The 57,671-nt window shown below is 43.6% G+C and carries 57 protein-coding genes (1 of these 57 running past the window's edge); 33 read left to right on the forward strand and 24 right to left on the reverse strand.

The genetic code is table 11. From position 1 onward, the window contains the following. Window positions 1-247 precede the first annotated feature (247 nt). Window positions 248-1,186 (forward strand): cation diffusion facilitator family transporter, encoded by a 939-nt coding sequence (locus tag FTT83_RS07545; RefSeq protein WP_086195291.1) that lies wholly within the window; start codon window positions 248-250, stop codon window positions 1,184-1,186. 75 nt (window positions 1,187-1,261) lie between these two features. Further along, entirely contained in the window at window positions 1,262-2,317 is a 1,056-nt protein-coding gene (locus FTT83_RS07550) for an MBL fold metallo-hydrolase (protein WP_180176489.1), read from the forward strand. Between the two features lie 22 nt (window positions 2,318-2,339). On the opposite strand, the gene FTT83_RS07555 is transcribed toward FTT83_RS07550, so the two are convergent. Further along, window positions 2,340-2,741: a DoxX-like family protein gene (locus FTT83_RS07555; protein WP_180176488.1), complete on the reverse strand. Its 402-nt coding sequence runs from the start codon at window positions 2,739-2,741 to the stop codon at window positions 2,340-2,342. Between the two features lie 370 nt (window positions 2,742-3,111). Between FTT83_RS07555 and katG the strand changes: the two genes are divergently transcribed. Further along, window positions 3,112-5,304: a catalase/peroxidase HPI gene (gene katG / locus FTT83_RS07560; RefSeq protein WP_180176487.1), complete on the forward strand. Its 2,193-nt coding sequence runs from the start codon at window positions 3,112-3,114 to the stop codon at window positions 5,302-5,304. Between the two features lie 227 nt (window positions 5,305-5,531). Next, window positions 5,532-5,864: a hypothetical protein gene (locus FTT83_RS07565; protein WP_180043125.1), complete on the forward strand. Its 333-nt coding sequence runs from the start codon at window positions 5,532-5,534 to the stop codon at window positions 5,862-5,864. Window positions 5,865-5,924: 60 nt separating this feature from the next. On the opposite strand, the gene FTT83_RS07570 is transcribed toward FTT83_RS07565, so the two are convergent. Both FTT83_RS07570 and FTT83_RS07575 read right to left on the reverse strand, forming a co-directional pair. After that, the gene (locus FTT83_RS07570) at window positions 5,925-6,152 is read right to left on the reverse strand and encodes a hypothetical protein (protein WP_180043126.1); all 228 of its coding nucleotides are present in this window, start codon (window positions 6,150-6,152) and stop codon (window positions 5,925-5,927) included. A 248-nt stretch (window positions 6,153-6,400) separates the two neighbouring features. Beyond that, window positions 6,401-7,042 (reverse strand): TetR/AcrR family transcriptional regulator, encoded by a 642-nt coding sequence (locus tag FTT83_RS07575; protein ID WP_180176486.1) that lies wholly within the window; start codon window positions 7,040-7,042, stop codon window positions 6,401-6,403. 94 nt (window positions 7,043-7,136) lie between these two features. Here FTT83_RS07575 and FTT83_RS07580 point away from each other — a divergent pair, with 94 nt between their 5' ends. The 3 genes from FTT83_RS07580 (at window position 7,137) to FTT83_RS07590 (ending at window position 9,885) form a co-directional block, all read left to right on the forward strand. After that, the gene (locus tag FTT83_RS07580; RefSeq protein WP_180176485.1) at window positions 7,137-8,804 is read left to right on the forward strand and encodes an acyl-CoA dehydrogenase family protein; all 1,668 of its coding nucleotides are present in this window, start codon (window positions 7,137-7,139) and stop codon (window positions 8,802-8,804) included. A 346-nt stretch (window positions 8,805-9,150) separates the two neighbouring features. Further along, window positions 9,151-9,534 carry a YkvA family protein gene (locus FTT83_RS07585; RefSeq protein WP_180174267.1) on the forward strand — a complete coding sequence of 128 codons (384 nt, stop codon included), beginning with the start codon at window positions 9,151-9,153 and terminating at the stop codon, window positions 9,532-9,534. Between the two features lie 159 nt (window positions 9,535-9,693). Then, entirely contained in the window at window positions 9,694-9,885 is a 192-nt protein-coding gene (locus FTT83_RS07590; protein WP_166169123.1) for a hypothetical protein, read from the forward strand. Between the two features lie 6 nt (window positions 9,886-9,891). Here the strand turns inward: FTT83_RS07590 and ptsP are convergent, their stop codons facing one another. Further along, window positions 9,892-12,189 (reverse strand): phosphoenolpyruvate--protein phosphotransferase, encoded by a 2,298-nt coding sequence (gene ptsP / locus FTT83_RS07595; protein WP_180043131.1) that lies wholly within the window; start codon window positions 12,187-12,189, stop codon window positions 9,892-9,894. Between the two features lie 88 nt (window positions 12,190-12,277). Then, complete coding sequence (locus FTT83_RS07600; protein ID WP_086195300.1) at window positions 12,278-12,754, reverse strand: RNA pyrophosphohydrolase; 477 nt, start codon at window positions 12,752-12,754, stop codon at window positions 12,278-12,280. 182 nt (window positions 12,755-12,936) lie between these two features. On the opposite strand from FTT83_RS07600, the gene FTT83_RS07605 reads away from it, so the two are divergent. Together FTT83_RS07605 and FTT83_RS07610 are read left to right on the forward strand one after the other, a co-directional pair. Beyond that, window positions 12,937-13,587, forward strand: a complete 651-nt coding sequence (locus tag FTT83_RS07605) for an HAD family phosphatase (protein ID WP_086195301.1) — start codon at window positions 12,937-12,939, stop codon at window positions 13,585-13,587. Window positions 13,588-13,858: 271 nt separating this feature from the next. Then, complete coding sequence (locus FTT83_RS07610; protein WP_086195302.1) at window positions 13,859-14,104, forward strand: DUF2789 domain-containing protein; 246 nt, start codon at window positions 13,859-13,861, stop codon at window positions 14,102-14,104. Window positions 14,105-14,156: 52 nt separating this feature from the next. Here FTT83_RS07610 and ovoA read toward each other — a convergent pair whose 3' ends face one another. From ovoA to FTT83_RS07625, 3 genes are all read right to left on the reverse strand, one after another. Continuing rightward, complete coding sequence (gene ovoA / locus FTT83_RS07615; RefSeq protein WP_180176484.1) at window positions 14,157-16,373, reverse strand: 5-histidylcysteine sulfoxide synthase; 2,217 nt, start codon at window positions 16,371-16,373, stop codon at window positions 14,157-14,159. 147 nt (window positions 16,374-16,520) lie between these two features. After that, window positions 16,521-17,393 (reverse strand): LysR family transcriptional regulator, encoded by an 873-nt coding sequence (locus FTT83_RS07620; RefSeq protein WP_180176483.1) that lies wholly within the window; start codon window positions 17,391-17,393, stop codon window positions 16,521-16,523. Between the two features lie 203 nt (window positions 17,394-17,596). After that, the gene (locus FTT83_RS07625; RefSeq protein ID WP_086195305.1) at window positions 17,597-17,842 is read right to left on the reverse strand and encodes a DUF2061 domain-containing protein; all 246 of its coding nucleotides are present in this window, start codon (window positions 17,840-17,842) and stop codon (window positions 17,597-17,599) included. A gap of 200 nt (window positions 17,843-18,042) precedes the next feature. Between FTT83_RS07625 and FTT83_RS07630 the strand changes: the two genes are divergently transcribed. The 5 genes from FTT83_RS07630 to leuB all read left to right on the forward strand — a co-directional run bounded on the left by FTT83_RS07630 (window position 18,043) and on the right by leuB (window position 22,384). After that, entirely contained in the window at window positions 18,043-18,234 is a 192-nt protein-coding gene (locus FTT83_RS07630; protein ID WP_086195306.1) for a hypothetical protein, read from the forward strand. Window positions 18,235-18,483: 249 nt separating this feature from the next. Further along, on the forward strand, window positions 18,484-19,917 hold the full coding sequence (leuC, locus tag FTT83_RS07635; RefSeq protein ID WP_086195307.1) for a 3-isopropylmalate dehydratase large subunit: 1,434 nt from the start codon (window positions 18,484-18,486) through the stop codon (window positions 19,915-19,917). Window positions 19,918-19,940: 23 nt separating this feature from the next. Beyond that, the gene (leuD, locus tag FTT83_RS07640) at window positions 19,941-20,591 is read left to right on the forward strand and encodes a 3-isopropylmalate dehydratase small subunit (protein WP_086195308.1); all 651 of its coding nucleotides are present in this window, start codon (window positions 19,941-19,943) and stop codon (window positions 20,589-20,591) included. Between the two features lie 105 nt (window positions 20,592-20,696). Further along, on the forward strand, window positions 20,697-21,260 hold the full coding sequence (locus FTT83_RS07645; protein WP_086195309.1) for a hypothetical protein: 564 nt from the start codon (window positions 20,697-20,699) through the stop codon (window positions 21,258-21,260). A 44-nt stretch (window positions 21,261-21,304) separates the two neighbouring features. Beyond that, the gene (leuB, locus tag FTT83_RS07650) at window positions 21,305-22,384 is read left to right on the forward strand and encodes a 3-isopropylmalate dehydrogenase (protein ID WP_180176482.1); all 1,080 of its coding nucleotides are present in this window, start codon (window positions 21,305-21,307) and stop codon (window positions 22,382-22,384) included. A gap of 61 nt (window positions 22,385-22,445) precedes the next feature. Here leuB and FTT83_RS07655 read toward each other — a convergent pair whose 3' ends face one another. From FTT83_RS07655 to infA, 3 genes are all read right to left on the reverse strand, one after another. Next, window positions 22,446-22,847, reverse strand: coding sequence for a hypothetical protein (locus FTT83_RS07655; RefSeq protein WP_086195311.1), 402 nt, complete (start codon window positions 22,845-22,847; stop codon window positions 22,446-22,448). Window positions 22,848-22,988: 141 nt separating this feature from the next. Continuing rightward, entirely contained in the window at window positions 22,989-23,369 is a 381-nt protein-coding gene (locus FTT83_RS07660) for a hypothetical protein (RefSeq protein WP_086195312.1), read from the reverse strand. A gap of 140 nt (window positions 23,370-23,509) precedes the next feature. Further along, window positions 23,510-23,731, reverse strand: coding sequence for a translation initiation factor IF-1 (gene infA, locus FTT83_RS07665; protein WP_001284370.1), 222 nt, complete (start codon window positions 23,729-23,731; stop codon window positions 23,510-23,512). A gap of 231 nt (window positions 23,732-23,962) precedes the next feature. Between infA and FTT83_RS07670 the strand changes: the two genes are divergently transcribed. Beyond that, window positions 23,963-24,970 carry an AraC family transcriptional regulator gene (locus tag FTT83_RS07670; RefSeq protein WP_086195313.1) on the forward strand — a complete coding sequence of 336 codons (1,008 nt, stop codon included), beginning with the start codon at window positions 23,963-23,965 and terminating at the stop codon, window positions 24,968-24,970. Window positions 24,971-25,037: 67 nt separating this feature from the next. On the opposite strand, the gene FTT83_RS07675 is transcribed toward FTT83_RS07670, so the two are convergent. The 6 genes from FTT83_RS07675 to asd form a co-directional block, all read right to left on the reverse strand. After that, the gene (locus FTT83_RS07675; protein ID WP_180176481.1) at window positions 25,038-26,192 is read right to left on the reverse strand and encodes an IS4 family transposase; all 1,155 of its coding nucleotides are present in this window, start codon (window positions 26,190-26,192) and stop codon (window positions 25,038-25,040) included. 141 nt (window positions 26,193-26,333) lie between these two features. Continuing rightward, entirely contained in the window at window positions 26,334-27,131 is a 798-nt protein-coding gene (gene truA, locus FTT83_RS07680; RefSeq protein WP_086195314.1) for a tRNA pseudouridine(38-40) synthase TruA, read from the reverse strand. Between the two features lie 12 nt (window positions 27,132-27,143). Next, window positions 27,144-28,112, reverse strand: coding sequence for an asparaginase (locus FTT83_RS07685; RefSeq protein ID WP_086195423.1), 969 nt, complete (start codon window positions 28,110-28,112; stop codon window positions 27,144-27,146). Between the two features lie 46 nt (window positions 28,113-28,158). After that, complete coding sequence (locus FTT83_RS07690; RefSeq protein ID WP_180176480.1) at window positions 28,159-29,535, reverse strand: hypothetical protein; 1,377 nt, start codon at window positions 29,533-29,535, stop codon at window positions 28,159-28,161. A gap of 71 nt (window positions 29,536-29,606) precedes the next feature. Beyond that, window positions 29,607-31,055: a FimV family protein gene (locus FTT83_RS07695; protein ID WP_086195316.1), complete on the reverse strand. Its 1,449-nt coding sequence runs from the start codon at window positions 31,053-31,055 to the stop codon at window positions 29,607-29,609. Between the two features lie 137 nt (window positions 31,056-31,192). After that, window positions 31,193-32,311 carry an aspartate-semialdehyde dehydrogenase gene (gene asd / locus FTT83_RS07700; protein WP_086195317.1) on the reverse strand — a complete coding sequence of 373 codons (1,119 nt, stop codon included), beginning with the start codon at window positions 32,309-32,311 and terminating at the stop codon, window positions 31,193-31,195. 188 nt (window positions 32,312-32,499) lie between these two features. Between asd and FTT83_RS07705 the strand changes: the two genes are divergently transcribed. After that, on the forward strand, window positions 32,500-33,630 hold the full coding sequence (locus tag FTT83_RS07705) for an endonuclease/exonuclease/phosphatase family protein (protein WP_086195318.1): 1,131 nt from the start codon (window positions 32,500-32,502) through the stop codon (window positions 33,628-33,630). A 220-nt stretch (window positions 33,631-33,850) separates the two neighbouring features. After that, window positions 33,851-34,243, forward strand: coding sequence for a hypothetical protein (locus FTT83_RS07710; protein WP_251992201.1), 393 nt, complete (start codon window positions 33,851-33,853; stop codon window positions 34,241-34,243). A 170-nt stretch (window positions 34,244-34,413) separates the two neighbouring features. Here FTT83_RS07710 and FTT83_RS07715 read toward each other — a convergent pair whose 3' ends face one another. The 3 genes from FTT83_RS07715 to FTT83_RS07725 form a co-directional block, all read right to left on the reverse strand. Then, entirely contained in the window at window positions 34,414-35,514 is a 1,101-nt protein-coding gene (locus FTT83_RS07715) for a glycosyltransferase family 4 protein (protein WP_086195319.1), read from the reverse strand. Between the two features lie 217 nt (window positions 35,515-35,731). Next, the gene (locus FTT83_RS07720) at window positions 35,732-36,667 is read right to left on the reverse strand and encodes a lauroyl acyltransferase (RefSeq protein WP_180176479.1); all 936 of its coding nucleotides are present in this window, start codon (window positions 36,665-36,667) and stop codon (window positions 35,732-35,734) included. A 106-nt stretch (window positions 36,668-36,773) separates the two neighbouring features. Continuing rightward, a complete protein-coding gene (locus FTT83_RS07725; protein ID WP_180176478.1) occupies window positions 36,774-38,684 on the reverse strand; it encodes an ATP-binding cassette domain-containing protein in 1,911 nt (636 codons plus the stop codon). A 33-nt stretch (window positions 38,685-38,717) separates the two neighbouring features. Here FTT83_RS07725 and FTT83_RS07730 point away from each other — a divergent pair, with 33 nt between their 5' ends. From FTT83_RS07730 to FTT83_RS07785, 12 genes are all read left to right on the forward strand, one after another. Beyond that, window positions 38,718-38,963, forward strand: coding sequence for a SlyX family protein (locus FTT83_RS07730; protein ID WP_086195322.1), 246 nt, complete (start codon window positions 38,718-38,720; stop codon window positions 38,961-38,963). A gap of 226 nt (window positions 38,964-39,189) precedes the next feature. After that, on the forward strand, window positions 39,190-40,191 hold the full coding sequence (locus FTT83_RS07735; RefSeq protein WP_180176477.1) for a hypothetical protein: 1,002 nt from the start codon (window positions 39,190-39,192) through the stop codon (window positions 40,189-40,191). Window positions 40,192-40,261: 70 nt separating this feature from the next. Further along, entirely contained in the window at window positions 40,262-40,711 is a 450-nt protein-coding gene (locus tag FTT83_RS07740; RefSeq protein WP_166169167.1) for an ammonium transporter, read from the forward strand. 35 nt (window positions 40,712-40,746) lie between these two features. Beyond that, the gene (gene topA / locus FTT83_RS07745) at window positions 40,747-43,386 is read left to right on the forward strand and encodes a type I DNA topoisomerase (protein WP_180176476.1); all 2,640 of its coding nucleotides are present in this window, start codon (window positions 40,747-40,749) and stop codon (window positions 43,384-43,386) included. Window positions 43,387-43,482: 96 nt separating this feature from the next. Then, window positions 43,483-44,289, forward strand: a complete 807-nt coding sequence (locus FTT83_RS07750; protein WP_086195326.1) for an NYN domain-containing protein — start codon at window positions 43,483-43,485, stop codon at window positions 44,287-44,289. A 1-nt stretch (window position 44,290) separates the two neighbouring features. Further along, a complete protein-coding gene (locus tag FTT83_RS07755; RefSeq protein WP_180176475.1) occupies window positions 44,291-45,049 on the forward strand; it encodes a hypothetical protein in 759 nt (252 codons plus the stop codon). 134 nt (window positions 45,050-45,183) lie between these two features. After that, window positions 45,184-45,756: an HdeD family acid-resistance protein gene (locus tag FTT83_RS07760; protein WP_180176474.1), complete on the forward strand. Its 573-nt coding sequence runs from the start codon at window positions 45,184-45,186 to the stop codon at window positions 45,754-45,756. A gap of 79 nt (window positions 45,757-45,835) precedes the next feature. Then, a complete protein-coding gene (locus tag FTT83_RS07765) occupies window positions 45,836-46,993 on the forward strand; it encodes a glycerate kinase (protein WP_180176473.1) in 1,158 nt (385 codons plus the stop codon). A gap of 252 nt (window positions 46,994-47,245) precedes the next feature. Next, on the forward strand, window positions 47,246-49,237 hold the full coding sequence (locus FTT83_RS07770) for an ATP-dependent helicase (protein ID WP_180176472.1): 1,992 nt from the start codon (window positions 47,246-47,248) through the stop codon (window positions 49,235-49,237). 77 nt (window positions 49,238-49,314) lie between these two features. Beyond that, complete coding sequence (locus tag FTT83_RS07775) at window positions 49,315-49,569, forward strand: RNA-binding protein (RefSeq protein ID WP_180082120.1); 255 nt, start codon at window positions 49,315-49,317, stop codon at window positions 49,567-49,569. Between the two features lie 253 nt (window positions 49,570-49,822). Continuing rightward, on the forward strand, window positions 49,823-50,326 hold the full coding sequence (locus FTT83_RS07780; protein WP_086195331.1) for a DUF6586 family protein: 504 nt from the start codon (window positions 49,823-49,825) through the stop codon (window positions 50,324-50,326). A 107-nt stretch (window positions 50,327-50,433) separates the two neighbouring features. Beyond that, a complete protein-coding gene (locus FTT83_RS07785) occupies window positions 50,434-50,712 on the forward strand; it encodes a hypothetical protein (protein ID WP_086195332.1) in 279 nt (92 codons plus the stop codon). Between the two features lie 53 nt (window positions 50,713-50,765). Here the strand turns inward: FTT83_RS07785 and FTT83_RS07790 are convergent, their stop codons facing one another. From FTT83_RS07790 to FTT83_RS07805, 4 genes are all read right to left on the reverse strand, one after another. Further along, window positions 50,766-52,484 (reverse strand): cation:proton antiporter, encoded by a 1,719-nt coding sequence (locus FTT83_RS07790; protein WP_180174247.1) that lies wholly within the window; start codon window positions 52,482-52,484, stop codon window positions 50,766-50,768. A gap of 151 nt (window positions 52,485-52,635) precedes the next feature. Then, window positions 52,636-52,791, reverse strand: a complete 156-nt coding sequence (gene rpmG, locus FTT83_RS07795; protein WP_001205031.1) for a 50S ribosomal protein L33 — start codon at window positions 52,789-52,791, stop codon at window positions 52,636-52,638. Window positions 52,792-52,803: 12 nt separating this feature from the next. Next, window positions 52,804-53,040 (reverse strand): 50S ribosomal protein L28, encoded by a 237-nt coding sequence (rpmB, locus tag FTT83_RS07800; protein ID WP_086195334.1) that lies wholly within the window; start codon window positions 53,038-53,040, stop codon window positions 52,804-52,806. Between the two features lie 162 nt (window positions 53,041-53,202). Continuing rightward, window positions 53,203-54,651: a coniferyl aldehyde dehydrogenase gene (locus FTT83_RS07805; RefSeq protein WP_086195335.1), complete on the reverse strand. Its 1,449-nt coding sequence runs from the start codon at window positions 54,649-54,651 to the stop codon at window positions 53,203-53,205. A gap of 116 nt (window positions 54,652-54,767) precedes the next feature. On the opposite strand from FTT83_RS07805, the gene FTT83_RS07810 reads away from it, so the two are divergent. The 4 genes from FTT83_RS07810 to FTT83_RS07825 all read left to right on the forward strand — a co-directional run. Further along, a complete protein-coding gene (locus tag FTT83_RS07810) occupies window positions 54,768-55,469 on the forward strand; it encodes a TetR/AcrR family transcriptional regulator (RefSeq protein ID WP_086195336.1) in 702 nt (233 codons plus the stop codon). Between the two features lie 78 nt (window positions 55,470-55,547). After that, on the forward strand, window positions 55,548-56,414 hold the full coding sequence (gene purU, locus FTT83_RS07815) for a formyltetrahydrofolate deformylase (protein ID WP_086195337.1): 867 nt from the start codon (window positions 55,548-55,550) through the stop codon (window positions 56,412-56,414). Window positions 56,415-56,624: 210 nt separating this feature from the next. Beyond that, the gene (locus tag FTT83_RS07820) at window positions 56,625-57,413 is read left to right on the forward strand and encodes an energy transducer TonB (protein WP_086195338.1); all 789 of its coding nucleotides are present in this window, start codon (window positions 56,625-56,627) and stop codon (window positions 57,411-57,413) included. Window positions 57,414-57,433: 20 nt separating this feature from the next. Next, window positions 57,434-57,671, forward strand: partial view of a MotA/TolQ/ExbB proton channel family protein gene (locus tag FTT83_RS07825; RefSeq protein ID WP_086195339.1) — the beginning only. Its footprint extends 383 nt past the window's final position; 238 of the gene's 621 nt are visible here — the first part of the coding sequence; its start codon is at window positions 57,434-57,436; its stop codon lies beyond the right edge, outside the window.

Raw genomic sequence — 57,671 nt, forward strand, 5'->3', positions numbered from 1 at the left:
GTTTAGGCTTCCTTTTTATGAGCTTGCAATCTGCGTGAATTGTGAAAATGCATCATATTTCATCACAGCGTTTCACATGAAACATCAATATACGCACTGGCGAAATAATCAACAGTTACGCTAAAAACAACAAAAGAATAAACCACGACAACAACCACATTGAGTACTATGCAAAGAGCTATAAAAATCAAATAGATCTATTTGATAATAACAACGCTTGACAAAAAAACACCTGGGACAAATTTGAATGTCTGATTCGAATAAGATTGTGGTCTATGCAGCACTGGCAGGTAATCTGGCGATTGCACTGGTCAAGTTTGTGGCCGCCTATATCACCAACAGTTCGGCCATGTTCAGTGAAGCCATTCACTCGGTGGTAGACACATTGAACGAAATTTTGCTGCTGTATGGCATGAAAAAATCCCAGCAGCCCGCCAACTATAAGCATCCTTTTGGTTATGGCCGTGAGCTGTATTTTTGGGCCTTTATTGTGGCATTGATGGTTTTTGCACTGGGTGCGATTGTGTCGATTTATCAGGGCATACAACATGTGCTGCATCCTGAAGCAATGCTGAATCCCACCATCAACTATATTGTGTTAAGCATCGCCATCTTGTGTGAAGGCACCTCGTGGTTGGTGGCCTTAAAGGCATTCCGTAAGGTGAAAGGCAAGCAAGGTTATTTCGAGGCTTTTCGGCACAGTAAAGATCCCACTACCTTTACCGTACTGTTTGAAGATACTGCCGCGTTATGTGGTCTGTTGATTGCCCTGATCGGCATCTATCTGGCTCATGCCTTGAATATTCCTGAACTGGATGGCATGGCCTCGATCTTGATTGGTCTTGTACTGGCAGTTTCTGCCATTTTACTGGCGCGTGAAACCAAGGGTTTATTGTTGGGGGAAACGGCCGATCCGCAACTGCGTAATGATATCTTGCTGATTGCCCAGGAAGATGAAGCAGTACAGTCAGCCAATGGCGTGTTGACCGAACAGATGGGCGCGCATCAGGTGCTGGCATCGTTAAGCCTGGAGTTTGAAGATAATTTAAGCTCGGATGACATCGAAGCTTGCGTCAATAGAATTGAAGCGAAAATCAAACAGATTCATCCGGAAATTGTGGCATTGTTTATCAAACCGCAAACTAAACAGGTGTGGTTGGAACGTATGCAAGGACGTTTAGAATAAAACGTGATATATATGTCAGTGCATTCAGAATACCGGATTTTGAATGTTGAGGTCAGACTAAGAAATTGAATCTACATGAAGCAGAAGCCTGAGCAATTACACTTTCAACTCCCGACCAAAGCATGCTGGTCACATACCTGGCGGCAGCCTTCATTTCAGTTTATGCATTCCAATCATCATGATGGTGAACGGTTCTTCAATGCCTTGCCCAGTCCTGCAGGGCGTGGACGGATCGAGCTGATCAAGTGGCTGCTTAGCCGCAAGTCATCGACCTGGAATGTCGATATAAACAAAGAACAAGCCGAATTCCATGCCAGCAAACGCACCATTCCCCAGAACCGTCCAAACGCCAGTATAGACGACTGGCAAGTGTGGTTTGTCGGGCATGCTACGGTACTGTTACAAATCGGGCCCTATAATCTGCTCACCGATCCGGTCTGGTGTGAACATGTCAGTCCCCAGCAGGGCAAAGGTCCGAAGCGGGTCATTCCGGCGGGAATTGCCCTGGAAGAATTACCGACCATTCATGCGGTGCTGCTCAGTCATAATCATTATGACCATATTGATCTGGCCAGCCTGGAATGGCTGCATGATCAATTTGCCATGCCGATTTATACCGGACTGGGCAATGCGTGGTATTTGCCGAAAATTTTTCATGTGCTGGAAATGGACTGGTGGCAATCTTCCTTATTGCAGGATTTAAAAATTATTTATACCCCGGCACAGCATTTTTCCGGTCGCGGCTTGCGCGATCACAACCGGGCACTGTGGGGTGGTTTTTCAGTGTTAGCCGGAAAAGATCATTGTTTCTTTGCCGGAGATAGCGGCTATTCACCGCATTTTAAAGAGATTCAAAACCGTTTGGGGGCACCGCGTATTTCATTGTTACCGATTGGCTCCTACCAGCCGCGTGAGCTGATGAACTATATGCATATGAACCCGCAGGAGGCTTTTCAGGCGCATCAGGATTTACATTCCAAATGTTCGCTGGCGATTCATTACCGAACCTTTCAGCTGACCGATGAAAGCCGGGAACAGCCCGAACTGGACTTAAAAGTGGCCATGAAAAATACCTCCAAATTAATGACCCCCTTTTACTGCATTCGCGAAGGACGGCGTCTGGTGGTTTGATCTTGTTTAAGATGTTTATTTCTTAAGATGACGCTTGGCTCAGCTTTAACAGTTGAATAGCAAGTATTGAAAGGCAAATCATCGCCATATTCATCACGACCGGGTTAAATGCGGAGCTGAGTTGCAAGGGACTGGTGAGCGCAATCAGCACTAATAATCCGGCTAAACCTAAAATATTCAGCTGATGGATGACGGCTGCTTTTTGCCAAATAAGGAAAGTACAGCCAAACATCATTTCAATTATGCCTGACAGGGTAACCGCCATTTTTGCCAGAGGGAGTTCTAAACCCATGCTTTGCCAAATGGCGATTTCTGCAGCTGACTGAAACAGAATTTTCGGAACCAACCCCTGATAAATCCAGAGTGCAGCAAGCGTGATCTGAATGAGCCGAAGCGGTTTTTCCAATAGAGGCTGATGATTCACGAATGGCAGGTTCCAGAAAATACGGTCTGTTCTCAGCAATAGCGATCATGCTTGATCGACATGATGTGAGGTATTCTTGCTTGTTATGGCCTCAATATAGCACATTATTTTTAATCAGAAATATTGTCCAAAATCTCAAATCCTGATCGTCTTTATCACCAATTGATAAAGCAGTTCTAAAAATTTGATCTCTTGTTGTGAGGGTTGATAAATCCTGTTTTTAAGCCCGTTTTAGAATAGGCTTTTTCGATCGTTTTCATTCGTATAACTTGCTTTCTATTGTCATAAAAAACAGCTATTTTGATGATGAGTTAGAAATTTTTAACGGTTCATGACAATCGTCATTTTATGATTAATTTGGAGCTCAGATATGAATAATGATACGAAAACTGCAGGGAAATGCCCGTTCCATCAAGAAGGTGCGAATACCAATGCCGCCAGCTCAAATGCCGCTTGGTGGCCGAATGCTCTAAATCTTAACATTCTTGCTCAACACGATAAAAAAACCAATCCGATGGACCCGGATTTTGATTATGCCAAGGCATTCAATTCACTGGATTTGGAAGCAGTGAAACAGGATTTACGCGAACTGATTAACAGCAGCCAGGACTGGTGGCCATCGGACTACGGTAGCTACATTGGCATGTTCGTGCGTACTGCCTGGCACTTAGCCGGTTCTTACCGTAAACAGGACGGTCGCGGCGGTGCCAATACTGGTAACCAGCGTTTTGCACCACTCAACAGCTGGCCAGACAACGTCAACACCGATAAAGGCCGCCGTCTACTTTGGCCGATTAAACGTAAATATGGCAATAAAATCTCTTGGGGCGATCTGATCATCCTGGCCGGTACAGTGGCGTACGAAGAAGCCGGTCTGAAAACCTTTGGTTTCGGTGGCGGTCGTCAAGACATCTGGCATCCTGAAAAAGACGTCAATTGGGGTTCTGAAAAGAAATGGCTGGATGCCACCAAAAATCGTTATGAAAATGATCAGGACCGTAAGTCATTAGACAATTCGCTTGCTGCCGTGCAGATGGGTCTCATTTACGTCAACCCTGAAGGGGTAGATGGTGTACAGGATCCGCTGCGTACGGCACAGGATATGCGTGTAACCTTCGACCGTATGGGCATGAATGACGAAGAAACTGTGGCCTTGACTGCAGGTGGTCACACCATTGGTAAAGCACACGGTAACGGCAAGGCTGAATTGCTGGGTAAAGACGTTGAAGGTGCGGATGTCGAATTCCAGGGCCTAGGCTGGCATAACCCTGAAGGTACAGGTAACGGTGCCAATACCATGGTCAGTGGTCTGGAAGGGGCATGGACCACGCATCCAACCAAATGGGACAATGAATTCTTCTATTTATTGTTCACCTATGAGTGGGAAAAAACCCTCAGCCCGGCAGGCGCGAAACAATGGGAACCGATCAACATCAAAGAGGAAGACAAACCTGTTGATGCACACAACCCGAATGTGCGCCGTAACCCGATGATGACCGATGCCGATATGGCACTGAAAGTCGATCCGGAATACCGCAAAATTTCAGAACGTTTCTATAAAGACCCAGCTTATTTTGCTGAAGTGTTTGCGCGTGCATGGTACAAGCTGACTCACCGTGACATGGGACCAAAATCGCGTTATTTAGGTGCCGATGTTCCTGCTGAGGATTTAATCTGGCAAGACCCGATTCCATCAGTGAATTACGTATTATCGGAAGCAGAAGTTGAAGAACTCAAAGCGAAATTGCTGAACAGTGGTTTAAGCACAGCTGAGTTAATCAACACCGCATGGGACAGCGCGCGTACTTTCCGTGGTTCGGACTACCGTGGCGGTGCAAACGGTGCGCGTATCCGCCTGGCACCACAAAAAGACTGGGTCGGTAACGAACCTGAACGTCTGGCAAAAGTATTGGCGAAACTTGAAGAAATTCAGGCGGGTCTTGAGAAGAAAGTCAGCATTGCCGACCTGATTGTACTGGGCGGTACGGCTGCGGTGGAAAAAGCGGCTCAGGCTGCGGGTGTGGACATTAAAGTTCCATTTACGCCGGGACGAGGGGATGCCACTCAAGAGCAAACCGATGTCTATTCATTTGAAGACTTGTTGCCAAAACACGATGGTTTCCGTAACTGGTTGAAAGAAGACTACACTGCTCAACCTGAAGAACTGCTGTTAGACCGTGCTCAGTTACTGGGTTTAACTGCACCGGAAATGACGGTACTGATTGGTGGTATGCGTGTACTCGGTACTAACTACGCTGGTGCAAAAGAAGGCGTGTTCACAGACCGGGAAGGCGTATTAAGCAACGACTTCTTCGTGAACCTGACTGATATGGCGTACAACTGGAAACCAGTCGGCAAAAACCGTTATGAGATTGTGGACCGTGCAACGGGCACAGCGAAATGGACAGCAACACGTGTGGACTTGGTGTTTGGTTCGAACTCGATTCTTCGTTCTTATGCAGAAGTGTATGCGCAAGATGATAACAAAGAAAAATTCGTGAAAGACTTTGTTGCCGCCTGGACCAAAGTGATGAATGCAGACCGGTTTGATGTGAAGAAATAATTTGCATTGAGATGTAAAAAAACCGCCTTGAGGGGCGGTTTTTTTATGTACATAATTCTTATGGAGTTTAAGTTTTTTGAAATTATTTAACTTTTTTAAGGGTTTTGTATAGCACGTATTATGTGGATTTTAGAAAATCTTTAAAAAGCATTTATCAATAAGAATAATAGATATTTTTCACTTACTAACTATAATCAATGTAATTTTAAAAACCTTGATTCAAAAATATGACTTACGAAGAAATCAAAGATTTAACTCTACAGCTATCTTATCGTGATAAATTTCGACTTGCTCAACTCCTAATCCAAGTTGGGAGAAAGGAAGAAGAGGAACAATATGTTGAGAAAGTAAAAGAAGAAAACTCTATAGATCTAGATTATGTATCAGAGCGTTTATTGAAAAGTCGTCCTAGTAAAGTAAAAAGCCTCGAAAATTTTATTGATGCTATGTTTCAATTTAAAGGTTCAATTTCAGAAGAAGAACGATCATCAATAATTTCTAGTTTACAAAAGAAGAAGCTTATTAAAATAGAGAAGAATCTAGTTTTATATCTAGATTAATAAATAGGAAAGTAAAGCCCAGATTTTAGATTTGATGTTATTCCCAAGTAGAAATGCCTCTTATTGGAGAGGCATAACCATAGAACCAGCAAAGATAACACCAACTCCAATAAGTTGAAGAAAGAAAGGGTTTTTCGCTTCTTGCCAATATAATATTAAAAAAACGATGGAAATTGGATAAAATATCAGACACCCTAAACCCCATAAAATACTATTTTTAAATGCTGCAATCAGAAAACCTATTCCACCAATAATAAAAATCGCAAGTCCTAAATATATAAGTAACAAACTTTTCCCCTAAATTTAAATTAATAACTTAAAAAACAAAATGTTCTCATACTGTGACTAGTAATCAAAATATGTTTTTATTAAAATCTGAATAATTACTGGTATTTAGCGTAATGGGATTATACAAAGTGCAATAGTATATTAATATAAATTACTTAAAAATTTGATATTGTATACAAAATCCAGCTTTGAAATAAGTCGGTTTTTATGAGTAGTTTTGATATGTTTTGCCAATCAAAAAAGGATCTTTAACTTTTAAAAAGGACATTTTTATTCAAAATGAAGTTGGCTAAAGTTTGAATAATATCCCCCTCCAACTCATCCAACCCCCCAAAATCAGGTTCCACCAACAAAGTCTGAGACACAAAGCCATAACACACCCGCTGCACATTTAAACTCATCTGCTTGAGCTGTTCAGTATCTTCAATAAAAGGTAACAAAATGCTTTGCCACATTTGCACCATCATCTCGTAACTCTTGCGATAACTCTCAATATTGGAAACCTGCCGTTCCAGCAAAAAAGTCTGCGCCCATAAAAATTGCTGAGCCTGAATCTGCTCAAGTTGGTAATGAATCACCTGCTTTAAATAATCCTGCAAACTTAAATTTGTGGATAACTGGATCAGGCTGTGTGCATAAGTTTTTAAGTCCTCGGCATTGTTTTTTACGTGTCTATGAATAGTCAGCGCAATCAAATCTTCCTTTTTAGAAAAATATTCATAGAAGGTGCCCAAGCCTACACCGGCCAAATCGGTAATCTCCCGAATGGTAATGTCATGTGCAGCACGCTCATGCAAAAGCCGAACAAAACTGTCCTGCAAGGCTTCCTGAGTCAGTTTGGCCCGTGACTGGCGTGGCTTACGCCGTACCTGAATCTGTGGATTTTTCATAAAAAGTTTGACCCAATAAAGCCGAACATGCTGTGGCGAATTTTTCTCTATACTGGAATGAAAAACCCAGAACAACAAGCAGGAAATATAGACGATGAATACATCGAATCAGACATGGATGACCCATCAAATCAGCAATCAGTTTGATGAACTGCAAGATTACAATTTATTTTCATCAGATACGGTTTTACATGAAATATTGAAGCGTTATGGCAGCCATGACCAAGCAACCTTGTATGATAGGGGTAAAGTGGTGGGATCAGCCGAGTATTATCAATATGCCGATTTAGCCAATAAACACACGCCTATTTTACATGCCTTCGATGCACGTGGTCGTCGTAAAGATTACATCGAGTTTCATCCTGCATGGCATAAATGGATGGCTTTAAACCGCAAGTTTGACAGCCATGCTCATCCATTTAATCATGCAGAATCATCTGCCAAATGGGTGGAATGGGCAGCGCGTTTTTACTTAAGCGGGCAGGTGGAGTGTGGCAGTCTGTGTCCAACTTCGATGACGCTTGGCAGCATTCCCCTGATTCAGCGTGAACCTGAACTGTGGGCAAAAATAGGCGAAAAATTATTATCCACTGAATATGATGAACGTGACCTGCCGATTGCCCAGAAAACATCAATCTGGCTCGGTATGGGCATGACCGAAAAGCAGGGCGGTTCTGATGTGCGTGCCAATGAAACTTTTGCCATTCCTGTCGCTGAATCAGGTCGTGGCAAAGCTTACTTGCTGACAGGACATAAATGGTTTTTCTCAGCTCCGATGTGTGATGCACATCTGGTGGTGGCGAAAACCGAGCAGGATGGCTTGGCCTGTTTTTTTGTCCCGCGCTGGCTGGAGGATGGAACCAAGAACCATATTCATGTGCAGCGCCTCAAAGAAAAAGTCGGCAACCGCAGCAACTCCAGTTCGGAAGTCGAGTTTAAGGATGCCTGGGGCATCATGATCGGTGAAGCAGGTCGTGGTATTCCGACCATTATTGAAATGGCCAATTACACCCGTCTGACCTGTTCTGTGGGCAGTACCGCCATGCTACGTCAGGCTTTGGTGCAATGCATTGCCTATACCCGTCAGCGCAAAGCTTTTGGTAAACATTTAGTCGAACAGCCGTTGATGCAAGCAGTACTCGCGGATTTAGCCCTGGAAACCGAAGCCGCGATGCAGTTAAGTTTCCATTTGGCGCATTGTTATGAATCGGATGATGCTCTGTCCGTGGCGTGGAAAAGAATCATGACACCAGCCTCTAAATTCTGGATCTGCAAGCGTGCAGTCGAATTGACTGGCGAGATGATGGAAGTCTTTGGCGGCAATGGTTATGTCGATAACGGCATCATGGCGCGTATTTTTAAAGAAGCCCCAGTGAATACCATTTGGGAAGGTTCTGGCAATGTCATGTGCCTGGATGTGCTGCGCGCCATTAGTCGTGAACCTGAATCCATTGAGTTATTGTTTAAAGATCTGGCATCAACTGCAATGCACGATGAAACTTTGCAAAATGAATTACAGAGCCTATTCAAGTTGTTCCAGCAATCACCCGAAGAGTTGCAGTTTATGGGGCGCAGTCTGGTCAGCCGTTTGGTAATTTTGGCGCAAGCAGTTTTACTGAAACGTTATGCGCCGGACTACGTGGCCGCTGCTTTTATTGAAACGCGTTATAGCGAATTTTATGGTCGCGTGGTGGGTATGATTGCAGCGAAGCAGGTAGATGTAGAGCGGGTGCTGGAAAGGGCTTTGGCTAAAGAGAAATAATTTTTATACCTCTCCCTTGCGTAGCCGTGCTACTCATCTCCTAGAATGAGAGGGAATTCACAATCAAAATTCTCCCTCCCTATGGGATGAGAAATATATTTCGCAAGAGAGGGAGGGAGAATTAAATAATTAAAGGTTAAGAATCTCTCTTTTGCGTACTCAAAATATATTGTGAATTTTCTAAATGAGGAAAATTCTTTAATAAATTTATTTTTTATTGTGATTTGTAATGAAAGTTGTCCTTCTACCACTTACATAAAAATAATGTTGAAACTGCAAAATTTATATTTATTTAAGAAAACTTATTTAACATGTCATTCATAAATTTTTGATTTTCAGTACTTATATGTATCAAAAAATTAAACAATGGGCCAAAACCATTAAAAAAGAGGTTCTGGTGGTTTGGCTGGTGGCTAAAGACCAGCGCACACCTGTCTGGATCAAAATATTGGCACTGATGATTGCGGCCTATGCGCTATCGCCGATTGATCTGATTCCCGATTTTATTCCAGTGCTGGGCTATCTGGATGATCTTATTATTGTGCCCTTGGGACTGTTATTGGTGATTAAGCTGACGCCACAAGAAATTATAGACGATTGCAGAATTCGTACCTCGCTGTTGGCAGAACGGCCGGTAAACCGTTGGGCGGCAGGCGTGATTATTTTAATCTGGCTGCTCTTTCTGGGCTATTTGGCCCTGTATTTTATCAATATTCAAAAATTATCATAACTGGTTTGTATAAAGACTTTAAATATGAATTTAAATATATGAAATAAATAATTTTTTAATAAATTTATCCAATCCGAAAAACCACTTGAATTCTGTACAAAAAAGCGTAATATCGGCTTGCTATCCCATCCGGATGGTAAATGAAAACAGGTGAGTAAAATGGCAAAGAAAAAAGCACTGCCAGAAGTGGTGATTCACAATTTTGTGGCCAAACACATGCATGAGGTCAACAAAAGCCAGGTCTTTGTAGACCGAAAGAAAAATGCAAAACGTGGCTATGACAAGCATAAAAAAGGGAGATACTCAGATGATTATCTCCCTTTTTATTTCACCGTATTTTCTTACATCTAAATAGAATTAAGCACTCACAATACGGGTAGCAGATTTCACCATATCGCCCAGACCATGGGTCTTGAAGTAATACTCCATCCAGCTTTTCACCATCAGTGGATTACTCATTTTTAATACGCGTTCCAGTTGTTCCTGTGCATCGCTCATCGGCACATGACAAATGGCCTTACGTACCCGCAAAATATTGCTTGAACTCATCGACAGGGTATTAAAGCCCATCGCCATCAGCAGCACAGCCGCCAATGGGTCGCCAGCCATTTCTCCACAAATGCTCACCGGTTTGTCATATTTATGACATTCCTGAACCAAACGGCTTAAAGCGCGTAAGACGGCAGGGTGGAAGTGGGAGTAGACATTGGCAACCCGAGGATTATTACGGTCTACAGCAAGTAAATACTGGGTCAAGTCATTTGAACCGACCGAGAAGAAATCCACCAGCTCAGAAAATTCTTCAATCTGTAACAGCACACTCGGTACTTCAACCATAATGCCAATTTTGGGTTTGGTAATTTTAACCTGTTCTTCTTCCTGCACTGCGGTCCAGTCACGGTCCAGCAGATAGAGGGCTTCTTCCACTTCACTGACACTGGTGATCATGGGCAGCAAAATATGCAGGTTATTCAGACCAATACTGGCTTTCAGCATGGCACGAATCTGAGAAGAGAAAATTTCAGGATGATCCAGGGTAAAACGGATGCCGCGCCAGCCCAGCGCCGAGTTTTCTTCTTCAATCGAAAAATACGGTAAATCCTTATCTGCACCAATGTCGAGGGTACGCATCACCACAGGTTTATTGGCAAAGTGGCTGAGTTGCTGGCGGTAAATGGCACGCTGCTCTTCTTCACCAGGGAAGCGATCACGTAGCATGAACGGAATTTCAGAGCGGTATAAACCTACGCCTTTAGCACCACGTTGTACCCCGCGAACGACATCAATCATTAAACCGGTATTCACATACAGTTTGACTGCAACACCATCAGGCGTAATAGCGTCTTTGGTTTCGTATTGTTTTAGGTCTTTCGCCAGCTGTTCTTCTTCTTTCTGGATTTCTTTATAGCGTGTACGTAAACGGCGCGGCGGATTGATAAATACCCGTCCCTGATGGGCATCGACAATCATCTCGACATCATCCAGGGTATTGATTGGCAGTTCAGTCACACCGACCACGGTTGGAATGCCCAGTGCACGTGCCACAATCACCATATGTGAGTTCATGGCACCTTCAGTGGTGACAATCGCGGCAATTTTATCCACCGGCAATTCAACCAGTGCCGCGGTTGAAATGTCTTCCCCGATCAGAATGCTTTCATCGGTCAGTTCACGATGGCTGGCATCGGCTTCCTGTAAAAAGGCCAGAATACGGCGACCGAGATCTTTCAGGTCGGACACACGTTCGCGTAAATAGTCATCTTCCATTTGTGCGAACAGGGCAATGTGATTATCAATGACAATACGTACTGCACCCTGTGCCCAGTTACCATCGCGGATTTCAGCCTTAATTTCAGCAGGCAGGGAGTTTTCATCCAGCATGCGCAAGAACACGCTAAATAAAGCCCGTTCTTCAGCCATTAAGGCATCCTGCATTTTTTCATCCAGTGCCTGAATTTCCTGACGCACTGCATTTAATGCGGCATCCAGAAGCTCCAGTTCTTCACTGATGTCATCTGCTTCACGATCAGGCACAGCCGCCAGATCTGCAGGCGGGTAGAGAATTACCGCACGCCCTAAAGCAATCCCGCCTGAACCGGAAACGCCCTGAAAGGTTTTATAAGCAGGCAAATTGCTTGGCTTGCGGAACACATCGATATTACCCACGGCGTGGGCATGGGCAATCACACCAGACAGCTGGGCACACAGGGTGACCAGGAACGATTCCGCTGCTTCGCTAAAATCTTGCGGTTCCTTATTTTGCACTACCAATACGCCCATAACCTTACGGCGGTACATCACCGGAACCCCCAGGAAGGAATTATAAATTTCCTCTCCGGTTTCTGGCAGGTACATAAAGCGTTCGTGCTTCGGTGCATTATCCAGATTGACGATTTCTTCGCGTTGTCCCACCAGTCCCACCAGACCTTCGCTGGTATGTAAGGAAACATGCCCCACAGCTTCAGGATTTAACCCTTTAGATGCCATGAGCAGATAACGCTGGTTACGCTCATCCAGTAGATAAATGGAGCAGACATCCACGTGCATGGCTTCAGCAACCTGATTGACCATGATGTCGAGTGACTCATGCAAACTGGTGGACGCATTGATTTCTTGCACAATGCGTCTTAAGGTGTCCAGTTGCATATTCGACATAAAATCTGCTCCAAAATAAGTTTAAAACTGTTTTTATTTATAACAACATGCTACTAAAAAATCTGCATTTTCATGCAATTTTTTCGAGCTAGAGCGAGGGTAACTGCTGACACAGTTCCACCATCGCCCTTCGGTATACATCGCGTTTAAAATTCACGACCTGACCTAATGGGTACCAGTAACTTACCCATTGCCACTGGTCAAACTCGGGTGGGTCTGACAGGTCCAGCTGAATATGCTTTGCTGGCGCTGTCAGCCTGAGTAAAAACCACTTCTGTTTTTGACCAATACACACCGGGTCCGAATCCGGGCGTATATATCTTTGCGGCAAACGATAACGCAGCCAACCTTTTGTTTGCGCTACAATTTGAACATGTTCGGGCAATAAGCCAACTTCTTCTCTCAGCTCACGATAAAGTGCCTGTTCGGGGGATTCTCCAAACTGGATTCCTCCTTGCGGAAATTGCCAAGCATTGTGTCCAATGCGTTTTGCCCATAAAACTTGTCCAATGTCGTTTGCCAAAATGATCCCGACATTCGGTCGGAAACCTTCTGAGTCGATCATTTGGCTACCTAAATCTTCTGTAATGTATGGCTTTTTGTTCGGGGATTGTTATTTCTATATCCATCTCGAAAAAAAGCACAGCTTAAATGTTAAAAATTGCTATGATCTTAACGAATTTCTATCGACTAGCGGAGATAGATTTACAATTTTTTTCTTAAATTTCAGTTTTTACGAGTATTTTCATGAAATTGGCTTTATTTGACCTCGACCACACCTTATTAAATACCGATTCAGATTATTCATGGGGTGAGTTTTTAGTAAACGAGGGTTTAGTCGATCCAATCCGACACCGTCAAATGAATGACAAGTTTTATGAAGACTATAAAGCAGGGCAACTTGACCCGATTGCCTATAACGAATTCGTCTTTGAATTTTTAACCCAGCATGATAATGATTATTTGACTGAATTACATGAATTATTCATGAAAAAGGTCATTCGTCCACAAATGCGCCCAGAAGGTTTTGCTGCCATTCAAAAACACCGTGATGCAGGACACGAGCTGGTCGGGATTACCGCAACCTCCGATTTTATTACGGCACCGATTTTTCACGAGTTTGGTATTACTGAAATTATTGCCACCAATGCAGAAGTGGTGGATGGCAAATATACCGGTAAAGTCATCAATACTGCATGTTATCAAAAGGGTAAATTGATCCGTCTGGAACAATGGCTGCAAGGGCGCGATATTGATGAGTCATGGGCCTATTCGGATTCATTTAATGACCGTTTCCTGCTGGAATATGCCGATCATGCCATTGTGGTCAATCCGGATGAGCGTTTGGAGGCTTTGGCCAAAGCGCAAAACTGGGAAATTCAGGACTGGTCGATTTAGGCAATTTGTTTTGATGGAGGGGAGAGCTGTATGGAATATGGTTATTCTCTCTGCTTTAAAAGTTAAAAATAAAAAAGGATTGCACCGAAATCCTTGCATGTTTGTAGATAGTGTCTACCGATCTACTAAACCGGATGGAATGTTTTATATCGACTAAGGGACGATAAAATAAGCCTTACTATGATTATGCCTTTACCGTATAGTAGACTGAAAGCAAAAGGGTAAAAAATAAAATTTATAGTTTGAAATTGAAGAACAATAGGAGAGAAGAATGAGCCAAACACGTCCAAGAATGACCAATCTTTTTGAGCAGTTAGGGTTAGATTCCAGTGAAGAGGCGATTGCCCTGTTTATTGCCACGCATCAGCTCAATGCCCAGACCAAAATTACCGAAGCGGAATATTGGACTGAAGCACAGCGCCAGTTTTTAGCAGAAAAAATTAAATCCGATGGTTCATGGGCCATTATTGTTGACCAGTTAAATGAATCCTTACATGAAGATTCAGTGATTCAATAAAGATCAAAGCGAAATAAAGCCAATCCTCAGATTGGCCTTTTTGATAAAGATTTCATCTCACCCGTTTCCATAAGGTCACTTGGGACAGGCTATGTTGATATTTACGTGCGGTTTCCCGAATCACAAATGCCACATCCTGAGGTTCATCGAGCATTTCAAAGTGTTCTTTTAAAAGTTCAGTCGTGCCATCTAGCGTACTGAAGTTTTCCCCATTTTTTTTAAAACCACCGAGCCATTCACTAGGTGCAGTATGTTCCTCTAGCCAAGTATAGGGGGAAGCCAGCATTAAAATGCCACCCAGTTTTAAACGCTGATGGATTTCGGCTAAGAAATCTTTGGGATGATGTAAGCGGTCAATTAAATTCGCAGCTAGAATAAAATTGTAATCAGTAAAATGAGGTTTCAAATTGCAGGCATCGGCCTGGAAAAATTCGACCCGATCTGCATGGGTATCCAGACCCAACTCTTTTAAGTTACAGGCTTTATATTCCATCAGTTCACCTTCAATTGGCAGGGTATAACGTAGCGTTTCACCTTGTGCCAGCTGTACCGCTTGCTGAATAAAGCGCGCGGAAAAGTCCAGTCCTGTGACCTGATCAAAATAAGCTGCCAGTTCAAAGCTAGCCCGACCTGTGGCACAACCGATATCCAGTGCCTTCTCTGTCGCAATATCCTTAAAATAGGGTTGCGCAAGGTTAATCAGGCTTTGGGCGAAATTGGGCACGTTAAAATATTCTGCACCGTACTGAAATTCCAGATATTGCGAGATCATCTGATCAGTTTCATACTGCGATTGAAACTGTTGAAGTTCTTGGGAGGCAGCGACATAGCGGAATCCGGCATGCTGGAAAAAATGTCGGCGAAAAGCATAACGTGAGCTGTGCAAAGCCTCATTACCGGCAGAAATCCAGGAACTGCCTTTGATTAGATTGTGTTGCCCGTCAAAGGTTGGGGTGCTGAAATCATCATAGATCGGATGTACCTGAAAACCGTCAAAAGGATAAATCGGGGTTTCAGTCCATTGCCAGACATTGCCCTGAATATCAAAAAAATCACCCTGCTGAAAATGATTCACCGGGCAGGGACTGGTTCCGTATTTCAGTTCGATATTGGCCTCTTCAGGACTGAGCAGATTGGCATCCAAACCTGCTACATCATACAATCGGTACCACTCATCTTCTGTGGGCAAGCGAATGCTTTGACCGGTTTTCTCGGCTTTCCAGTGACAAAAGGCCTTGGCTTCAAGATAATTCACTTCTACCGGCCAGTCCCAAGGCATGGAAATTTCTTCCAGCATCAAACGCAGTGACCAGCCTGAAGGGGTTTTTCGCCAAAAGCTGGGATGCTGGGCTTGAGAAAATTTCAGCCAGGCCTGTCCTTCTGCTGTCCAGTAGCGATCAGTTGCATAACTGCCATCTTCCACAAAACTCAAGAATTCCTGATTGGAAACCAGATATTGTGAAGCCTGAAAAGCGGCCACATCTGCCTGATGCCGGCCATATTCATTGTCCCAGCCATAGAAGTTACTGTCGAAAGTCTTGTTCAAATTGACCTGTCCTGCAGGAACAGCAATCAGGGTATTTTCGGGTGCAATGTCCGTGATGACCTCGGCACGCCACTGCGGATGATTGTATACATAGTCCAGCTGCTGCTGGCGAATCAGGACCGAGGAGGTTTCAAGATGAATCCGTTCATGTTCAATGCCCATGAGGATCGACCACCACGGATGGCTCCAGTTCAAGGGTAACGTCAGAGGGGCATGCTCAATTAGATTCAGGACCAGTGCTCGTACCTGATCACGATAAGCCCGTACTTCAGCGATGCTTGGCCAGTCATAATGCTGCTCATTCAGGTCGTCCCAGCTCATTTCATCGACCCCGACAGCAAAAATGCTTTCCAGCTGCGGGTTCAAACGTGCGTGAATCAGTTTGCTGAGCAGCAGTTTATTGATAAAAAAGGTCGCCGTATGACCAAAATAAAAAATCAGCGGATGACGTAAAGAGATGGGTTTAAGGTAATAGGCTGCATCATTTTTCAGACAGTCAAACAGCCGTTCATAGCTGTCAAAAGTATTCAGAAAATAATCACGCAAGCCGTGCCGTGCCGCGGCTTCATCAGCAAAGTTTAAATCGGGCGTAGGCAGCAAAGAAATTTTAGCGCTTTGCCATAGATCTGGAGCATCGACATCTGCTTTGACTGGGTGTGTTTTAGCCTGGGTTGTTTCAGGTGAATTGGTTATAGATAGAGTTGGTGATGAATCCCTCAGCATAGCCCCATACTCCTTCGAATTCTTTTGCACATTTAAGCCATCGGGTTCTATGTGTTTTATTTAAAAGTACCCGAAAGCTGTGCCGCTATGCTGAGGATTAAGGTAACAAAATGCTGCATCCAGGCAGATGCAGCGCTCAAGCCGGTTTTAGTTGAGATGGGAGTTTTGCATCATGGTCACCAATTCCTGTACGGCACGTGACTGGGTGCGCCCTGGATGCCAGACCATGCCCAGTTGACGCTGCATTTGCACATTAATATCCAGCATTTGCAGGTCCTGATTTAGCAGGGTTTTCGGTAATACCGACCATCCCAAACCAATTGAAACCAGCATGCGGATGGATTCCAGCGGATTGTTGCTCATGGTGATTTTCGGTTTAACGCCTTGCTTTTCAAATTCTGCCAAGGTGATTTGCGTGGTATAGGTTTGCGAGGCGGGCAATAGGCTTGGATATTGAATTAAATCTTCCAGACTCAGATGCTTTTTTTGCGCCAGCGGATGAAAAGGTGCCACCACAAAGACCAGCGGATCATTCCAGATGGTCACATAACTCAGGCGTTCATCCCCTTTCGGCGGGAGGGTTAAAAAGGCCAGTTCCAGGTCACCCGCCAGTACCTGTTCATGCGCCTGTTCCGAGTCAACAAAATGCACGTCTAAAGTGACGTCAGGAAATTTTTGCACATAATTGCGCAGGTGCTGCGGTAGATGGTGCAAGCCAATATGATGGCTGGTGCCAATTTTCAGCTTGCCTTGCACCTGTTCCTGTTCGTGACTGAGGGTATGGTGAATATCGCCCAGTTCATTGAGCCAGTTTTTCACTTTCGGCAATAAAGAATGTGCAGCATGCGTCGCCTGAACGCCACGACCGGCAGACTCAAACAGTTTCACGCCAAAATATTCTTCCAGGCTATGAATGCGTTTGGTCACAGCAGGCTGGGTAATAAACAATAAATCGGCAGCCATAGAAATAGAACCGGTTTCCATGACTTTAATGAACGCTTCAAAGGCAGCAAGATTCATAAGGAGATATCTGGTTATATGAAAATTAAATAATTATAAAATATTTTTATATCAAAGGGGCATTTCATCTTAAAAAAGACCGGAAAAAATGTATGCAGATGTGAACTTAACAGCTAAAAATAAAAAAATCACCCCATATGAATGGAGTGATTATAAAGAGGAAGCGGACAAGCCATGATCTCTAGTTTGGGCCGATGCAGCGTTTAGATGACTATATTATTATTGCTATTCTGTCTTTGAGCTGGCTTGGCTTCCCAGATTTTTTCATGGAAGAAGAATGCGATTGCCTGAATCGTCGGCTCAAGCAAACTGAGGGTTACTGCCATCCAGATACTTCCTGTGACGAAATAACCGACCAACATGGCAATGGTGATGTGCATAATGTAATAGCTAAAGGTTTTCTTGAACATACGCTGGTTGTTATTAACAAATTTTTGAATATGAGCCATGGTTTGTTCCTCAATCTTTGCCTCGGGATATGAATAAATGATAATCAGTCTTATTTAATTTGTAAAAACGAACATTTTTATATTTTTAATCGGTTTTGTGAATTATTTAACTGGTTAAACTGAACCATCAATACAACAACAGGGGAATGGTATCGCCTAGAGATATTTGTTTAGAGATACTTTTCTGGCAGGGTGAACATATGGATATTAAACACATCAAATACCTCCTTGATATTTTTGAGGAAGCTGTGGAAAAACGCAGTCAGGTCTATGAAATTGCCGATGATGAAAATGATGAAAATCAGGCTGCCGCCGAATGTGGTGCAGCGAAAGCAGAACTCATCCGGGCAATTGAGCAGCTTATCGTAGCGAAAGAAAACCCGTCGGGCTAAATCCAGTCCGCATCATTCCTTGCACGGCGCTTTAAATATACCTGATTTGTTAAGTCTGAGCATAAGGAGATAGCCGTGTGGTTTAAAAACCAAGAGATAAAATTTTGCCAAAAGTCAGGGTTTTAATAAGGTTAAAATTAATTCCAAAAAGTTTTTAAACTAATAAAAATGATAAATTAGATTTATGTGAATACGTGGTTATAATCGAAGTTAATGAAAGCATTACCCAGTTCTATGGAGCGCGTCGACATGGCAGGCAATACCCCAAAAGCAAAAACTTTATATGATAAATTGTGGGATGACCATTTAGTAAAACAACGCGATGATGGCTCAGCCTTACTTTATATCGACCGTCATTTATTACATGAAGTAACTTCACCACAAGCTTTTGAAGGTTTGCAGCTTGCAGGTCGTCAACCTTGGCGTTTAAGTGCCAATGTAGCTACGCCAGACCATAATGTGCCAACTTCAAAAACCGAGCGTGAGCAGGGTATTGCCGGTATTGAAGATGATACTTCACGTATTCAGGTGCAAACGCTGGATGACAACTGTAAAACTTTCAATATTGTTGAATTTGATATTAACGATATTCGCCAAGGGATCGCACACGTGGTTGGGCCTGAGCAAGGTTTGACTTTGCCGGGCATGACTGTGGTGTGTGGTGACTCGCATACGGCAACTCATGGTGCATTTGGCTGTTTGGCGCACGGTATTGGGACTTCAGAAGTTGAACATGTATTGGCGACCCAGTGCCTGGTTCAAAAGAAAATGAAGAACATGTTGGTGCGTGTTGACGGTAAATTGGGTCAGGGTGTTACACCGAAAGATGTGGTCTTGGCGATTATCGGTAAAATCGGCACTGCAGGCGGTACCGGTCACGCGATTGAATTCGGTGGTCAGGTGTTCCGTGACATGTCGATTGAAGGCCGTATGACTGTATGTAACATGGCGATTGAAGCCGGTGCCCGTGTCGGTATGGTCGCTGTCGATGACAAAACCATTGAATACGTGAAAGGCCGCAACTATGCACCGAAAGGTGAGCAGTGGGATGCTGCTGTAGCCTATTGGAATACTTTGCACTCTGATGAGGGCGCGCATTTCGATACCGTCGTGGTGTTGCAAGGTGAAGAAATTGAACCGCAAGTGTCTTGGGGAACTTCTCCTGAAATGGTGATTCCGGTGTCCCAAGCGGTTCCAACGTTGGAACAGGCCAAAGATGACGTGCAACGTAATGACTGGACCCGTGCTTATCAATATATGGGTTTAAATGCCGGTCAGGCATTGGCAGACATTCAGTTGGACCGCGTATTTATCGGTTCTTGCACCAACTCGCGGATTGAAGATATTCGCGCTGCCGCTGAAGTGATTAAAGGCCGTAAAGTAGCTGCTTCAATCAAACAGGCGATGGTGGTTCCGGGTTCTGGTTTGGTAAAACAGCAGGCTGAAGCTGAAGGCTTGGATAAAGTATTCTTGGAAGCTGGTTTTGAATGGCGTGAACCGGGCTGTTCAATGTGTTTGGCGATGAATGCAGACAAATTGCAACCGGGCGAGCACTGTGCCTCAACTTCTAACCGTAACTTCGAAGGTCGTCAGGGCAATGGCGGTCGTACGCACTTGGTGAGTCCTGCGATGGCAGCTGCTGCAGCGATTGCCGGTCATTTCGTTGACGTACGTACGTTTTAATTTCGGCTAAAGGAGCAAATGACATGAAAAAATATACCGTTGAACAAGGTATCGTTGCACCATTAGACCGTGCCAATGTCGATACAGATTTAATTATTCCAAAGCAGTTTTTGAAATCGATCAAACGTACCGGTTTTGGTGAAAACTTATTTGATGAATTGCGTTATCTGGATGAAGGCTACCCGGGCCAGGACAATTCAAAACGTCCAAAGAATCCTGATTTCGTTTTGAACCAACCGCGTTATCAAGGCGCGACAGTGTTGATTTCTCGTGCCAACTTCGGTTGTGGTTCTAGCCGTGAGCATGCGCCATGGGCGTTAAACGAATACGGTTTCCGTACCGTGATTGCACCAAGCTATGCCGACATTTTCTTCAACAACAGCTTTAAAAACGGCATGTTGCCAGTGATCTTGTCTGAAGAGATCGTCGATCAGTTATTTAAGGAATGTGCTGCGACAGAAGGTTATCAGTTAACCATCGACCTGGAAGCGCAGGAAGTGCGTACACCATCGGGTCAAGCGTTTAAATTTGAAGTCGATCCGTTCCGTAAACACTGCCTGTTAAATGGTCTGGATGATATTGGCTTAACTTTACAAGCTGCAGATGATATTCGCGCTTATGAAGAAAAGACCAAACAGTCACGTCCGTGGGTATTTCAGGAAATTCACGGTTAGTTGCTTGAATTTTCAGCGCTAGTAGTATCGCAGCCTAACTCTTGCTAATATCAGATCCATAAAAATATTTAGTTGGCTTTATTTGGTGAGGGTTGGGCTCGAACAATGACAAAAGTTTACGGTCAGCTTGCTGTACTGGGTCTTATGGCCGCATCCTTAAGTGCATGCCAAAGTATTGATACAGTACGAATTAAACATGTAAAAGAAACTGAAAGTAGCAAAACAAATGCCTTAATTTACTGTGCGGGTACTGCAAACTGTGAATTTGAACGTTTAAACAAAATTCAAATTATTGATGCAGCACAGCGCCGTGTGAATAGTGCTGCGGTTGAATCGGGTATTTTACGTTTACAGGCGAATTCCTTAAGTCAGCCGAATGCGTTATATCTTTCAATCCCTCCCGGGCAACATGAACTGGTGATCCGCTTTTATCCGATTTCCAAGGATCGTGCCGAAACCCTTCATGTTTTTCACAAGTTTAAGCCGAAGCAGCGTTACATTTTTAAAATGTACCGTGAACGCAACAAACAGCAGGGCAGCTTGCTGAATGTATCTGCACCTGAACCCTTATGTGTAGATCTCCTGCAAGAACACAAGACAATCCGACGTTTCTGCAGACCCTATAATGCCTTGACCGGTCTGGGCGAGTTTGTGGAAAAGAAAATTTAAAATCCCGTCGATTTAATCTATCGACTTCATAAATGGAAACACTCATGTCAAAACATATTTTGATTTTACCAGGTGATGGTATTGGTCCTGAAATCGTAAAAGCAGCTGAACAGGTGCTTGCACGCGTGAATGAAAAATTCAATCTGGGTTTGACTTGGGAACAGGGTTTATTGGGTGGTGCAGCGATTGATGCACATGGCGAACCGTACCCTGCCGTTACGGCAGAACAGGCAAAACGTGCGGATGCAATCCTGCTCGGTGCTGTCGGTGGTCCAAAATGGGATACGATTGAACGTTCAATCCGTCCTGAACGTGGTTTATTGAAAATCCGTTCTGAATTGAATTTATTTGCAAACTTGCGTCCTGCAATTCTTTACCCACAACTTGCCGGTGCTTCAAGTTTAAAGCCTGAAATCGTTTCTGGTCTGGATATCCTGATTGTGCGTGAACTCACTGGTGGTATCTACTTCGGTCAGCCACGTGGTATCCGTGAACTGGAAAATGGTGAGAAACAAGGCTTCAACACTGACGTTTATAAAGAGTCAGAAATCAAACGTATTGCCAAAGTGGCGTTTGAAATGGCGAAACTTCGTGGTGGCAAAGTCTGTTCAGTCGATAAAGCCAACGTACTTGAAGTGACTGAATTGTGGAAGCAAACCGTAACCCAGTTACATGCTGAACAATATCCAGAAATTAACCTGTCGCACATGTATGTCGACAATGCAGCAATGCAATTGGTACGTGCGCCTAAACAGTTTGACGTGATCGTAACCGGTAACTTGTTTGGTGATATCCTGTCTGATGAAGCAGCGATGCTTACAGGCTCTATTGGCATGTTGCCATCTGCATCACTGGATGAAAATGGTAAAGGCATGTATGAGCCATGTCATGGTTCAGCACCAGACATTGCAGGCCAAAACATTGCCAATCCGTTAGCGACCATTCTTTCTGTAGCAATGATGCTGCGTTATACCTTCCGTGAAGAAGCCGCAGCGCAAGCCATTGAAGATGCGGTAGGCAATGTACTGGATCAGGGTTTACGTACTGGCGATATCATGTCAGAAGGCAATACTCAGGTAGGTACAGTTGAAATGGGTCAAGCAGTGGTTACTGCATTGAACTAAGTTCGCCTGACAGAAAAAACGCAGCCATGAGCTGCGTTTTTTTATGGCTTTTCAGAGTGTTTTAACAGGTATGGCCAGTGTAATGAACCGATGTGGCAATGTTGTGTTCTAGGCGATAGATAATTTTACATTGCAAGTTGATATCATAGCTTTGTGCTCGGGGTGTAACTTGTATAGGGATATGACCTGCATCGATATCGGTAGGGTTCTGTACCATCGGTACCGGAATGGTGACGGGACGAATGACGGTATAAGTAAGCGTCTGATCATTCGCGACAGGCGCTAACACCTGCTGGTAACCTATGCTGTTCAAATCCAGCTTAGCTTGAATGCTTTGACTGGTCTGCCCGATGAATTGCTGTAAATAGGCATCACGCTGCATAGCGGTTGTCGTGGATGTTGTCGTGCATGCAGTGAGTAAACTAAAAACCGTAAAGTATCCTAAAATCAGTGTGAATTTCATGAGTTGTCCTCACACCAAATAAAATCAGTTTAAGTTAAGCAAATTGCAGGCAGAAATACTGTTGTGATTTGATACACGGTACAGAGAGGTGTAGCCATGATGCTAAGCCCTTATTCAATCTGATATAGACCCTCTTGGCAATTAGCAAGCTCTACCAGTATAGCGAATGGATTGAACTATTTCGTCTTTCAGGTTAAATCCTACCTGACATTCCATCTTGATATTGTAGCCACCATTTGAAGGGGTAGGCATCGGTGCACCCATCGAAATACTGTGACTAATATTGGGCGTGCCCATTGGAATATTCATATCACGAACAATGGTATAGCTGAGCAATTCTGCTGTCTGAGTGGGCTCTTGAGTGGTTTTAAATCCCATTTTATTCAGGTCAAGCTGGCTACGAACTTGTGCTGCAGTTTGACCAACATATTGTTGTAGAGACTGGTTAAGATGATGAGAACCACCTGTTTCACATGCTGCGAGCATCAGGCAGGAAAATAGGGTTAAATATTTTATTTTCATCTTTTTTAGCATATCTGTTTAATTTTAATTAAATTATAGTCGTTAAATGATCAAACCGTGTCAAATTATTTTATTGAATAATAAAAACTGAAGGCAATAAAAAAGCCACTCAAAGGTGGCTTTCATGCTTTCGCTAAAACTTAGCGTGCACGGTAAGTAATACGACCCTTGGTCAAATCGTAAGGTGTCATTTCTACTTTCACACTGTCGCCGGTTAAAATACGAATATAGTGTTTACGCATTTTACCAGAGATGTGGGCAATCACTTCGTGACCGTTTTCTAAACGTACACGGAACATAGTATTAGGAAGCGTCTCGGTGACAACGCCTTCGAACTCGATGAGTTCCTCTTTATTGGCCATAGCCTACCTGAATGAATAAATTGGAAAGGCGCAAATTATAGTCAATTTTTTTGCATAAAACAAGGCGCAATGCGGCTTTGCTCGTTCATCTGTCAGTTAAATAAGCGAACCCTCCGTATACAGATTTTCTGTAAAAAAGCCTATTGTCATGTTGTCAGTTTGGTCAATCGCAGTTAATCTAAAATCAATCTTTTTAAGTATAAATGAAGAACATACAAGGAAGGTCTTTGCGTGGGTCAGCTAACTGATGCATCAGTTGTTTTACGATTGGGTTATCAAGCCATCCGTCGTGCAGGTTTGCCAACTGAAGAAATTTTAATGAAAGCTGGTGTGGCCTTAAATCAGGTCGAAACCAATGACCGTACCCCGCTTAGTGCTCAATATGCGTTTTGGGTGGCTGCGGAAGAGGTCAGTAAAGATCCCGATATTGGTTTGCATTTGGGTGAACACCTGCCTTTATACCGGGGGCAGGTGATTGAGCACCTGTTTATTTCCAGTGAAAACTTTGGTGAAGGCCTCAAACGTGCACTGGCTTATCAGCGCCTGATTAGTGATGCTTTCCATGCCAAACTGGTGATTGAAGATGACCGTTGCTATTTGACCAATGGTGAGCAACCTTGGGGCGAAAATATCGTTAATCGGCATTTTTCCGAATGTGCACTATCCGGCGTATTGCGTTTTTTCAAGTTTATTACCGAAGGTCGTTTTCAGCCGATTTATATCGATTTTAATTTCAGTCAGGGTGCACCTGATGATGAATATTTCCGGGTCTATGAATGTCCAGTCAGCTTAGGGCAAAAAGAAACCCGTTTATATTTCGATCCTGCAATTTTAGATTACCAGTTATGGCAAGCAGAGCCAGAGCTATTGCAGTTACATGAGCAACTGGCGATTGAAAAGCTGCAGGAGTTGGCACGTTATGATCTGGTCGGTGAAGTGCGCCGCGCGATTGGTTCGACTTTAGAAAGTGGCGAAACCACTTTGGAAACCGTAGCCACACATCTAAATATCACGCCGCGCCGTTTACGAACGCAGCTGAGTGAAGCCAATACCAGTTTCCAGCAAATTCTTTCGGATTATCGCTGTCGATTGGCGAAAAAGCTTTTGGCCAATACGGCAGAAAGCGTGGAACGGATTGTGTATCTGACCGGATTTTCCGAGCCGAGCACTTTTTATCGGGCCTTTAAACGCTGGACCAATGAAACGCCAGTGGAATACCGAAAAAGGAAGCAGCGGTAATTTTTGAATCCTCCCCTAACCCCTCCTTTAATAAAGGAGGGGAACTCCCACTGCTGTCCCACAAATATCACAAGAAGAACCTCAATTGAGGTTCTTCTTGTTTTCGCCATTTTTTATCAGGCACAAAGAGTGACCTTAAAAGTTTCCTTTCAAATAAATTGACCTGAATAATTCGCAGTAAACGCTGAACACTCCATTCTTCTTGTGCCATGTGTTTAGCGAAGTTCACCAGCAAATAGGCGATTAATGCAATCCATCTTTGCGTTTGTATCGCATTGCGGCTTCGACCTAGAAATGACTTCAGTTTTAAATTCTGCTTGATGGCTTTAAAGAATAACTCAATCTTCCAGCGGTCTTTATAAATTGCAGCAATGGTGGATGCTGCCAGATGAAAGTTGTTGCTCAGAAATTCGAATGTTCTTTTCTTATCTGTATCATAAAACTCTATACGTCTTAATAATTTAGGTGCGCCTCTTTTCTTGGCATGGGCACTGCTCAATTCAATACATTCATCTGCAATAATACCTTTAGTCGCTAATACGCTGCGGCTTGATTTAACTTGATAAACTGTCTTTGGGCGTAGCCGAGTTACGAAGCTGACTTTCTGATGTGTCAACTGAGCAAACCATTGATAATCAACATATCCTTTATCAAAGACGATAATGCTGCCAGCAGGAAATTTAAATGCTCTGCCTTGCACCATATCATTTTCAATACCATCCCCAAGCGCTACAAATTCAGGAATGGTATTGCTGTGATTTAAGCCAACACTGAGTTTAATACTGGCTTTGGATTCATGCACTTTTGCCCATGCGCACAATGACAGTGAAAGATCAATATGACTGGCATCTAGTGAATACAGCGGATTCCTGAATCTAAATTTATGTGCAGTTTTAGAGTTTTCACAGTGCTGAAGCAGCTGCGTGAACAGTTGCTGATACAGGCTGGCGGGCTGTTCTTCGTTGAGTCTTGCTAAGGTGCTTCGCGCAATTCTTTTCGCGCCAAGATGATAGAGCTTTTCCTGCTGGGATTCGAGATTGGATTGAATGTCTCTTAAGCTTTGCCGACAAGAAAGTTGGGACATCAATATGGCAACAAACTGATCCCAGCGGGTGGCTGATCTTAATTTTTGCCCAGAGTGGTGCAGTTTAGCCAGACGTTCAAAATCTTGTCTTAAAATGGGTTTGAGTAATTGATGAAATACGGTATTCTGATGTGACAAAACCTGAGTCCTTTATAGTTAAAGTGTTTGTTTGCACTCATATTTTAACTATTTAGACTCAGGTTTTTTTATTTAAAGCAAACTATGGGACAGTAGTGGGGGAACTCCTCCCTTTAAAAAAGGGAGGTTGGGAGGGATTTCTTATTCCGGCATATTCAGCCAATGCGGGCCTAATGGCATTTTCGGCAGATCAAACTGTTCCGGATAATCAGCGTGGATAAAATACAAGCCATCCGGTGGTGCGGTAATTCCTGCTGCTTTACGATCTTCAGCGGCAAAAATATGGTCAATATGGTCAACTTCATACATGCCCTGACCGATTTCCAGTAAACAGCCCATAATGTTGCGTACCATATGGTGCAAGAAGCCATCTGCCTGAATATCTAACACCAGATAACAGCCATGTTGAATGAGGCGACAATGTTTGACATGCCGAACCGGCTGATTGGACTGGCAGGCTGCGGCACGGAAACTTTCAAAATTATGCGTGCCTTCAAATTTTTTCGCCGCAGCAATCATCTTCTCCACATCCAGCGGATAGTAGGCATGCGTGACCTGTTTATGCAGAAGCGCAGGGCGCTGCGGATTGTTATAGACGACATAGCGATAGCGGCGTGCCTGAGCTTTAAAGCGGGCATGGAAATCGCTGTCCATTTCCTTGATCCACTGGAAGGCGATATCTTTAGGAAGCTGACTGTTTGCCCCCATCAGCCAGCCACGAATCGGGCGAATAGCATTAGTATCAAAATGCGCGACCATATTGGTAGCATGGACCCCGGCATCGGTACGACCCGCACCATGTAAGATGATCGGTTCATCGGCAATTTTGCTCAGTACTTTTTCAATGGTTTCCTGCACGCTTGGAACGCCAGGCTGTTGAGTTTGCCAACCTCTATATCGAATGCCACAAAACTCAATACCGACTGCAAAACGTTGCATACTTACCTCAAATTACACGTGATCATGCCAATGTGCCTGCCATTGGTCTACAGCGTCGTATTGTAAATACATTTTCAGCGCTTTTGCATAAAGATCTGCATGTCCCAAACAGTCATTCAGAAGAATATGGGTCTGCTGGATCCATTGGCTGATGGCATAACGCTGATCAATACCACCAAAAGGCACCTGAGTGGTGAGAATTACGGCACAGCCTGCTTGTTGCAGTTTTTGAATGCAAGCAATGAATGGTTTATTCACAGCCAGGTTGCCTGTGCCGAAACCTTGTAAAATCAGGCAGTTTGGCGGTACTTGGCAAATGGTTTGCAGATTGGCAATTTGCTGAGCCAAATCCAGCGGTTGCATCATCAGGCTTAAACAGTTAAACCTCGCTGCCTTTTGGAGATCATTGTCATGAACTATATAGATGGAGCTGTGGGAAATGGGTTCCGCTGCGTTTTTACCGCTAAAGGCATCCAGTTCTGTGGTATGGATTTTTAATGCCGTCTGTGCATGTACTAAATGATGATGAAAGGCTAAATAAACTCCCACCGGATATTTAACTACACAGTCCAGGGCAAAGTTTAAATTATCAATGGCATCAGTAAATTCACGGGTATTGTCTCCCGCAGTATTTAACAGGGGGTACTGGCTGCCGGTCATGACCACATGCGCGGATTGACCCAGAAAGCGTGACAGCACCGCACTAGCATAACTGAGGGTGTCGGTACCATGAATAACCACAAAATGCTCAAACTGCTGTAACTGAAGTTGTTGAATAGATTGAACCAGTTTTAGCCAGTCTGTGGCTGTACAAGCACTACTGTCCTGAATGACTGGTGCAACAAAACATTCGATCTGCTGATCGAGAGGGAGAACATGTTGCAGTTTCGGAATAAATTGCTCAGCTGGCATAGGGCTGAGTGGATCACCAATACAGCCAAATGTACCGCCCATATAGATTAACGCTATTTTTTTCATCATAAAAAAAGCAGCCAAGGATGACTGCTTTATAGTAGATCGAAATTGCTTAAGATGCTATTTGATTGCGTAAATGATCTGCCTGTTGGCGTTGTTCAGGTGTATAGCCAGCTTCTTGCTCTGCCAGTAATTCACGTGCTGATTCGAATGCACCAAGCTGGATATATTGCTGTGCCAGTTCTAGATTCAGGTTAATTTCATTGACTTCAATCAGTTCGGGGAAGGACTGAACCAATGGATCATTTTTATCTGCTTTGGCTGCAGATGAGCTGATATTGCTAATATCAAAGTTTAGGCCTGCGGCTTTTGCTGGCGCTACTTCTACAGCTGGCTCTTCAACCGTGCTTGCAGGCTCTAAATTAAAGTCCAGTTCCAGGCTTGGCGTAGTTTCTTCAGTTGCAACTTTTGTTTCAGCTACTGGAGTTTCTGCAACGGAAAAATCAAAATTAAATTCAGGTTTTTCTTCTACAGTAGGTTCAATGCTAGCAGCTTTCTCTGTTTCTGCTTGCCCGGTTGTTGCAGTGTCTAAACTAAATGAGAAATCCAGAGGCTGAATTTCTTGAACTGGGGCAGCTTCCGGCTTGGTTTCTGCCACAGGTGCAGGATCAAGCTTAAAGTTAGTAAAATCTAAAGGCTTGATTTCTTCAGCTGGTGCAGTTGCTGCTTCTGCCGCTGAATCCAGAGATAGACTGCTGAAATTAAGGGGTTTGATTTCTTCCACCGGAGTAGCTGTTATTTCTGCTGTATTTAAAGATGCAGAATTGAAATCAAGAGGTTTGATTTCCTTAACGACTTCCGGCTGAGCCGAACGCGATTCCTGCTGTAACTGATCAAAGGCAAGATCATTTTTTGTTGCAGCGGGTGCAGCATCACTCATTAAAGCATCAAAAGCAGCCGTATTTTTTGTTTCTACAACCGCTGGTTCAGCTGCTTTAGCAACAGTTGATGATGGCTTAAACTCAATGGTATCTTTAGAACCTAGTGTTTGTTTTTCATGTGCTGCTTTTTTAGCAAGTGCCTGTTCTAAAAAATCATCCAGTTCTAATGAGCGCAGGTGATTAATCAGCTGGCTGATGGCAAATTCATCTTTTTGCAAGATGTGAATGTCCAGCAACAGCAAATACAACTCATGCTGTGAATTGTCCTTATTTAAAGCCTGATTAATCTGTGCTTCGGCCGAGAAAAAGTTCTTTTCGTGAATCAGGGCTTCAATTTTACTGCGGACATCGGCAGCTAAAGGGGTGGTTTTTTTCTTTGCAACAACCGAGCTTTCCACAATTTGAGTTTTTTGCGGTGACTTTTTGGTTGAAGTGACTTTTTTGCTTTTCGTCTTTGGTGTTTGTTCTGTTTGTTTACTTGCCTCGCGCTTTTTTAATACAACTGCGATCACTAATAACAATATAAACGGAATCACATAAAGCAGCATGTTGTTACCCCTTGTAGGATTGAGTTTTTATCCATGAAACCCATCCTAAAAAATCAAATTGTATAACACCCTTAGTGCGTTGGCTTTTTCTGTACTTGTTGTGCTTTCAATTGTTGCTGCAATTGGGCAAGACGAGTATTTAATAATTGAATTCTGTGATCCTTGTTACGCAATGCCAATTCTAACTGTGTTACGTTTCTCTGTAATTTAACGGTTTTTTCACGCGATGTCATAACTTTTAATGATAATTCATTTGAAGTTTGCCTTTTTTCTGTGTTCTTTTTGGCAGAACCGCTGGCTGAATCTTGTTCTTTCTCTGCAACCAGGCTCATTTCTGCCTGATTCAAGCGATATTTGGCTTTAGCCGACTGATTGGACGGTTTGGAAGGGGCTTGGGCTAAATGGGCAACTTTTGCTTTTTGCTCTTCTTTAGGGCTGGTCACAGTATTTAAATTCAAAGCGGCACCACGGCGTAAACGGTTCACATCACCTTGAATAAAGGCATGTTCATTATTGGCCTTGATTTGTTTCATGACTTCGCCAATCGGACGATTTTGCTCAGTGGCCACACGTGAGGCAATTGCCCACAGTGACTCATTCGATTGCACTACATGCTGGTTGGCTGGTGCTGTAGCCGCAGGCTGAGGTGATGGTGTAGGCGCTGTTTCTGATTTGGCTTTTGGCGCAGCGGCTGCTACAGGTTCTGCCGTTACTTTTGCTTTAGCCACATGTTGATGTGCAGATGCTGCATATAGTCGGACTAACGGGTCTGTGGAGACATTATTATTCGAGTTGTTTGAGTTAGCTGAAATTTTCGCTTCATTTTTTGTCAAACGTTGTGCTGCAATGGAACTCTTGGTTTTGAGTGGCGCATTTTGTGGAGTCTGAACCGGCTGGGCAGATGGTGTCGCCATTGCTGCAATGACGACGGGTGCAGCAGAGGTACTATTTAAAATCGGCGGTGCCGCTTTATGTACCATTAATGGTGCTTCAAATGATTGCGGTAGTGCCGTTTGTGGTTTTTCAATCCGAAATTGCGTACTTTCAGGCAGTTGTAAGGCAATATCTTTTTCATTCACAATGGTGATAGGCATTAAAGGTTTTTCATTGCCTGAGACCCGTACCTGAGTATTTATCTGGCTGCGCTTCAGAGGGGTCTTGATATGCTGTAAACGTGTCGCATTACCTTCCTGAATTTTAACAATAATGTTCAATTCAGCATCCGTTAAGGGGCGTGATGAGGTAATGGTAATGACACCATTGCCCGAGCTATCGCGACGGGTAAAGAAATTGAGATGTCCGGGAGCATGATAGACAGCGCCTAAAGTTGCGATATCTTCTGCATCAGCCAGGCTGGCCTGGATTTGTGCATGAGGATCAGCATTGCGAAAATTCATTTCCGCATACAATAATTCACCTGCTGCAGATTGAACTTGAATAGGATCAATAGTAATCGCATGAATATTCTGCGAAGCAATAATGGCTAAAATGGCTATCTTTAATTTGTTATATACGGTCATCTTAATCTTTAGCTCGGTTTCTTATCGTATTGCGAAAGTTATACATTAACGAGGTGTTGCAGAATTGTAAAACATTTAACATAAAGGATACATAAAAAAGCCGATCAATTGTGATCGGCTTTTCTTTCATTTAGCACTTAAGCATTTTTGTAATCAATCAGGATACGTAACATACGGCGTAAAGGTTCTGCAGCACCCCATAGCAGCTGATCGCCGACAGTGAATGCGCCAAGGTATTCTTTACCCATATTCAGTTTACGCAAACGACCCACTGGAACAGACAGGGTACCTGTAACAGCCACTGGCGTCAGATCGGTCATCGATGCTTCACGGGTATTGGGAACGACTTTTGCCCAATCGTTTGCATTACGGATAATGTCTTCGATTTCATCAAGCGGTACATCTTTCTTCAATTTCAATGTAAGTGCTTGAGAATGGCAGCGCATTGCACCAATACGCACACAGTGACCATCAATAGGAACAATCTGCGAGTTACCCAGAATCTTGTTGGTTTCAACCTGGCCTTTCCATTCTTCTTTCGACTGACCGCTTTCAAGCTGTTTGTCGATATACGGAATCAAAGAACCTGCTAAAGGCACGCCAAAGTTTGCAGACGGGAAACCTTCGCTGCGTTGTAAAGCCGCAATTTTAGAATCGATCTCTAAAATTGGAGAGCGAGGGTCATCTAACAAATCTTTGGTATTGTTATACAAGTAACCCATACCGTTGATGAGTTCACGCATGTTTTGCGCGCCCGCACCAGAAGCGGCCTGATAAGTCATCGAAGTTGCCCATTCCACCAGATTATTCTGGAACAGACCACCTAAGCCCATCAGCATCAAGGAAACGGTACAGTTACCACCAACGAATGTTTTAGTACCATTCACCAGGCCATCTTTAATCACGTTCATGTTGACCGGATCAAGCACGATGATGGCTTCATCATCCATACGTAAGGTAGAAGCTGCATCAATCCAGTAACCATTCCAGCCTTCAGCTTTCAGTTTCGGGAAAACGTCAGTGGTGTAATCACCACCCTGGCAGGTAATAATGACATCCATCTGCTTCAGACTGTTAATGTCTGATGCATCCATAAGTGCTGGGGCAGTCTTACCGCCAAACGCAGGCGCTTCACCACCTGCATTACTGGTAGAAAAATAGAATGGCTCAAAATGAGCAAAATCATTCTCTTCAACCATACGTTGCATAAGGACGGAACCTACCATCCCGCGCCAACCGACCAGACCTACTTTCATGCCACTTCGCCTCGGTGCGTTAAAAAAATCAAAAGGGATTCGAGTGTATCAAAAAGGGACGTGACTGCAAGTACTACATAATGAAAACATCAATATTATTGAGAGAAATCTCTTGTTTATGTTACATACAAAATTGATAAAGTTTTTCAACTGCAGATCGAATTACCAAGATAAACAGAGTAAAGCTGATGATTTGGGTGGAAATAATTGCAGTTTTAGTGATATGGCTGACATTCTGGTCACTGATTCCACGGGATGAGTGGTGGATTCGAGGTGCTGATTTTCCAAGGCTACAAATTCTGGTTTTAGGACTGATTGCTTTTGTTCTGCTGCTGGTCTGGGAGCAACCCTGGAATTTAACACGGGAAATTATTTTTATCGGTCTGATTGCGGCACTGGCGTACCAGCTCAAAATGGTGCTGCCTTATACCTTTCTTTGGAAAAAGCAGGTCAAGCATGTCCGCAAACATCAGCTGAATCCTGACAAGCAAATCTCCCTGATCATTTCTAATGTACTGACGTCAAATACCCAATACCAGTTGTTAATTGAGCAGATTCAAAAGCATCAGCCAGATTTGCTGTTAACGCTAGAATCAGATCAGGTCTGGCAAAAAGCACTTTCCGTGATTGAAAAAGATTATCCCTATCGGGTGCCTGTACCTCTGGATAATTTATACGGCATGCATCTGTATAGCCGTTTAGAGCTGAAAGATACCGAGGTCAAGTTCATTTTAAGTGATGAGATTCCTTCCATTCATACCACAGTCATTTTACGTTCAGGTCAACCGGTCCAGCTTTATTGCCTGCATCCCAAACCGCCGAGCCCTACTGAAGCGAAAGATTCGACGCTACGGGATGCTGAACTATTAATTGTGGGTGACCAGATCAAGGATCTGGATGAAAGCTGTATTGTGATGGGAGACTTGAATGATGTGGCCTGGTCGCGAACGACCCGACTGTTTCAGCGCATGAGTGGTTTGCTCGATCCACGCGTGGGGCGTCACTTTGTGAATACTTTCCATGCCGATTATCCCTTATTGCGTTGGTCGCTGGATCATATTTTTCACAGTACCGATTTTGCCTTGGTCCATATGAAAAGATTGCCTCATATAGGTTCAGACCATTTTCCGGTTTATGTGGTTTTACAGACAGGACGTGTTTTTGAAGGGGTGCAAGAAGAACTGGAGCAAACGGATGCTGATGAACAGCAGGCACAAGAAACAATAAAAGAAGGTATTGAAAAAGCTGAAAAAGAAGAAAAACCAGTCACCGATGAAATTGCCCAGAGCTATAAAAATGCAATCAAGCAGGCAGATTAAATAATAGAAAAGTGTACGAAATGGCTTACATTGATTTAGGTCAATTGCGAATGTTTCTTTTTTATAAACTAGCTTAATCTGTACTCATCAGCCAAGGAGCCGGGAAAGGAAAATCCCATTATGGAAGATCAAACACATGGCTGATAGAAAGTCATCATGGATATGATGCAGCAATGGATAGCAATAACAGAATAAAAATAACATTTGAAAGCACAACCTCATGTACCCGAGTTTTGCAGGATGCAGAACTCGGGTCTATGGTTTTATAGAACCTCTTGAAAATAAAATTTCAGCCATGTATTTATCAACATTTCAAGAACTTAAAATTTATGTCGTAAATTTTACTGAACTATCACGTGATGCTTTACATATTTATGCAGGGCTGACGCTATTTTTTATCGTGGCGTTTTTCCACCATCATCAGTTGAAGTCGAAGTGGGCGATTTTGGCTGTGCTTATTGTTGCAATTGCTGCAGAGCTGTTGGATGCCCGTGATGATTTAATCAATTATGGGCTGTGGCATATTGGTGCCAGTGTGCACGATATCATCAATACCATTTTCTGGCCGCTGCTCATTTGGCTCATGGTACGATTTCGGGTGTGGAGGGTTTAATACGTTATGGCTTTCGAAATATCAATGCCTGTCATCCTCTTCATATATCCAATTATTCAATGTTTACGAAAATTTGCTTTTAATTTCGGTATTACTAACAGCTTGTCGCCATTGAAAAATGACTCATCAATGAAGTCTATTTCAAGACTTGCTTATATAATCAATGAAGTCTATTTCAAGACTTGCTTATATAAGTGAAGCGTCTGATCACACATCTCTTTCAAGCTAAATGTTGTGACTGGCTTTACTTGTTGCGGTTCATCCAGATGATTCTTGACTGCATTGAACAGTGCAGCGTGATCATCCACGGCAATTAAACCTTGTGGATACAGCTGCGATAAGATCTCCGCAACCCCGCCACGGTTCCAGCCAATCACCGGAGTGCCTACCGATAGTGCTTCTAAAGCAGTACGACCAAAGGTTTCTGCCTGATTGGAAAGGGAGAGCACCACATCGCTAAATGCCAGCCATTCACGAATATCTGAGCGATGACCAACGAAAGTGATTTTGTCAGTTAAGCCTTTGCCTTGAATTGTGTCCTGCATTTCTTTCAAATAAGCGGCTTTTTTCGGATCGGCTCCACCCACCACTACCGCATGCAAGTTGGGGTATTGTTGCTGTAATTTTTCGACCAATCCAATCAGGGTTTCATGACCTTTTAAACGGGTAATCCGTCCTGGAAGACAGAGTAAAAACTTGTTTTCCAGTTCAGGAAAGTCTTTAAAAGTTTGATTCAGCCATTGTACAGACGGCTGATAACCATGTGGGAAAGCGGTAGGGTCTATGCCACGGTAAATCCGGACAATATCCTGCGCTGGACAATTTTTGTAGTTGTCGGTGATGTATTTCACCACGCTATCCGATACGGCAATGACTTTTTCAGCCTGGGTCATGATTTGACTATAACGGTTAATTGAATAGAAGCCATGCACGGTACTGATTAAATGTGGACGACGCGCAGCAGGAATGCCTTTTAAAGCAAAATGGGTCAGCCATGCAGGCACGCGGGAACGTATATGCACGATATCTGGTTGGTGCTGTTCAATCAGCTGACGTAGCGGACGAATTTGCCATAAGCTCGACAGGGCTTTTTTATGAATGGCTAGCATCAAATGTGTTGAACCTTCCGCTTCAAGCTGGGCCACTAGCCGGCCACCATTCGACACCACCAAAGATTCATGACCTTCTGCAACCAAGGCACGGGCGATTTCTAAAGTACCGCGTTCTACGCCACCGCTATTCAGTTCAGGAAGAAGTTGCATCACTTTCATGGTTTTTTGCCTTTAGGGTTGTCGCAAAGCGGAGTTTTACCGTTCATTTATCCAATATTAGGAGTTTATTCTTTACTTTTGTTTCGGCAAAAGTAACAAAACCATCTGTTGGACTGACGATACATCCATGATATCGCAGTCTAACGGGCGACATCCTTGTCGCCTTTACACGATAGTAGATTCTGTGCGAGGTTTCTTAGTTATCTTAATTATCTTATTAATAGATTTTCTCAAAGCCTTCCGGACGAGTTTTAAAGCGACGATGGAACCACATATATTGGGTCGGGGCAATACGCAGCTGACGTTCAATAATCTGGTTGACACGTGTGGCATCATCGACTTCATCTTCACTGGGCAGATTATCCACCACAGGTTCAATCAGTACATGATAACGCGGATCTTTTAAATCACCGCTACGATAAAAATATAAAGGAATTGGTACGGCTTTGGATATTTTCAGTAAACGGCGATGTGCCGTTACCGTGGCAGCAGGAGTACCGAAAAACGGTGCCATCACACCCTGTTTTAAACCAAAATCCTGATCCGGGCTATACCAGATGGCATGACCCTCTTTCAGATTGCGAATCAGGCCACGCATGTCGTCATGGTCAATCTGGTGGGCATAAATAGTGGCACGACAGCGGTAAATCAGCATATCGAGCAAAGGATTGTTCTGCGGACGATAAACCACATCCGGTTCGAAATACTGGGCACACAGGTAGCCACCGGCATCCAGCAAAGTAGAATGCGTACCAAGCAGTAAAACGCCTTTTCCTGCGGCTTGGGCATTTTGAATATGTTCCAGGCCTTCAATCGTGACGCGGTCTTTAAACCATTGCGGGCAGTACCAGGCATTCAATGTTTCAAAAATCCCAATCATCTGGTCGATAAAAACTTGACGTGCATTCTCCTGAACCTGCTGTGCAGACCATTCAGGAAAACAGACTTCCAGATTACGGACTGTGGTTTTGCGGCGCGATTTCAGCTTGTCGAAGGCCAGATTGCCAATAAAAGTGGCCAAGCGGTACTGAATCGCCCAAGGTAAGATCGCCAAAATCATCAGTAAGACAATCCCAATCCAGATGCCCCAATATTGAGGGAGCAGGAAAGACCATTGGAATTCTCCGGGAGTGTAATCTGGCTTTTTACTCATAGTGACCATTTTGAACAAAAGTTTTTTGCAAGTGTAACATGAAGTTATTTTTTTAATAAAAAAGCACCTGCAACGCCAATTACAGGTGCCCCTAGAATGAATCAGATCAGTTGCTGTTAACAAGATTTTCTAATTCTTCCCAACGCTCTAATTTTTCCAGTAACAGGTCATCAATTTCAGTCAAGCGGTTGGAAAGTTTCATGGCTTTGTCTGCATCGCTCACAAACAGGGAACCATCGGCAAGTTGAGCGTTAATTTCAGCTTGCTCTTTTTCCAGCGCTTCCATTTCAGCAGGCAGTTGCTCTAAAGCACGCTGATCTTTATAGCTGAGTTTCACTTTCTTTGCCGGAGCAGGTTCAGCCGCTTTGGCTTCTGCTTTGGCCACGGCTTTTTTGACATCACTTTTCTGATCAACCACAGTCTGATCAGGACGTTGTTGCAAGTAATCCTGATAACCGCCGATGTATTCATCGATATTGCCTTTGCCGTCAAATACCCAGGTGGATGTCACGACGTTGTCCATAAAGGCACGGTCATGCGAAATCAGTAACAGAGTACCTTTATAATAGCCGAGCATTTCTTCTAGCAGTTCAAGCGTCACCATATCCAGGTCATTGGTCGGTTCATCCATCACAATCAGGTTGGATGGTTTGAGCAATAGTTTGGCGAGCAGAATACGGTTACGTTCACCACCAGAAAGCGCTTTAACCGGTGTACGCGCACGTTCAGGTGAGAACAGGAAGTCCTGTAAATAGCTATAGATATGACGGCGGCCACCATTGACATCGACAAAGTCCGAACCTTCAGAAACGTTGTCTTTAACCGATTTCTCTAAATCAAGTGCATTACGTAGCTGGTCAAAATAGGCAATTTCAAGCTGGGTGCCGGTTTTTACCGAACCACCGTGTTCAATCTCGCCTAGAATAGCTTTGATCAGCGTGGTTTTACCGACACCGTTATCACCGACCAGACCTATACGGTCGCCACGTAATACCAAGGCAGAGAAATCTTTGATAATCGGTTCCTGATTGCCAAAGGCCACACGTAAATGCTCAATTTCAAACACGACCTTGCCTGAGCGGTTGGCGTCCTGAGTGGCCATGCTCACTTTGCCTTGCTGTGAGCGACGTGCTTTTGATTCTTCACGCAATTCTTTTAAGGCACGGACACGGCCTTCGTTACGGGTACGGCGTGCTTTAATGCCTTGACGAATCCAGACTTCTTCTTCAGCTAAACGTTTGTCGAATAAAGCATTTTGCTTTTCTTCTGCTTCCATTTGCTGAGCTTTAAGGTTAAGGTAACGTGAATAGTTGCCTTCAAAACTGCGCAATTGACCACGGTCCAACTCGACAATACGGGTGGCAATGCTGTCGACAAATGAACGGTCATGCGAAATAAATAACAGGGTCAGATTATTTTGATCGAGCAGGAATTTTTCCAGCCATTCAATACTTTCAACGTCCAGATGGTTTGTTGGTTCGTCGAGTAAAAGTACATCGGGTTGAGTGAGTAGGGCACGTGCTAAAAGAACACGACGTTTACGACCACCGGACAAATCGGCTAAATCGGCATCCGGGTCTAACCCCATTTTGCTTAAAATTGAATTTACTTTGTTCTCTAAAGCCCAGCCATCGACTTGATCGAGTTTGTGCTGTAAGTTACCCATGCGGTCGCAGGCTTCCATATCTCCCAGTACGCAGGCATCACTGGCTTCATGATAAGCTTTTAGTACAGCAGCAGCTTCACCTGCACCATCGGCTACAATGTCGGCGACTTTGCCGGAATCCATCGGTACATCTTGGGCCAGCATGGAAATGGTGATGCCATTTTGTATAGAAACTTCACCACGATCTGGTAGCAAACTTCCTTCGATGAGTTTAAGTAAGGTAGACTTACCCTCACCATTACGGCCAATCAAACAGACTCGTTCACCGCGTTCCAGATTAAAGTTCGCGCCGTCGAGCAGGGACGGTCCGCCAAACGCAAGTTGGACATCCCTTAAAGTAATATAGGCCATACTGTTTCCTGAAATCCCCAATGAGGACTTAAAATGACTAAACAAAAAAATCTTAATGATCAGGCGTCATTTTCCGCACACTTGGAAGATTTGCAAGTCCGAATTACATTTTTAGATGATTTAGTTGAACAGTTGAATGAACAGGTAACACGTCAACATATTGAAATTATGGATTTAAAGAAGCAAATGCAGCTGCTTTATCAGCGTGTGGAATCTGCCGATTTATCGGAAGGCATTGCTGCCTTTGATCCGATGTCCAACCGGCCACCGCATTATTGAGCTGAACCCGTCCGTGTATTAAAGCCTTGGTGTTGATCAGGGCTTTTTTATTTGAAAAAGAACTTAACTTATCCTTTCCTTTGCCATTGAATAACCTTCTAAAATTAAAGCACTAGGTTGAGTCATGCCACTGAGTAAAAAACCAGAAGCATAAAGTATTTGACCTTTGCCATGGTTCCCGTTCTAATGCACGGCATCTGCCTAGCCGAACTGTTTATTCGAAGATATGAGTCATAAAGTCGTTCTTCTTGATCTTGAAAATAATATGCCGACTGCGCAATTGTTGCGTAACATCATTCCGCATTATGCAGCAATTTACCTGTTTAATTGTCAGGGAAAATTTGAATATTCTCTGCAATATTTAACGGAATTTTCAAGTTGGGTCAGCAGTGGGCAAGTGGTCATTCTGGAAACGGCAGAAGTCGAGCACAAAGAGTTTGAGTATGCGGTTGTGGTTGGGCAACTGCTTGCGCTGCTAGATGCCGATGTTTCTATTGAACTCATCTCTGCCATGCCAAGCAGTGAAATGTTGCTCGAAATGCTGCAGTCTTCCAACCTGAACTGTAGTCTGATCCAGGTTCAGGCTGAAGAACCGGCGTTAAATACAAAGTACAAAATTCCCAGTGTCGAGACCATTCTGCAAAAACCGGATTTGTTGCTTGTCAAAAAGTATTGTGATGCTTTAGGGAAAATGAAGGGCAAACCGAATACGCTGGAGAAATTGAAGAACTCGCTGGCGAATATTTTGCAAGTCGAAAATGATCAGCTTCAGCATCTCATTGGCTTATTGATTAATCTAAAAATTGTGAAACGTTTTGACCAGCAAATCAGTTTCCGTAAAAAAGTCATTAAGCAATGGATGCAACTAGATTTAGAGCAGGAAAAATCTTTAGATAAATCGCAAAATATTTCTGCTGCTTTTGCTGATTTATCCCCTGAATCTTCACAACAAGAAGTAGAAGAAGTGCAGGCCAAAACATTGCATCAGGCACAAAAAGAGTTATTTAAAAACTTTTCCAAGATTGATCCGGTGCAGGTGATTGTGGCGCAAAAACTACGCGAATTAAAATCCGATAAACCGAAAGACATTTATGCCTTGCGCGATTTGCTGGAGCAGCTTTTTCCGAAATCGGATGTGCGATTATTGCTTAATGAATTGATTGAGAAAGGATATATTTACTGGAATGGTACTGAAGTCCTGTATAGTCATGAGCTGTTCCTGAATTAATTTTATCGCTGTAACTTGCGTTTTATATTCAGCTTATGCAACTCTAATAAAGGAATAAAAAGGTTGTGCTATGGAAAATACTGGAATTTGGATTACAGTCTTTATTGTGCTGTTTGTACTCGGCTCAATTTTTGGGCTACGTGTCAGCCCAAGAGAAAAAGCATTAGGTCTGATGCGTGAAAAGGCGCGCAAGATGGCTTTACATCCGCGTTTAGTGGCCGCTCCCGATTGGACCAAAGTGCCCATGGCAACGGAAAAGCGTGCCAGCATGGTGGCTTATTACAGCATTTTAATTCCAGATGCCCGACTGCCATTGATGCGTGCACGTGTGGAAGATCAGAAACTCAAAGTTGTGCAAGGTGATGAGAAGTTTAACGATTTTCCCATTGCATTAAAGGGCATTTATGCTATTGATATGCAGGCAAACTGTGTAGGACTCTATTGGGATGAAGAATCAGACCTTCGAGCAACTCAGTTAGATGACATCAAAGCTTATTTAACGTCTTTGGCTGAATTTTAATTTATAAACCCATCAAACAGGATTAACGGTTAACTATGGCGAACGCTCCTCGGTCCACATCCAAAAGCACCACAGCAAAATCACCGAGTGCTGCGAACAAACGTGCCTTAGTGATTGTGGAGTCGCCTGCAAAAGCGAAAACAATCAACAAATATCTGGGTCCAAATTACATCGTAAAATCATCGGTGGGCCATGTCCGTGACTTGCCGACGGGCGGATCTAAAAGTACAGAAAAAAAACCTGTATCACGTGCCAAACTGACCGATGAACAAAAAGCGGAAAAAGCGCAACAGGCTTTGGTCAACCGTATGGGCGTTGACCCTGAGCATGGCTGGAAAGCGCACTATGAAGTGCTTCCAGGCAAAGAAAATGTCGTGGCGGAACTGAAAAAACTGGCATCGCAAGTCGATGAAGTCTACCTTGCAACGGATTTGGACCGTGAAGGGGAAGCCATTGCCTGGCATTTAAAAGAAGTCATTGGCGGAGATGATTCACGCTATCAGCGCGTGGTGTTTAACGAAATTACTAAAAATGCCATTCAGGAAGCTTTTAAACAGCCGGCACGCCTGGATATCGATAAGGTCAATGCGCAGCAAGCCCGCCGTTTCCTCGACCGTGTTGTAGGCTTCATGATCTCGCCACTGTTATGGGAAAAAATTGCCCGCGGTTTGTCGGCAGGTCGTGTACAGTCGGTTGCCGTCAAACTGGTAGTGGAACGCGAACGTGAAATTCGTGCCTTCATTCCTGAAGAATACTGGCAGGTTTTTGCAGATACCAAATCTCAAAAAGATGATATCCGTCTTGAAGCTGTGAAGCAGGGCGGTAAAACCCTCAAACTGCGTAATCAAGCTGAAACTGATGCTTTACTCAACCTGATCAAAGGTGCTGAATATAAAGTTGCCAGTCGTGAAGATAAACCGACCAAGGTCAACCCAAGCGCACCATATATCACCTCAACCCTGCAACAGGCTGCAAGCACACGTTTAGGTTTTTCTGTAAAGAAAACCATGATGCTGGCGCAGCGTCTGTATGAAGCAGGTTTTATCACCTACATGCGTACCGACTCCACTTTCCTGAGCGATGATGCGGTCAATATGGTGCGTGGTCATATTGAATCTGAGTTTGGTGCAAAATATCTGCCTGCCAAGCCAAACCGTTATGGCAACAAGGCGGGTGCACAAGAAGCCCATGAAGCCATTCGCCCTTCAAATGTGGCGTTGAAAGGCGACAGCCTTGCAGGCGTAGAACGTGATGCACAGCGTTTATATGACCTGATCTGGCGCCAGTTTGTTGCCTGTCAGATGACTCCGGCAGAATATCTGTCTTCGACCATTTTAGTCGATGCCAACGGTGTGGAACTGAAAGCCAAAGGCCGTACTCTGGTCTTTGATGGTTTCACCAAAGTGCGCGGACAAAACAAGTCGGATGATGATGTGTTATTGCCTGCCGTGAAAGTCGGTGAAATACTGAAACTAGAAAAACTGGATCCATCACAGCACTTTACCAAACCACCTGCTCGTTTCACTGAAGCCTCACTGGTAAAAGAATTAGAGAAAAAAGGTATTGGCCGTCCTTCGACTTATGCAGCCATTATTTCTACCATTCAGGATCGTGGCTATGTGAAGCTGGATAATCGTCGTCTTTTTGCCGAAAAGATGGGCGAAATTGTGACCGATCGTCTGGATGAAAGTTTCAATAACCTGATGAACTATGACTTTACCGCAGATCTTGAAGGTCAGCTGGATAAAGTGGCCGATGGTCAGCGGAACTGGAAAGAGTTGCTGGATAATTTCTACGGCGACTTTAAGAAGCGCTTGACCACAGCACAAGGCGAGCACGGCATGCGCCGTAACCTGCCTGTGGAAGTGGAAGCGGTACATTGCCCTGAATGTTCGCGTCCAATGCAGATTCGTACTGGAACCACAGGCGTATTTTTGGGATGTTCAGGCTATAACCTGCCGCCTAAAGAGCGTTGTAAAGGCACGCTGAATTTAACCCCGGTTGAGTCTCTGGCCGCGCTGTCGGATGACGACGCAGCAGAAACGGCTGACTTGATGTCGAAAAAACGCTGTCCGATTTGTGGTACAGCCATGGACAGCTATGTAATTGATGGCGGCCGTAAACTGCATATATGCGGGAACAATCCGGACTGTGCCGGTTTTGAACTGGAAGAAGGCGAGTTCAAGATTAAGGGGTATGATGGTCCAACCATTCCATGTGATAAATGTCATGGCGAGATGCAGCTCAAGACCGGTCGTTTTGGACCTTACTTTGCCTGCACCAGTTGTGACAATACCCGTAAAGTGTTAAAGAATGGTCAGCCTGCACCTCCGCGTGTAGATCCAATTAAAATGGAACACCTGCGTTCGACCAAGCATGATGATTTCTTTGTACTTCGTGATGGCGCAGCAGGTTTATTCCTGGCGGCCAGCAAGTTCCCGAAAGTGCGTGAAACCCGCGCACCGAAAGTGGCTGAACTCCGTACCGTGGCTGAGCAGCTGGATCCAAAATACCAGTTTATTTTGCAAGCACCGGATGTCGACCCTGAAGGCAACCCAACCTTGGTGAAATTCAGTCGTAAGAATCAGGCGCAATATATTGGTTCTGAAAATGCTGAAGGCAAGCAAACCAAATGGTCATTGGTTTTCAATGATGGAAAATGGGTTGAAGCTTAAGTTTTAAGAAATGCAAAAAATGCTGACGGAAGTCGGCATTTTTTATGCCAAAATAATTTATATAACAACTGAATCAAATTTTTAATTGGGGTAAGAGTGGAAATTCAAACAAAAAAGTTTGCAGTATTAATCGATGCAGATAATTCATCAATTAACGCCATTTCATCTGTACTTGAAGAAGTCGCTAAATATGGAATTGCAAGTGTAAAAAGAGTGTATGGAGATTGGAGTAGTGAAGCGTTAAAAAAATGGAGAGATGTTCTACTGCCTCATGCAATAACTCCTGTTCAGCAATTTGCTTATACAAAAGGCAAAGATGCCACAGATATGATCTTAATTATTGATGCTATGGATTTACTGTATGCAGGTGCATTAGACGGTTTTTGTATTGTATCAAGTGATAGTGATTTTACTCCTTTGGCTTCACGTATTCGTGAAAATGGTCTGAGTGTTTATGGTTTTGGTAAGAAATCGACTCCTGAAGCTTTTAAAAAGGCATGTGATAAATTTATTTATGTAGAAAATCTCCTAACGGATGTAGATGTTAAAAATGGTGAGGATGAGGAATTAGCATTAGTACAAGATAAAAAAATAGCAGAAACTGTAAAGACAACAGAATCTAAAGCTATCCAACAAACTAAAGAAAGTACTTTACCCGAAGCAATGGATCGGGCTACTTTAAATTTGATTTATAAAGCTGTTAAAGATAACGCTGATGAAAATGGCTGGGCAAATTTGGGTATGGTTGGACAATATATTAGTGCAGTAAAACCTGATTTTGATTCACGAAATTATGGTCGAGCTAAATTATCAGGTTTGATAAAAACGCTTAATTTATTTGAAACTAAAATTGAAATGAGTCAAATGTATTTAAGAAAAATAAAAAAGCAGAGCATTGGATAATATGTGGAAAAACATTCGGATACTGTGTTTACTCATCATTTTATTGATTGTGGCAGTAAATGCCTACCGTGACCAGAACCAGGACTGGTCCAAACCCATTATAGTCATGCTGCATCCTGTCAATGCAGATGGGCGAGCTGCGACTCAAAGCTATATTCAATCGCTAAACTTGTCTGAACTGAATGGAGCACAAGCATATCTCCAGCAGATGTCGGCACAGTATCGCGGACAGCCAATTGCCATTTATTTTCAGTTGGGTCGTGAACTGAAACAATTGCCCCCGAAAGTACCCCCACAGGCAACCATGCTGGATAATATTTTATGGAGTCTGAAATTCCGTTTTTATGCATGGAAACAGCATGAACGTGCTGACGGTTCACCCAGTGTGACCCTGTATTTAAATTATTATGATCCCGAAAAAATTAAAGAGTTGAAACATTCCACTGCCTTGCAAAAAGGCCGCATTGGTTCGGTGAATTTATTTGCATCGAAAAAGCAGGCTGAACAAAACAAGATTGTACTGGTGCATGAGTTGCTCCATGCTTTTGGTGCAAGTGACAAATATGATTTAACGACAGGTCAGCCCATTTATCCACTGGGTTATGCTTATCCAAAGCAGCAGCCTTTATTTCCGCAAGTCAAAGCAGAGTTGATGGCGGGATATATCCCGGTTTCGGAACAAAAAAGCAAAATGCCGGATTCATTGAAGCAGACTTTAATTAATGAAATGACCGCAATTGAATTGGGCTGGAAAAAATAATCCTGGGGGATAACGATGCTTTTATCCATAGTTGCATATCGGGCTGTGGATTAAAATGCAGAGAAATAACAGACTTTTGACCGAAAATCAGCTAAAACTACAGGTATTCCTAAACAAAAGACTTGAGAAAAAACATGAGAACAGTAGGAAATGATTTAGTTCGACATCAGCTGCATGAAAATCGAAAATGGTATTTAGCTCTGGGCATTGTACTGACCTTGTTTGCTCTTGTACTGCTTGCTTCACTACCTTTTGCTACGCTTTCTGTGGTATTCCTGTTTGGCATACTGATGATGATTGGCGGTGTTCTGCATTTTGTTGCAGCTTTTAAAATTTTTGAAGGGGGGACCCGCTGGCTATGGGCCCTGTTTGGCGTACTGTATCTGGTTGCTGGTTATTATGCTTTTAGCACACCGGTAAAAACCGCGATTGTGCTGACCAATCTCTTGGCAATTGTATTGATCGTGGCCGGTATCATCCGTATTTTTAGTGCCATTATTTTTAAAGTGTATCAAGGTTGGGGCTGGATCTTATTTTCGGGCCTGTTAACCCTGGTGACCGGGATTATGATTTTAAAATCACCTGATGCTCCGTTCTGGGTACTGGGGCTGTTTCTGGCGATAGATGTTTTATTTCAGGGGATTAATTATTTGACTTTAGCATCGTATATCAAACGTGAAGTACCGCAAAGTTCGGCAGATGTATAATAGTGAACTGGGAGAAAAGGGCGCATAGAGCGCTCTTTTTTATTGTATAAAGATTTATTGCTTTCATTTTTTGTTGATTATGCCTAAAACCTTTGTTCTTGCCCCCGATTCCTTTAAAGAAAGTATGACCGCCGAACAGGCCTGTCAGGCTATGCAGCGTGGCATTCAAAATGTATATCCAGATGCGGTGTGTATTTTGGTGCCCATGGCAGATGGTGGTGAAGGTACTGTGGATGCTCTGATTGCTACACAAGGCGGACAAAAGATTGATTGTGAGGTGACTGGCCCATTAGCCTCACAAAAAATCCAAACCTACTTCGGTTTAGTCGATGGGAGAAAAACAGCCATTATCGAAATGGCCAAAGCCAATGGTATCCATCTTTTAGAACCTGCCCAGCGCAATCCTTTGCTCACCACCACTGTGGGTACCGGAGAAATGATTAAAACTGCACTGGATTTAGGCGTATCTAAAATCATTATGGGGCTGGGCGGCAGCGTGACCAATGATGCCGGTGCGGGTATGGCACAGGCTTTGGGCGTAAAATTTCTCGATGTCACAGGCTCTGAGGTTGCTGTGGGCGGTGGTCAGCTCGATCAGATTCAAAGTATCAATCTTTCCGGTTTGGATGCCCGTTTAGCACAGACTGAGATCGTTATCGCCAGCGATGTGAACAATCCTTTATGTGGTGCAAATGGTGCATCTGCTGTTTTTGGTTCGCAGAAAGGGGCGACAGCTGAAATGGTGAAAATACTGGACCGAAATCTTGCTCATTTTGCATATGTGATTGAATCAGCATTAAACATCAGCAAACAAAATATCGCAGGGGCTGGTGCAGCAGGTGGTCTAGGCTTTGGTTTGATGGTGTTTGCAGGTGCCAAGATTCGTTCAGGTGTAGAGCTGGTAATTGAACAGACCAAATTGACAGAAAAAATTGCTCAGGCTGATTATGTATTGACGGGTGAAGGCAAAATTGATTTTCAAACTAAATTTGGCAAAACACCATTTGGGGTGGCGCAGGTCGCGAAGCGATTGAATAAGCCTGTGATTGCTTTTGCGGGTCTAGTTGGCGATGGTATTGATGAACTTTATGACTTGGGTTTTAGTCAAATTATCGGGATTAATCCTCCTGAAATTTCAATGGAACATGCAATTGCGCATGCTTCAATGTATTTGGAAGAAGCAGTTGAGCAATATGTAAGAAACTATAATTTTAATGAACTTATATTAAATAGTTAAGACATCATCAAATTTGTGAAGTTCCTTCTCCCTCAGGGAGAAGGCTAGGATGAGGGGAGTTTTAAATAGTAACCTCTCCCTAACCCTCTCCTTAAAAAGGAGAGGGAATAACGATGGGCATTTGATTGAGTAAACACAGTATTCAGTTTTTGAAAAAATGCTTAAGGAATAAAAAAATGAATCAAGGCGCATTACTCAGGTTTTACTAAAACCTCTGTTAAACTATTCATCTCCCTAGCACGATGAGACACCATGAGTTTAGCCACCCTGATTAATGAATTAAACCCGCAACAAAAACAGGCTGCCACCACGGAGGCAAAGCATAGTCTGGTACTTGCAGGGGCAGGCTGTGGCAAAACCAAAACCATTGTGGCTCGTGCAGCTTACCTGATTGATCAAGGTGTACCAGCTAATCAAATTCAAATTTTGACCTTTACCCGCCGTTCCGCTAGTGAAATTGTGGCACGTGTCGAATTGGCTTTGGGTGAGCAGGCCAAAGGTTTACGCGCATCCACCTTTCATACTTTTTGTATGTATCTGCTGCGCCGTATTCCGAAAGCTTTTGGTCTGGAACAGTTTTCGATTATCGACCGTGATGATCAGTTGATGATGTTCCGCTTAATTCGCAGTAAGGATGATAAAAAAAATCCCAATGCACTGCCAAAACCGAAAGAGCTGTGTGATCTGTATTCCTTTGCCCGCAATACCCGACAAAAACTCAGTATTGCTTTAGAGAAACAGCATCCTGAATTTTTGGAATATAAAGATCAGATTGCTGACATCATGAAAGAGTATGAGGCACGAAAACGTGCGCGCAGCTTTCTGGATTATGACGATATTCTGGCAGTTGTGGCATCGGCACTGGCTCAATCGGAAGGTCTCAGTGATTATGTCGCCTCGATTTGCCAGCATATGCTGGTGGATGAAATGCAGGATACTAATCCGCTGCAATGGGCTTTGCTGGAACCATTAAAAGATAAAGTCAGCCTGTTCTGTGTGGGGGATGATGCCCAGTCGATTTACGGTTTTCGTGGCGCAGACTTTGAAAATATCCACCATTTTAAAGAACGCGTACCGGATGCACAGATTTTTAAACTGGAACAGAATTACCGTTCTACACAGCAAATTTTAGATCTGTCCAACTGGTTGCTTGATCAAAGTCCAATCAAGTATGAGAAACGTCTGGATGCACATCGTGGCGAGGGCATTAAACCCAAACTGCATATCTTCCCGAACGAGTTTGATGAAGCCAAATGGATTGCCATTGATATCAAAGAGCGGCATTTTCTGCAAGGCACGCCGTGGCATGATCATATGGTACTGGTGCGTTCCAGTTTTGCCGCACGTCACATTGAGGCGGCCTTTATTCAGGCCAATGTGCCGTACCGTTTTATTGGTGGCATGAAACTGCTGGAAACCGCACATGTCAAAGACCTACTTAGTTTATTGCGGGTGATTGCCAATCCGCTGGATGATATTGCCTGGATGCGTTTTCTGACCTTATGGAATGGCGTGGGAGATGTTGGAGCCAGTAAGCTGGCGCAGCAATTATTGCAGCAGGACAATCCAGAACTGATTTTCGACAAACTGGAAAAATTTGGCCGCATTCCCGAGAAAACGCTGCTGATCATGAAGCAGATGTCGGTATTAAAAGATCAGGTGCAGGCTTGTGTCACTTTGGGGATAGAAGCACTGCTCGAACAGCTGGAAGAAAACTACGCCAAGAAAGACTGGTCGAAACGCATGGGTGATTTTGACCTGGTCAAGCAGCTGGCCACCAAACATGATCAGCTGAGTGAATTTCTGGAAGAATATGTGCTCGATCCGGTCTCGATCAGTGAAATAGAACGCCAGTCTGAAGATGATGTGGTGACGCTGATTACCATCCATTCGGCCAAAGGCACAGAACAGAAAATTTGTTATGTGGCCAATGTTTCTGCCGGACAGTATCCGCACGCACGTGCGCAAGGCAATTTTGATGAAGTGGAAGAAGAACGCCGGGTGCTCTATGTGGCTTTAACCCGTGCCAAAAATGAACTGATTTTAACCAAGCAAAATCTGAATCTTTGGGCGCGGGATCAGGTCGATGAACAGGGACGAAAAATTGAAAGCTATTTCCTGAATGACCTGACCCGCAACCTGTGTACGACCGAGACCCATTACAAGCCGCGTCAGCAAACCGTAAAAAGTGCCTTAATTGAGCGGCAATCGATTAATTTAGATTTTGGTATCGATCTCGATTAAACTATCTCAATATTGAAGTGCAAAAAGTAAGTAGGCGAGTGCTTTTTGGTTTTTTTAGCCTATTGAAAGGTCATCAGATGAAAATTTTAGTCCGTAATTTAGAACGTACAGTGACAGAAGCTGAATTGCTGGAATTGTTTAAGCAATATGGCACGGTAGAGTCATGCACCTTGGTTCTAGATGCTGCAACAGGTAAATCAAAGGGTTTTGCTTTTGTGGAAATGCCACATGGCCGTGAAGCGGTGAAAGCGATTAAAGGCTTAAATACCCTGCGTTTGCATGGAGCGGGGATTCGTGTGAAGCAGGCTGAAGACAAGCCAGCGGCGGAATAAAAACTAAAAGGAGCCATGCTCCTTTTTTTATGGATAAAATAACCAGGCTTTGATCAGGTTGAATTGGTCTATTGAATCCCCATCTCTTGATCTGGAAGGATGTAAATTCTTCTGGCTGAAATCATCCATGATCATTGAAGTGACACTCGATATCTCACTCATTGAAATGAATCTTCCACAATTTTTATTGTCATTTTTCTGAAAGACCGTTTAATCTTAACGGTGTAATCATGCCAAATCTTAGGAAATCACCATGTCTCGTGTTGCTCGCTTTCATGCCGATCGTACCAATCAGAAACTGTATTTTGCACGTCTTGCATGCCAACAAGCAGAACAAACCGATCATATTCAGCAAGCTCAGGCACATCGTGAAGCGGCGGTATTTCATTTGCATGGTGCAGTATTGGCATTTTTGCAGGAACTGGTTCGTTACTACCGTTTAAATGATTTTGCCCCGACCTTGAAATCGATTGAAGAACATATGGCAGAAAAAGGACAGATTTCGCCTGAAGTGACTGTGATGCAGCAGCTGGCGAAACAGGGTTTTATTGCCGAGCTAAAACGTGCCTACCGTATGTGTCAATATGCACCCGAACCGAGTGCTCCAGAACCTGAAGATGAAACCTCTTCCAACCTGATTATTAAAGTGACCCAAACCCCTCAAGCCTGGTTGCCGGATACCAAAATTCTGCGTGAATGGCATCGTGACCTGACCCAGTTAATTGACGGGTTTCGTAATGAGATGGTTGAATTTTAAACTTTAGCACCGGTACTCTTGAAGTTTCTGTCATCGACCTTATATAAATAGTCTAAGTAATGCAAAGTGCAACAGCCCTTTGCCACCATGTTGAACATGGAGGATATATGTCTATAGAACATTTGAAAGAATTATTTGGTAGTCAAGAAGCGATTTTAGAACTTGTTCAACTTGAAGGTGGTGAGTTGGCATTGCGAAATGCAGGCTCTGAAAAAGAACCGCTAGTCAAGATTCAGTTTAATGATCAGGTCAAAGCGTTACTTGGTGATCAAACGCAGGTGATTGCCCAGCACATGATGCAGGCGGCTTTGTTTGCTATGATGGAAAAGCAGGTCAATGAATGGCAGGCTGAAATCATGGATGAACAGCCGAAGTATCTGAGCTAAGCTTATTTAAACCTAAAAAGCGCACTTTGGTGCGCTTTTTTATGGATTGAAGATTAGTGTGTCGGTGCTTGATGATGCGCAATCTGGATCTGGTTTAAAATATGGTTGGTCATGTTGATAGCCATTTCTTCTTTGGCAAAATAAACCTGACCGATATTTTCACGGCGAATCACCTCAGCTTCTTCCTTGCTTTCTGCACATACCAACACCTGAATTTGTGGATTCAAGGTTTTGGCAATGTCGACAATTTTATGGATATCCAGAATATCCATTGGAGACAGTACCAGTAGGCGTGCATGCTGGATATGCGCCTGAATGAGTACCCCGGCTTCGGTCGCGTGTCCCGATACCGCCGCAATGCCTTTGTCACGTAGGCTTTCAACGATCTCACGGTTTTCCTCGGCAATTACCACTTTAATTTCTTGCTGCATTAAGGCTTTGGTAATGCGGCGTCCCACCTCACCATGACCAACAATCACCACCTGATCACGCAAGTATTCTTGTGAGACTTCATCTGGCAACATCGATAGCGGGTCACCACTACGTTCAAGCAAGCGGGCCAAATGTGAGCGTTCACGAATCCAGTTTTGTACCGGTTCAATGGCAGAGAACACAAATGAATTTAAGGTAATGGAGATAAGTGCACCGGCTAAAATCAGGTTTTGTCCTTCTAAAGACAATAGATTTAGTGAAACGCCTAAAGTTGCCAAAATAAAAGAAAACTCGCCAATTTGTGCAAGGCTGGCACCCACTGTTAAAGCGGTGTTAATTGGATAACGGAAGAACAGCACCAGTGCCATTGCCGCGATGGTCTTGCCAATCATAATAATGGCCACCACGGCAAGAACATGCCAGGGCTGCTGCACTAAAATCATGGGATCAAACAGCATTCCCACTGAGACAAAGAATAAAATTGAGAAAATTTCACGTAAGGGTAAAGTTTCTTCTTCGGCACGATGGCTGAAATCGGACTCTTTGACCACCATCCCGGCGAAGAATGCACCCAGTGCCATCGATACACCAAAAACCTTATAAGCACCAAAGGCTATAGAAACCGCAGCAGCCACTACGGTCAAGGTAAACAGTTCACGGGATCCCAGACGGGCAACGATCTGCATAATCCAGGGTACCAGACGTTTACCTACAATCAGCATAAAGGCAATAAAGCCGGCTACTTTCAATAGGGTGACAGCTAAAGTCATCCAGATATTGGCATTTGGGTCTGAACCGGAAATTGCTGTTCCACCCAGTAAAACTGCAGTGGCAGGGAGCAGTACCAGTACCAGCACCATGACCAGATCTTCAACCAATAACCAGCCCACTGCAATCTTGCCATTTACAGAGTTGATCAGACCTTGGTCTCCCAAGGCTTTCAGGAGGACCACGGTACTGGCACAGGACAGGCTTAGACCAAACACCAGTGCCGAGCCAAAACTCCAGCCCCAGATCATCGTTACGCCTATCCCAAGTAAGGTTGCTACAGCAATTTGCAGAACTGCACCTGGTAAGGCAATACGGCGTACCTGCATCAGGTCGGTTAAGGAAAAATGCATGCCAACCCCGAACATCAGGAACATGACCCCCAGTTCAGCCAGCTGGTTGGCAAGATGAATATCACCCACAATGCCTGGTGTATTCGGGCTAATCACAATACCCGCAACTAAATAGCCAATCAGGGGAGGAAGATGAATACGTGCAGCAATATAGCCAAAAATGAGTGCCAGTCCAAAGCCAACGGCAAGTAATATAATCAGATCTACATCATGAGGCACTAAAGACTCCTTAAGCTTGAGCCAAAGTTAAGGGTAAAAAAGAATAAGCACAAAAAATGCCAAAAAAGAATGTCTAGAAGTGTAACAAGTCGGGTAAAAAAAATGCAAAAAAAAACGACCCGGAAGGGCCGCTTTTTTCAAGAAGTCAAAATTATTTAATTTTAGCTTCTTTGAAGATTACGTGTTGACGGATTTTTGGATCAAATTTTTTGATTTCCATTTTTTCCGGCATAGTACGTTTGTTCTTAGTCGTAGTATAGAAATAACCTGTACCAGCTGAAGAAACTAGGCGAATTTTATCACGCATTGTACTGACTCCTTAGATCTTTTGACCTTGAGCACGAAGATCAGCAACAACCTTTTCAATGCCCAATTTGTCGATAATACGCATACCCTTAGTGGTTAAACGAATACGTACGAAACGTTTTTCGCTTTCTAACCAGAAACGGTGGTGATGCAGGTTCGGCTCGAACCGGCGTTTGGTTTTGTTATTGGCGTGCGAGACATTGTTTCCAACGACTGGACGCTTGCCGGTAACTTGGCAAACCTTAGACATGGTGAACTCCATTGCTAGACAGCACCGATTGTGCGGCTAGTCATTAAAAGTAAACGGATGAAATCATTCAAGGGGCGTTTTATACCAAAAATACGCTTAAAAGACAAGCGAATTTAAGAAAAACGCGGCATGATCATGTGTGATAGATCATGCCTTGATCAGTTATCGAAGAAGGGTCTTGGAAATTAGTTTGTGAATCGGCTTGTTAAACGGTGGGAGAATGAATTTTAAGCTATACAGCTTTGGATTAGACATTACTGACCGTTCATGCGACAAACTGAAGAAACCTTCTGGACCATGATATTTGCCCATACCTGAAGCACCGACCCCACCAAAAGGTAAGTCATCCTGTGCTACATGGGTTAATACCATATTCTGTCCGAAATGCCCTGAATGAGTATGCTGTGCGACATAGTCGGCACGCGCCTGATCAAAGTCGAAATAGTATAATGCAAGTGGACGAGGACGGCTATTAATAAAGTCAATCACATCGTCAATTTGATCATATTCCAGAATAGGAAGGATCGGACCAAAAATTTCTTCTTTCATAATCCGCATTTCCGTTGTGACACCGGTCACGACGGTTGGCGCAATTTTTCGAACCTTGCTTAAATCTTCATGTGCCGGATTTAATTCAATAATTTTAGCGCCATGGGTACGGGCATCTTCCAGATAGCCCTGCAGGCGGTTGTATTGTTTGTCATTAATAATCGAGGTGTAATCCTGATTGTATTCAATACTTGGATACATCTCTTCCACACAGGCTTTAAAATGCTCAACAAATTCGGCGGTTTTACCTTTAGGCAGGAACATATAGTCCGGTGCCACACAGGTTTGACCTGAATTCCACAGTTTACCTGCAGCCAGGCGCTGTGCCACATCTTGCAAATCAATAGAAGGATGAACCAGTACCGGTGATTTGCCGCCCAGTTCTAAAATTACCGGCACCAGGTTTTCTGCAGCTGCTGCCATTACGGTTTTACCAATTTCGGTTGAACCGGTAAAAACAATTTTATCAAAGGCTAAATGGCTAAAAGCATCGGAAACTGGTCCGCCACCATTAATCACCGCAACCAGTTCGGTCGGAAATGCTTCACCCAAGGCTTTTTCCAAGGCACGACCAAAATGACTGGAGGCACTAGAAATCTTGATCATGGCATGGTTACCAGCGGCAATTGCACAAATGAGCGGACCAACCGACAACAATAATGGGTAGTTCCATGGGGCAATAATCCCGATCACACCCAAGGGTTGATATTGCACCCATGCTTTTGCTGGCTGATGGATAATTCCAACATGACGCTTCGAAGGTTTCATCCAGCCGGTCAAATGCTTGCTATAATATCTGATCTGTTCAAGGCAGGTGAGTAGTTCACCGATTTTGGTTTCACCAATAGAACGGTTACCATAGTCTTGATTAATTGCTTCAGCAAATTGATCTTGATATTTAACTAAGATACGCTTGAGGCGTGCTAAACGGTCAATCCGCTCTTTTGCCGATGGAAAGGAATGACGCAGGTAAGCGTGCTTTTGCTGTTCTAGTACGTCATGTAAGTGCTGAATATTAAACGAATGTGGTGTCATTGAAGTTGTTTTTGTCTGACTGTTCATGACCTGCTACCATTGAATAAAAAGCGATTAATTTAATTTTTAGAGTAAAAACTCTAAATAGTCAAGTTACTTTATGTGTTAGTTCGCTAACCTATTGAATGAATGGTTACTTTAGGATGTCTCACTCCAAAACGGTGAAAACCAAAGAACGTATTTTACAGCTCAGCTTACAGTTATTTAATGAACGCGGTGAGCGTTCGGTAACAACCAATCATATTGCAGCTGAACTGAATATGAGCCCGGGTAATTTGTATTACCATTTTCGCAATAAAAACGAAATCATCAAAGAGTTAATGGAGCAGTATCAAGGCGAAACTCTGGAGATGCTGGCATTGCCTGATGATCGTCCGCTTGATGCCAACGATAAAATTCGTTATTTTCAGGTGCTGAGCAGCCAGCTTTGGGCCTATCGCTTTTTGCATCGTGATGTCTATCATTTGGTTGAAAATAATGAAGATTTTAGAAAAATGTATCCACGCTTTGCCGGACAGGTGATGCAGCAGGGGCAAAAAATCTATAAAGCTTTCGTGAATGCGGGCTTAATGGAAATGACAGACTCAGAAATTGAAGCCCTGATTATTAACTTGTGGATTGTTTTGACCAACTGGACCAACTTCCTGTATATGTCAGGTCATATTACCGATTCGAACCATCTGGAAGAAAAATGGGTGTGGCAGGCATTACGTCAAATGGTATTTCTGGAAGGGGCTTATCTGCGTGGTGAAAGCCGTCAAACTTATGAACATTTACTTGAAACGCTCGGCCCTTCAGAGCTTTTTGAAAGTTTATCGTCCAGTAAAAAACATGATGCAGGCTAGCCTATTTAGAAAGCCTAAAAAAAGCGTTAGAATACTCGGCTTGTTTTTCAATTTAACTGATTAGTGATATTAACCAACATGAATATGTCCACTGCTAACACGGCACGTTTACTGATTACTTGTGAAGATAAACCAGGTATCGTGCAAGCTGTTTCGAGCTTTTTGTATCATCAGGGAGCAAATATTACCGCACTTGATCAATACGCGACTGAAGCTCAGGGCGGACGTTATTTCATGCGTGTTGAATTTGAACTGGAAAATTTGCAAAGCCGTAAAGAAAGTTTAACCCAGACTTTTGCCAGCAATGTGGCAGAACGCTATGACATGCACTGGCGTCTGGCACTGGTCAGTGATGTGAAAAAAGTCGGGATTCTGGTTTCTAAAGTCGATCATGCCTTGCTTGAGCTGTTATGGCGTCATGCGCGTGGCGGTTTACCATGTGAAATTACCAAAGTGGTCTCCAACCATGACACCTTGCGTGAAGCGGTAGAAAACTTTGGTATTCCGTTTGAAGTGGTGCCGGTGAATAAAGAAAATAAACGTGAAGCCTATGCCAAAATCGATGAAATCATGCAGGGCAACGATTTACTGATTCTTGCGCGTTATATGCAAATTCTGGATGAAGAATTTGTTAAAAACTGGGAAATGAAAATTATCAACATCCACCATTCCTTCTTGCCAGCCTTTGTCGGTGCGAACCCGTATAAACAGGCCTATGATAAAGGGGTGAAACTGATTGGTGCAACAGCGCATTATGTGACTGCTGACCTCGATCAGGGCCCGATCATTGAACAGGATGTGGAACGCGTGAACCATGATTTCACCGTTGATCAGCTCCGTGAACTTGGACAAGATGTGGAACGCAATGTTTTGGCCCGTGCAGTGAAATGGCATCTGGAAGACCGTATTATTGTGGATGGCAATAAAACAGTTGTTTTTCAATAAATATTGCTAAAAATACTGGTTTAAAAGGCATGTTTTAGGCATGCCTTTTTCGTTTTCGATTCAAAAAACTTATCAAAACGGGCATTTTAATAGTTGCAAATGAAAACACTTCTCATTTATTATTGGGGTGCTTTAATTGTACTAACCGATGAGCCTGATTGCTGAAATCTTTATAGATCTACAATCGCTTAAATTAGGTAACTGATTTTAATGAGTCAATCCTCCGCTCTAAAGATGCAAACTCCCAATCCAATGAAAAAGAAAATGATCACTGCCTTGCTTGCGGTAGTGGTGGGTCACATGGGCGTGTTGTGGGCGGTAGGGCACATGAAAACTCCGGAACTGAAACCGATTGAAAAAGAACCGTTAAAGGTGCGTTTTGTAAAAATTCAAGGGCCAGCAAAACCGCTACCACCAAAGCCTAAAGCGGAACCGAAAAAAGAACCCCCAAAACCGAAAGAAGTGAAACAGGTTGAAATTGTAAAAAAACAGCTTCCACCCCCACCGAAAAAGGTAGAAAAGGTTCAACAAGTTAAAAAAGCAGAAACACCGAGACCCGTGATCAAACCGGTGGAAGCACCACCGAAACCGACAGTAACGACCACGATTTCTGAAACCAAAGTGGTGAAACCCGCACCAGTGACACCTCCACCTGCGCCAGTTACACCGCCTGCACCGGTTGCGCCTCCTGCATTGCCATCACCAAAAAATGTTGTGATTGGTGGTTCAGGCGTGCAATGGAGCCGTTCGCCAAAACCATCCTATAGCAATAGCGATCTGCAAGGGCAAACGCGTACAGCCATGGTGTATATTGAAGCGAATGAAAAAGGGGTAATTACCTCAGCGCATATAGTACGTTCGACGGGTGTTCCTGCTTTAGATGAAAAGATTTTACGCTCTGTGCGTAGTTCCAAATTCAAACCGTACAAAGAAAATGGCGTGGCTTATCCAATCAAGGCTAACCTCCCATTGGAATTGACAGTGAATCCACGCGGCTAACATTTATTAGGAGTTCGAGTATGAACTTTTCAGTTTATTGGCAACATGCTGATGCAGTGAGTAAAACCCTGTATTTCGTGTTATTGGCAATGTCGATTGCGACATGGACCATCTTCATTTTACGTATAATGGGGACTCGCCAACTGAAACAACAAGCTTATGCTCAACTTTCTCAAGCGTTAAGCAAGTTAAAAGCAAAATTTGCAGCTTTGAATTTTGAACAACGTAAAGCTGTGGCAGAACAGGCGTTGTTGCGTC

The sequence above is a fragment of the Acinetobacter sp. YH01018 genome (assembly GCF_013420295.1).
Lineage (GTDB): Bacteria > Pseudomonadota > Gammaproteobacteria > Pseudomonadales > Moraxellaceae > Acinetobacter.

Coding starts and splice junctions, on each gene's coding strand:
- rpmG (WP_001205031.1), bottom strand. CDS start 52,791: ATGCGTGATAAAATTCGCCTAGTTTCTTCAGCTGGTACAGGTTATTTC.
- katG (WP_180176487.1), top strand. CDS start 3,112: ATGAATAATGATACGAAAACTGCAGGGAAATGCCCGTTCCATCAAGAA.
- FTT83_RS07730 (WP_086195322.1), top strand. CDS start 38,718: ATGACTAAACAAAAAAATCTTAATGATCAGGCGTCATTTTCCGCACAC.
- purU (WP_086195337.1), top strand. CDS start 55,548: ATGAATATGTCCACTGCTAACACGGCACGTTTACTGATTACTTGTGAA.
- FTT83_RS07575 (WP_180176486.1), bottom strand. CDS start 7,042: ATGAAAAATCCACAGATTCAGGTACGGCGTAAGCCACGCCAGTCACGG.
- FTT83_RS07690 (WP_180176480.1), bottom strand. CDS start 29,535: ATGCTGCTTTATGTGATTCCGTTTATATTGTTATTAGTGATCGCAGTT.
- rpmB (WP_086195334.1), bottom strand. CDS start 53,040: ATGTCTAAGGTTTGCCAAGTTACCGGCAAGCGTCCAGTCGTTGGAAAC.
- topA (WP_180176476.1), top strand. CDS start 40,747: ATGGCGAACGCTCCTCGGTCCACATCCAAAAGCACCACAGCAAAATCA.
- FTT83_RS07660 (WP_086195312.1), bottom strand. CDS start 23,369: ATGAAAATAAAATATTTAACCCTATTTTCCTGCCTGATGCTCGCAGCA.
- FTT83_RS07685 (WP_086195423.1), bottom strand. CDS start 28,112: ATGATGAAAAAAATAGCGTTAATCTATATGGGCGGTACATTTGGCTGT.
- FTT83_RS07720 (WP_180176479.1), bottom strand. CDS start 36,667: ATGAGTAAAAAGCCAGATTACACTCCCGGAGAATTCCAATGGTCTTTC.
- FTT83_RS07600 (WP_086195300.1), bottom strand. CDS start 12,754: ATGATCGACTCAGAAGGTTTCCGACCGAATGTCGGGATCATTTTGGCA.
- infA (WP_001284370.1), bottom strand. CDS start 23,731: ATGGCCAATAAAGAGGAACTCATCGAGTTCGAAGGCGTTGTCACCGAG.
- FTT83_RS07550 (WP_180176489.1), top strand. CDS start 1,262: ATGAAGCAGAAGCCTGAGCAATTACACTTTCAACTCCCGACCAAAGCA.
- ovoA (WP_180176484.1), bottom strand. CDS start 16,373: ATGCTGAGGGATTCATCACCAACTCTATCTATAACCAATTCACCTGAA.
- FTT83_RS07755 (WP_180176475.1), top strand. CDS start 44,291: ATGTGGAAAAACATTCGGATACTGTGTTTACTCATCATTTTATTGATT.
- FTT83_RS07710 (WP_251992201.1), top strand. CDS start 33,851: ATGTACCCGAGTTTTGCAGGATGCAGAACTCGGGTCTATGGTTTTATA.
- FTT83_RS07565 (WP_180043125.1), top strand. CDS start 5,532: ATGACTTACGAAGAAATCAAAGATTTAACTCTACAGCTATCTTATCGT.
- FTT83_RS07610 (WP_086195302.1), top strand. CDS start 13,859: ATGAGCCAAACACGTCCAAGAATGACCAATCTTTTTGAGCAGTTAGGG.
- FTT83_RS07740 (WP_166169167.1), top strand. CDS start 40,262: ATGGAAAATACTGGAATTTGGATTACAGTCTTTATTGTGCTGTTTGTA.
- FTT83_RS07780 (WP_086195331.1), top strand. CDS start 49,823: ATGTCTCGTGTTGCTCGCTTTCATGCCGATCGTACCAATCAGAAACTG.
- truA (WP_086195314.1), bottom strand. CDS start 27,131: ATGCAACGTTTTGCAGTCGGTATTGAGTTTTGTGGCATTCGATATAGA.
- FTT83_RS07805 (WP_086195335.1), bottom strand. CDS start 54,651: ATGAACAGTCAGACAAAAACAACTTCAATGACACCACATTCGTTTAAT.
- FTT83_RS07655 (WP_086195311.1), bottom strand. CDS start 22,847: ATGAAATTCACACTGATTTTAGGATACTTTACGGTTTTTAGTTTACTC.
- FTT83_RS07695 (WP_086195316.1), bottom strand. CDS start 31,055: ATGACCGTATATAACAAATTAAAGATAGCCATTTTAGCCATTATTGCT.
- FTT83_RS07770 (WP_180176472.1), top strand. CDS start 47,246: ATGAGTTTAGCCACCCTGATTAATGAATTAAACCCGCAACAAAAACAG.
- FTT83_RS07820 (WP_086195338.1), top strand. CDS start 56,625: ATGAGTCAATCCTCCGCTCTAAAGATGCAAACTCCCAATCCAATGAAA.
- leuB (WP_180176482.1), top strand. CDS start 21,305: ATGTCAAAACATATTTTGATTTTACCAGGTGATGGTATTGGTCCTGAA.
- ptsP (WP_180043131.1), bottom strand. CDS start 12,189: ATGTCGAATATGCAACTGGACACCTTAAGACGCATTGTGCAAGAAATC.
- FTT83_RS07725 (WP_180176478.1), bottom strand. CDS start 38,684: ATGGCCTATATTACTTTAAGGGATGTCCAACTTGCGTTTGGCGGACCG.
- FTT83_RS07775 (WP_180082120.1), top strand. CDS start 49,315: ATGAAAATTTTAGTCCGTAATTTAGAACGTACAGTGACAGAAGCTGAA.
- FTT83_RS07645 (WP_086195309.1), top strand. CDS start 20,697: ATGACAAAAGTTTACGGTCAGCTTGCTGTACTGGGTCTTATGGCCGCA.
- FTT83_RS07580 (WP_180176485.1), top strand. CDS start 7,137: ATGAATACATCGAATCAGACATGGATGACCCATCAAATCAGCAATCAG.
- asd (WP_086195317.1), bottom strand. CDS start 32,311: ATGAAAGTAGGTCTGGTCGGTTGGCGCGGGATGGTAGGTTCCGTCCTT.
- leuC (WP_086195307.1), top strand. CDS start 18,484: ATGGCAGGCAATACCCCAAAAGCAAAAACTTTATATGATAAATTGTGG.
- FTT83_RS07735 (WP_180176477.1), top strand. CDS start 39,190: ATGAGTCATAAAGTCGTTCTTCTTGATCTTGAAAATAATATGCCGACT.
- FTT83_RS07785 (WP_086195332.1), top strand. CDS start 50,434: ATGTCTATAGAACATTTGAAAGAATTATTTGGTAGTCAAGAAGCGATT.
- FTT83_RS07810 (WP_086195336.1), top strand. CDS start 54,768: ATGTCTCACTCCAAAACGGTGAAAACCAAAGAACGTATTTTACAGCTC.
- FTT83_RS07620 (WP_180176483.1), bottom strand. CDS start 17,393: ATGAATCTTGCTGCCTTTGAAGCGTTCATTAAAGTCATGGAAACCGGT.
- FTT83_RS07625 (WP_086195305.1), bottom strand. CDS start 17,842: ATGGCTCATATTCAAAAATTTGTTAATAACAACCAGCGTATGTTCAAG.
- FTT83_RS07605 (WP_086195301.1), top strand. CDS start 12,937: ATGAAATTGGCTTTATTTGACCTCGACCACACCTTATTAAATACCGAT.
- FTT83_RS07705 (WP_086195318.1), top strand. CDS start 32,500: ATGATTTGGGTGGAAATAATTGCAGTTTTAGTGATATGGCTGACATTC.
- FTT83_RS07630 (WP_086195306.1), top strand. CDS start 18,043: ATGGATATTAAACACATCAAATACCTCCTTGATATTTTTGAGGAAGCT.
- FTT83_RS07545 (WP_086195291.1), top strand. CDS start 248: ATGTCTGATTCGAATAAGATTGTGGTCTATGCAGCACTGGCAGGTAAT.
- FTT83_RS07765 (WP_180176473.1), top strand. CDS start 45,836: ATGCCTAAAACCTTTGTTCTTGCCCCCGATTCCTTTAAAGAAAGTATG.
- FTT83_RS07715 (WP_086195319.1), bottom strand. CDS start 35,514: ATGAAAGTGATGCAACTTCTTCCTGAACTGAATAGCGGTGGCGTAGAA.
- FTT83_RS07590 (WP_166169123.1), top strand. CDS start 9,694: ATGGCAAAGAAAAAAGCACTGCCAGAAGTGGTGATTCACAATTTTGTG.
- FTT83_RS07760 (WP_180176474.1), top strand. CDS start 45,184: ATGAGAACAGTAGGAAATGATTTAGTTCGACATCAGCTGCATGAAAAT.
- FTT83_RS07585 (WP_180174267.1), top strand. CDS start 9,151: ATGTATCAAAAAATTAAACAATGGGCCAAAACCATTAAAAAAGAGGTT.
- leuD (WP_086195308.1), top strand. CDS start 19,941: ATGAAAAAATATACCGTTGAACAAGGTATCGTTGCACCATTAGACCGT.